We start from the raw sequence: 57671 nt of genomic DNA, 5'->3' as shown, positions 1-57671 counted from the left end.
CTAAGTCAATAAGGACTGGTATACAATAAAGGCCAATAAGTGCCCCAACGACACCAAATCCCGCAATCAATGTTTGGCTACCGAAAGTCAGGCGAATATCAGCTGAGATTTCCGCAACACCAACGGTTGATAAAATCATACCAAATGCACCTCCGACCAGTCCCTTGATAAGATTACCAGTCGATAGTGATGCAATCAGAGACAAACCAAATATGGATAACCAGAAATATTCGGTTGGCCCAAATGCCAATGCAACATCTGATAAGGGTGGTGCAATGAACAGCAATGCCAATGCGCCCACTAAACCACCACATACCGACGCAAAACAAGCGATTGCAACAGCAAGATCACCTTTGCCCTTCTTGGCCATCGGGTAACCATCAAATGTTGTGGCAATTGCCGAAGGTGTCCCCGGCGTATTAAGTAAAATTGCAGCGTATGCGCCACCATATATGGCGCCAGTATATATGGCACCCAAAAGAATGAGCGCTGTGGCAGGCTCCATAGTGAATGTAATAGGTACAAGCACCGCCACAGCCATTGTTGCTGTTAACCCGGGAATTGATCCAATAACTGTCCCTGCAACAACACCCAAAATCGCCAACATTAAGTTCATTGGTGTAAACGCAGAGATTAAGCTTCCGAAGTCCATTTATACCTCCCCAGGTTAACTTAATCTATTATTCTATGAGGCCTGCTTCGCGCGCATCCTTCAAATATTCTGCGCTACGGTCTTTCATGAAATCATCCATTTCATCAGCTGACACATCAAGCATGGCAAAACCGCCATCAAGCATTTTCTTTATGAATGCTTCATCTCTATTGATATCTGCGATGATGTCGGACCATTTCTTTTTGGTTTCGTCGCTTGCTGTATTTGGTAATGCAATACCGCGATATGCGCCGCCAATCATATCAAATCCAAGCTCCTTAAATGTCGGGACATCAGGAAATAATGGATGGCGACCTTCCATTGCAACGGCAAGCATCCGCACGGCTTCGCCTTGTTTAGCTCCAACAGTTGAATAACCCCATTCTGCTTTAACCTGACCACCAAGCAATGCAGTAACGGCGGCACCTGTACCCTTGAACGGAACATATGTTGTTTTAACATCTGCCATCTTATCGAACTTAATTTGTGCGAGATGATTTGCAGAAGCCTTCCCTGATCCAGAAAGTGTAACCTTTCCTGGGTTTTCTTTCGCATCATCAATCAAGTCTTGAAGAGTTTGATACGGGCTATCCGCTTTTACAACAATTGCATCTGGTGTAAAATGGAACATGTAAAATGTGTTCAAATCTTCGGTTTTAAACCCGACATCCTTTTGCGCTGGCTTAATGATAATATGTGGAAGATTAACTCCCATGATGGTCTGTCCGTCGCCATTCAAACCATTCAGTGAAGCCCAGCCAACAGCGCCCCCACCACCGGGTTGATAAGAAATGACCATATCTTGGCCAAACTTATCTTTGAAAAATGGTTGTTGTAAGCGGGCCGAGATATCGGACTCACCGCCAGGACCAAATGGAATAACATAATTTACCGGGCCGGCTGTTTGAGCTTGTACGGTAAAACCGGTTGCTGTTAGAACTGCAATTGTAGCTGCGGCTTTAATAAGTGTTCTTCTGAACATGAGTTCCTCCCTGAAGATCATATAAATACTCACTACGAGTATCAGCATATGAACTCAGGAAATTTGTTCTGTGCAAATTGAAAACAGCATACGACATTCCAAATTTACCGAATATTTTCATAAGATGGGTGAATTTCGTAACATCAGTTGATTATGATGGGTAGAAAACCGCACATTTTACCAACACCACATCAACGGTAATCATTTTTGTCTAAACCATGCTTTCGCATTTTTTCGTAAAGTGACTTCCTAGATAAGCCCAATGCCTCTTGTGTGGACTTCAACACACCATTGGCTGATTTCAATTCAGCAATAATTAATTGCTTTTCAACAATCATAAGCTGGCCTGCTAATGGCAGGTATGAACTTGTGTTTTCATCTATCTCACCTAATTTCGATAGGCCCAATACATATCTATCAGCTTCATGCTTTAACTCTCTGATATTCCCTGGCCAATCATGTGACAAAACCTTGGACATGAAACCTCTGGGAATGGTTGAAATTTCTCTGCCATACTTCACTGATGCTTCGTTCATCAGTTGGATAAAAAGTTCCGGAATGTCATCTGTACGTTCAGCCAACGGTAACATTTTTAATTCAATCTGATTTAGGCGGTGCCACAGGTCTGCTCTGAACTTTCCATTCTCAATAAAGGAATTTATTCCATCGCTTGCGGCGGCTATAAATCTGACATCAAGTTCAATAATCTCATTAGAGCCTAATCGTTGAGTAGTACGGTCTTCAACCACTCGCAGCAGCTTTAATTGAAGTTCGGGTGAGGAAGCATCTATACCATCGAGAAAAACGGTGCCTCCTCTCGCCGTTTCTAGCTTTCCAAACCTTGACCGAACTGCGCCGTAAAAAGCCCCTTGTTCATGGCCAAACAAAGTATCTTCCATTTGGTCATCGGAAAGTGCGCCACAGTTGATCACAGTAAATGGCTTTTCCTTTCGCCTACTCAATGAATGGATAGAACGGGCCACCACTTCTTTCCCGGTTCCGGTCGCACCGGTGATCAAAATATCTGTATCTATGGGCGAGATTACTTTTATATAATTTCTAAGTTCCGTAGCAAACGCGGACTGGCCAGTAATCTGGCTTTCCAAATTATCTTGTTTAGTAAGACTTAAACGAAGCGTGCGGTTCTCTAGTATTATTTTACGCTTTGCGATTGCCTTCTTAGCAACTTCCACAAGGTGGTCTGGGTCAAAGGGTTTTTCAATAAAGTCATATGCACCAGATCGCATGGCATCCACTGAGAGTTTAATATCTCCGTGGCCCGTAAGCATTATAACAGGTATGTCCTGATCTTTATCTAATACTGAACTTAGCAACTGGAATCCGTCCATCAACGGCATTCGAATATCCGAGATTACTATGAAGGGGCTATCTTCACCAATAATATCTAAAGCCAAATTTGCATCTTCAAATGTTCTTACATTTAAGCCAGAAAGTTGAAATTTTTGGGAAACCGCATTTCGTAAATGTTCTTCATCATCAATAAATAAAATTTCGAATTCATTATTCATTCGGCTGCTATCTCTTTTGTGTTTGCTAACTGAAGGGTCACGGAAAAAATGGCACCACCATCAACATGGTTTTCTGATTTGAGCTCACCATTAAAATCTTGTAAAACATTGTAGGAAATTGATAGACCTAAACCTAAACCTTCATTCACACCCTTTGTTGTGAAAAATGGATCAAATACCCGGTCCTTGATTTCATCGCTTAATCCTGTTCCATAATCCCTGAAGTAAACGACAACCGACTTTTGGTCTCTATATTCTATAGAGATGTCTATGGCGGGCTGATCCTTGTCCTTCATTGCATCTAGGGAATTACTCAACAAATTTACAAACACTTGCTGTAGGCGCCCTTCTCCACCTAATATGTAAATCGGTCTACGCTCGAAATTAAAGTTTATCTTTGCACGACTGTCTTTGATCCGACCACTCATAATAACTTCAACGGCCTTAAAAACTTTTTCAAGATCTACACATGAAGCTGTCTGATTTGGTTTGCGCGCAAAGTTTCTCAAATGTCTTGTTAACTCAGCCATTCGATCAGACATCATTGAAATATAATCAATATTCTCTTTTGCTTGCGTGGTATTATTTCGCTTCAAAAATTCCCCGGCATTATCAGCATAAGTGCGAATAGCAGCAAGTGGTTGATTAAGTTCATGAGATAGAGCTGCTGACATTTGTCCTAATGCTGCTAATTTGCCGGCTTGCACAAGCTCTCGTTGAGTTGCGCGTAGTTTCTCCTCAGTTTGAATGCGCTCGTTAACTTCAATCGAAAGTGTATTGTTTGCGACTTTCAGATCACGAGTGCGCTCCTCTACACGATTTTCTAACTCTCTCTTCGCTTGTTCCTGTTGGCGTACATTATTTATAAACTGCGCTCGGCGATGTATGATAAATCCAACGAAGGTGAACAAAAGTAGAAGAAGTAAAAACGTGACAAACATAACGCTGTAAGAAAGTTTAGCTACTTTGGTAATCGGACTTAAAACATAAACAGTCCAACCAGCATTTATAACATTTGCAGGGGTAGCTAAAAATGTTTCGTTATGGGACCGGTCTTCAGAATCCAAGATTGTCAAAAGTCCGACATCTTTAATACTGGCATTCACAAACTGCGTATCAAGAATACCCAATTTTGATAATGGGTATTGTCGCGATCTTTTTATATTCTCTATTACGCTGGCTGCATTGATCACACCAAGAGGTAATGAGTTCATCGACTTAAAAAGCCAGTTTTTATGGCTAGACATAAAAATGATCCCATGGCCATCGACAGCTACAATTTCATTTCCAGATTTTTGCCATCCATCTTCAATCTCATCAATTTCGATTTTAACAGCAACAACTCCAACAACTTGATCATTAATCTTTACTGGAGCAGAAAAATAATAACCACGCCTCAGAGAAGTCGTACCCAAAGCAAAATATATTGCCTTCTCACCTTTGATAGATTTTTTCACATAAGGCCTGTAACTTAAATTTCGACCTATAAATGAATGTGCTTTATCATAATTACTAGAAGCTACAGTCGTGCCCGAAAGGTCTATCAGATAGATATCCGACGCTCCGGTCTCAACTGTAACATTCTTCAAAAGTATGTTCATTTTCTCAAGCGGGCGATCATTTTTTGTCTTAACAGAAAAAAACTCTAAGACTGTACTATCACGCGCCAACAGTGCTGGTACTGAATCATAGCGTTCCAAATAGTCACTCAATCCAGACACAACCAATCTGGATGTTTCCGCATCTTCTGTCGCTTGGCTTTTCAAGAAATATTGGTGAGAATATTGATACGAAATCGTCAGACAAAAACCCATGATTGCCAAAATGGCCAAAATAGATAGAAGCCGTACAGCAATTTGTGAGTTCGAGAATTTAGTTTTTACAACTTCCATATGGAATTAAGAACAGAAAAGAAGTTGAAATTCAACAGGGAGAACAGAAACACTATATTAGATACGATTCAAGATGCTGTTGACTTGCCCCCATATGATGAGCTTGCATTTTAAGGCAACAATATCATTGGTTCGGCAAAGATGTAATTTTCTAATCAGAAGTAACCAAATTTCACTTCCATACAAATAAACTCACCCACATAAAAATCTAACACCTCGAACAAAAGAGCCCGAGGTGTTAGACAAAGCTGGCAATAAACTGATCAAGCAATCTACAAATTAAAACTCGAAAGCAACCCGTAATTCCGATATTAATAAACTATCGGATTTTTACGCTCAACCTGTCAAAACTTCTTACTTGGCAAGTTCAATCGCGTCTTTTAAATCTTCCAAGTTACCGATTTGATTTGCGAGAATTAGTACAAGTCGAGCGTTCATATCATTGGCTTCTTCATCAGACATTTCTCTCTGAGCATCCGTTAACATCTCATAGAAAAGATCCGGATTTTCGATATTCGGTTTTAAATTGAGGCTCATGAGGAAGCTCCTGCAGTAGCACGAGCAATACCAGCTCGAATTTTGTTCACATCAAATTCACGCCAACGGGCAACAACGTGTTGATCGGGACGAATGAGGTAAACACAACCCTCACCCTTATCATACCGTTCAGCAGCAAAGCCGTGATCATCATTGAAATCTTTACCTTCAACGATCAGTTTAGGCGAAAAAACACCGGCATCAACGGCTGCTGGATTTAACCCAAATACAAGGAGTGTAAAACCTTCGCCGAGTTGTTGAAGTAACCATGCATCTTTGCCTGCGACCTTTATAGGCGCATCTGCGGCGCAGGTACCGGGCAGCATCTTACCTGCCCATTTGCTGTCATCTTTTACATTCAAAGAGCTGTCGACATAAGGTGTCGGCGTGGAAAGGCGGCCCGAATTGACCAGAGGACGGGCAAATTCATGATCCTTGGACAGGGTCAGCACAGCATTCCGATAGCGACGAGATGCATTATTCTTAGGTGAAATGAAATCTGTCGAACGTGTTGAATTAAGCAGATTATCATCAGCAGCAAATGCACGTTCATCGTGATAACTGTCAATCAATGCCTCAGGTACTTCGCCCCGAACAACAGCAGCAAGCTTCCAAGATAGATTATCAATATCCTGAACCCCTGTATTTGCACCACGCGCACCAAATGGTGATACTTGGTGTGCTGCATCACCAGCAAAAAGAACACGGCCATAACGAAACTGATCAATGCGTCGGCAAGCAAACTGATAAACAGAAGCCCATTCAAGCTCAAATTCAACATCCTCGCCAAGCATAGCTTTGACACGCGGGATGATATTTTCAGGTAGCTTCTCCACCTCTGGGTCGGTGTCCCAACCCAGTTGGAAATCCAACCGCCAAACATCGTCTGATTGTTTGTGAAGTAATGCAGATTGACCTTTATGAAAATCAGGATCAAACCAGAACCAACGTTCCGTCGGAAAATCAGCCTTCATAACAATATCTGCAATCAGAAAACGATCTTCGAAGAACTGGCCAACAAATTCGGCTCCAACCATCCGGCGAACATCCGAATTGGCGCCGTCACAAGCAAGCAGCCAATCAGCTTCCATATTGAAAATTCCATCTGGCGTTTCAATTGCTACTTCCACATGATCATTGTGAGAATGCAGTGAAACAACCTTGTGTTTCCAACGTAGGTCGACGAGCGGATTTTCCATGCATGCGGCGACCAAATATTCCTCAAGATAATACTGCTGAAGATTTATAAAAGCGGGAATATTATGTCCATCTTCAGGCAAAAGATCAAAATCATAAACTTCTTGATCACGGAAAAATACACGACCCAGTTTCCACTCAATACCCTTATCAAGCATCGGCTTAGCGACACCCAGGCGATCCCATATTTCAAGCGGACGCTTAGCGTAGCAAACCGCACGAGAGCCAACCGAAACAGTATTGTTGTCGTCCAAAACAACAACTTTTAAACCGCGTGCAGCAAAATCCAGTGCTGCGGTGAGACCCATAGGGCCTGCACCAACAACAACGACTGTATGCCGCAAGACCTCACCATTTTTTTGTTCAATTGATTGAACGTAATCAAATTCAGGGAAATCATACGTATTTAACATCAGTCCTTCCCCAACTCTTTCGAATGTAGCCAATCGGCATGTTGCGGTGCCTTCTTGGTGCGAGACCACTCTTCAAGCATATCCCATTTCACAGCATCCAAACGCTTGATCATAGCCTCTTCTTCTGGATCGGGACACGCAAGTTCAACACGGTGACCGTTGGGGTCAAAAAAGTAGATTGAGTGGAAGATTGAGTGATCAGTTACACCCAGTACATCGACGCCTTCAGCTTCAAGGTGTGCTTTAAAGCCCATCAGTGTTTCGCGATCCTTCACCTTAAACGCAATATGCTGCACCCAGATCGGCGTATTAAGATCTCTGCCCATTTCCGGTTTTGTAGGCAACTCAAAAAAGGCAAGCACATTACCGTTGCCAGCATCCAGGAACAAGTGCATGTAAGGGTCAGGCTCATGAGTAGATGGTACATGATCCTCTGCAATTGCCAGCACGAAATCCATGTTGAGCATCTTTGTGTAAAACTCTACCGTTTCTTTGGCGTCCTTGCAGCGATATGCTACGTGATGGATTTGGTCCAGTTTCAGATTTTGCACATTCATGTTAATCTCCTCCAAGTTTGTTGCATTTGCAATGAATATTGTTAAATCACAGTTTTTGGATTTGGTCCAGATAAAATCGTTGCATTTGTAACAAATAATTTTTCCGAAAGGATATTTAGTGAAACTAGAGACATATTTTCCCTATAAACTAGCGGCCACGGCAGAAGCTTTCTCGCGTAAACTTGTTGAAGTATATGGGCACACATATGGATTATCGCGTGAGGAGTGGCGTTTGTTATTACTACTTGCCGAAGCTGGACAACTCAGTTCACTTGAGCTCAAACAACGGACAACACTCGATAAAGTACAGGTCAGCAGAGCGGCTCAGAAATTGGAAGATAAGGGATATATTAGCCGTTCTGTGCCAGCATTGGACAGGCGTTTACGCGTTTATACTTGTACAGAAACGGGGCAGAATCTGTTTTCTGATGTATTCCCCAAGGTTCAAACAAGAGCCGATGCAATTCTTGAAAACATGAGTACCGACGATCGAAATGCGCTAAACAAGGGCATAGAAGCCCTCGCAAAAGCGGTTCTGGCTCATGCACAAAATTCGCTAAAATCTGACAGTGTAGATAAGCCGGATGATTATTCAGATTGATCCATTAGGCGATCCAACGCCAGTTGAAGTGTTTCTTCCTGATCACCCAGAATGACATTGAGCTCTGATTGAAAGGATTGCGCAATGGGAATAAGTTCACTTAGTAACTCAACGCCCTGTTTGGTCAATGTTAACTTAAGCAACCTTCTATCACTGCTATCGATTTGCTTGATCAGATGCCCTTTCGTCTCAAGTTTGGCGACAGCACGACTGACCTTTGATTTTTCTAAACTGACGCGTTTTTCAATATCTCTGACTGATGGATCTTCTGCATAACCAACATTTAAAAGCACTCGCCATTCCGGCATCGAGATATCATATTTGCTCTTGTACTGCCGAGCCAGCTCAGAGCTTAATCGGCCAGCAAGTACCGCAAAACGGTAAGGCAAGTAGCGTTCCAAATCAAAATCCGGCAGAGATTTAGGCATATTTGTACCTTCAATTTTTACACTGATATAAACAGCAAAGTCGTTGCAAGTGCAATTATTTTATTGACATTGTTGCAAATGTAACGAATAGTCATATCAATTGCAACGATTACATTTGCACATATAAGATGGGAGGTCCTAGTGGACAAAATTGTAACATAACGAATTGACGGCTACTTAAAGTAGTCAAGGCATATCCTCAAGGATACATGTCCAACTTTCAACTTATTATCGATCTGGCTTCCGTCATGGCAGCAACATAAATAAGGAAACGTATGATGGCTAAAGCTTTTGCTTCTCAAGGTGATATGACAGAGAAGAAAATCACTTTTGATGAAATCGGTGACGGACTATACGCCTTCACCGCAGAGGGCGACCCTAATTCGGGTGTAATTATCGGTGATGACAGCGTTATGATCGTGGAAGCGCAAGCAACACCTCGACTGGCGCAGAAAGTCATCGACCGTGTGCGAAGCATCACAGACAAGCCAATTTCCCATGTGGTTCTTACCCATTATCATGCTGTGCGCGTGTTAGGTGCTAGTGCATTTGGGGCAGAAAATATTATCATGTCAGACAAGGCCCGCGCCATGGTTGTCGAGCGTGGCCAAGAAGACTGGGATAGCGAGTTCCAACGGTTCCCACGCTTGTTTGAGGGACATGAATCCATTCCGGGCCTAACATGGCCGACGACGACTTTCAGCGATTCCATGACTGTTTATCTTGGCAATCGTCGTATCGATATCAAACAAATTGGTCGCGCCCACACTGCAGGTGATACGGTTATTCACGTTCCAGATCAAAATGTTATGTTTACCGGTGACATCGTTGAAGACCATTCCGCTTGTTATTGTGGAGACGGACATTTTGCCGATTGGGGCCAAACGCTCGACAACATCAAGGCTTACGATGTAGATGCTATTGCACCAGGACGAGGTGGAGCTTTAGTTGGCAAAGATGCGGTTGAACGCGCTATTGAAAGCACACGAGATTTCGTTGATAGCACCTACAAACCAGCGGCCAAAGTCGCAGCGTGTGGTGGCAGCTTGAAAGAAGCATGGGATGCAGTTCGACAGGCTTGCGATCCAAAATTTAAAGACTATGCAATTTATGAGCATTGTTTGCCCTTTAATGTTTCGCGTGCCTATGACGAAGCTCGAGGGATCGACACTCCCCGCATATGGACCGACAAACGTGATCTTGAAATGTGGGAGCAACTTCAAGGCTAATCTTTAACGTATAAAATCACCTGCCATTTGCCACCGATAACTTCTACGCAAATATCTTGTGGTTCTTAATGACGTTCTAAGGAGTACCGCGGGGCGCCCTGCACCTCAAAACACCATTCAATCAGGAGGAAAGAATAATGAAAATCAAAAATTTGGCGATTGGGTCAGCCGTTGCTGCCGCCATATTAGGCTCCAGTATCATGACATCCACGATGGCCTTTGCAGATACAACACTTGCTTTATCCAGCTGGTTGCCACCGCGCCATCCCATCGTCATTAATGCTATAAAACCTTGGGCGAAAGAAGTATCCAAGGTCACGGAAGGTCGTGTCAAAGTACGGATTCTTGCAAAACCTCTCGGCCCGCCGCCCGCCCATTATGATATGGCAGCCGATGGCATTGCCGACATTACCTATGGCTTGCATTCTTTCACCACCGACAATCGTTTTGAACGGTCTCGTATTGGCCAATTCTCATTTCTGGGCGATGATGCTGTCTCTGGCTCAAAGGCGTTCTGGAATGTCTATTCCGGCTCTTTGGATGCCCAAGCAGAGCATGAAGGTGTAAAACTATTAGGCTTGTTTGTTCATGGACCAGGCGTACTTCATAACAAAGTCAGACAGATTGAAACCAAAGCTGATATGGATGGATTAAAAATTCGTGTCCCTGGCGGATACATTTCTGATCTGATGTCTGATCTTGGAGCAGAAACGCTGTTTATGTCATCTGGAGAGGTGTTTGAAAAACTATCTCGCGGCGTCATTGACGGTGTAACTTTTACCTATGAAGCGCTTACCGCATTTAAATTGACCGATGACCTTAAATACACCATGCGTGTACCGGGTGGTCTTTATAACACAACTTGGTTTCTTGTGATGAACAAGGGAGCTTGGGAGGGCATTTCCGAAGCAGATCATGCCGCTATTGAAGCGATCTCTGGTGCAGCCTTTGCCGAACGCGTAGGCACCGCATGGAATGGCGCAGATGAAAAAGCGCTCGAAGGCATTAAGAAGGCAGGAATTGAGATCACCGATGCACCGGCTGAACTGTTAGAATCTATCAAATCACTCGCAACCGTGCGTGAAGCTGCATGGGCAGATGCAATTGCAGAAGATGGATTTGACGGCGCTGCCGCGTTACAAGAGCTACGTACGCAAACAGGCGTGGAGTATTAATTAATGGAGCGTTTTCGACATCGTTTTAGAGGTGGAGATGGCGATATGGATATTGGCGCCGTTCTGCAAAACACGCTAGGTGTCGGAGCCGCTCTTTTACTGTTCAGCCTAATTCTAGTTACATGTGTTGACGTTGTGGGGCGGTATTTCTTTTCCGCCCCATTAAGCGGTGCATTTGAAATCACCGAAATCCTTCTGGCAGCGCTCGTCTTCACAGCCCTGCCCCTGACCACCGAACGAAAAGAACATATCGAAGTTGATCTACTTAATGTTGTTCTAAGTAACACTATAAAAAGATATTTTTCGGCTTTCGCCGGGCTCTTTTCCGCAGCACTTCTAACCACTCTTGCCTGGCGTCTCGCTTCGCACGCTTTTACAACAGCCGAACATGGCGCAACAACAAATGCACTCGGCATTCCGTTAGCCCCATTTGGCTATCTGGCGGCCTTCTCTTGCCTCGTGAGCGCATTTATTGCATTCCTGCGTGGCATATATCCTGCCAATGAAACAGATGATAAGAAGCGAGACGAGCATGGTTGAATCGCTTATCGGCTTTGCTGTTCTCCTTGGTCTAATTCTCATCCGCGTCCCAATTGCCTTTGCAATGGCAGCCGTCGGTGGTATCGGGTTTGCCCTTTTGCGCGGTTGGCAGCCAGCTTGGGCAATGACAGGACAGGTCGCTTTTGACTCTGTCCTATCCTACAGTTTGTCAGTTATCCCACTGTTCATTTTTATGGGTAATGTCTTGGCAGGTTCAGGCGTAGCCCACGGTCTTTTTGCGGCAGCAAATCGTCTATTTGGGCGCACGCGAGGCGGCCTTGCAATGGCGTCAGTATTCTCCTGTGGCGGGTTTTCTGCGGTCTGCGGTTCATCACTTGCTACAGCTGCAACCATGTCAAAAGTCGCAATGCCATCCATGCGAAAATTTGGATATGATGATCGGTTGGCAACAGGTTCCATTGCAGCAGGTGGCACGCTGGGCATTTTAATTCCACCCTCGGTCATTCTAATCATCTACGGGCTTTTAACTGAAACCAATATTGCAAAGCTTTTTATCGCGGGCGTTGTGCCTGGCATTTTAGGCGTGATCCTTTACCTGCTAGCGGTAAAAATTGCAGTCTGGCACAATCCGAATTTAGCGCCAGATATTGAAACTGAGCGCCCACCAATGGGGCGTACAGATTTTATCGGTGTGCTTTGCGTTCTTGGTCTTTTTACCTTCATCATGGTAGGTATTTATGGCGGGTTCTTCACACCTACAGAGGCAGCGGGAATGGGCGCAGGCGCATCGGTACTAATAGCCGTTGCCTTACGTACAATGTCGTGGCGAGCTTTTCTGACAGCAACGTTTGATAGTGTACGTGCAACCGCGATGATCTTCGCAGTCATCATTGGCGCTGAGTTATTTTCAAATTTTGTTAATTTCGCTGGTCTACCAGATGCTTTGGCTATGCTGGTGCTTGATTTAGAGATGCCAGTTTGGGTGGTGATAATGATGATCATCCTCATATATATGATCCTCGGGTGCGTTCTAGAAAGCCTTTCCATGGTTTTATTGACTGTACCAGTCTTCTACCCGCTTATGTATGAATTGCCCTTTACCAATGAACTTTTGCAAGACCCGGAACTTGCTCTGATCTGGTTCGCAATTGTCGTCGTCGTTGTCACAGAAATAAGTTTAATCACGCCTCCTGTCGGCATGAATGTTTTTGTCTTGAAATCCGTTCTAAGGGACGTATCTTTGGGAACTATATTTCGGGGAGTCCTCCCTTTCTGGCTTGCCGATATTGTTCGTCTTTTGATGCTCATAACAATCCCATGGCTGTCTTTATGGCTTGTAACTGCAATGTGAATAATCCAAGTCTGTATAATCAAGCTCATACATGTGAACTGTTCTTTGCTCGCAAAACACATAAATCTCGTACACGTTTTCATACAAAGGAGAGTGCGCGTAAAAAATCGAAAATCAATTATTGTCGCGCATCCGGTTGCATAGAAATGCGCTGTTCATAAATTCATATTACTAAGTAAATGTCACAAATGTTTGCTAAATACCTACTTGAAATTCCTTAGACAAACCACCAATTAAATCTGCATGTCGGGTTTTGTGTAAAAAACACTCCGTCATCAACATGGACTACCAATAATCCAGCTAAGCATGGAGTAAATTCAATTAAAAACCGCATTTCTGATTTAAGTGCCATCCGGCTGGTTTTTCTCTTGCAGCCGATCGTTTTGGGCGCTTGGTTTCCCCGCATTCCACAAATACAGGCCACACTTGATTTAAGTGCAGGACAACTGGCATTTGCTCTGATGGGATTGCCCGTCGGCCTCTTTGCTGCTCTCGCGTTTGGCGGTCGTTTAGCTGAAGCTTTGGGTACACGTCGGCTTCTGACTTATGGCTTAATTGCCTACTTAATATTGATGCCGCTGCCGGCCTTTATGGGATCAGGTGTATTATTATTCTGCGCTCTCGCACTTGCTGGCCTTGCGCTGGCGATAGCGGAACTAGGATTGAATGTGACCGCAGCGGAAGTAGAAAGTCGCGCTGACCGATTAATCATGAATGGCTGCCATGGATTTTGGAGTGTCGGCGTTTTAATAGGCAGTGCCATAGGATCAATTTTTGCCGAATTACGATTAGCACCCAATATCTCATTGAGTATTCTATCATTCATTTCATTAATACCGCTTATTTATTCCGCCAGACAAATCACCGACTTTTCGGTGCCAAAGCCCGATCCAACCGAGGGCGAACAAAAACCAATTACAAAACCGCTCGTGTTCATCTCACTATTTGGATTCGGTATCGCGATGACAGAAGGTGCCATGGCTGATTGGATTGCAATCTTCATGACAGATATCTTTGAGGCATCGCCGGGTGTTGCCGGTGCAAGTTTTACAGTTTTTTCTCTATTCGTCGCATTTGGTCGCTTTCAGGGTGATAAGCTAAAAGCGCGTTTTGGAGTCGAAAAACTTGCTGGAAGTTTTGTCATCGCAGCTTTGGCCGGACTACTCGTAGCTCTATTTAGCCCTACAATTATAGCCTCATTCATCGGAATCGCATTTTTAGGGTTGGGAGTCTCACTCGGGTTTCCACTCGCGGTTAGCGCGGCAAGCACCCTACCAGGGCGCTCAAGCGCAAGTAACGTTGCGATACTAACACAAATGACTCTTTGTGGATTTTTAGTCGGGCCTCCGGTAATTGGCCTAATTGCCGAATTTTCATCCATTCAAATAGGATTATTGGCACTTAGTCCGGCGCTCGTAATGGCATTATACTTCTCACGCTTTCTGCGGACGCATCCATAACAACCGCACACTGCGCAAACAAAACAATAGTTTCAAGCTTGTCCAACTTGGTTAGATATGGTTCCATCTGTCAACCATTTATCAACTTGAAACAATACCGTGTTTGCGAACTCATCGTCATTAATATGAGCTTGTGTTTTCACTAGCTCGACATTTTGCGGGTGTTCTTTTTCAAGAGTTGCAAGAAAAACATCCAGTCCCACAGCATCATGAAGACCTTCTCCCGGCCGATCCCATTCCCCGCAACCACCTTCTGGCAATATTAAAACCGTTGGTCCATTGGCTTGTTTTAACTGCGTGGCATGAGCTCGCGCAACCTGAGACCGCTCCGCATGATCAAGCACGATAGATGTTAGAAGCCGATTATGAGCATGCGTGGTGTGATCATGCCATTTTTTTGGTATCTCTTGCCAACCAACAATGTCGACTAGATCATAACAACCGGGCGCTACGATTTGTGGTGTACCTGTACTACCCGCATTCGTTAACCTGTCCGCACCAGCCGAAATATTCGAACCAAGAATATGGTTGCCGAGTTCTTGCGTACATAAGTCCAACACAAGTGAGAACGCACCTTGTGCAGCAAGGCTTTCAAATGCTCTACCTCCCATTCCCGTTGCATGAAATACCGCAACTTCAAATCCTCTATCTTCCAATGCAGGCTTTAAAGTGACCATATACTTTAAAGCCGTCTTGCCAAGAGATGTCATACCAACAAGTGGTTTTTTGCGATTGGGCGCTTCCACTGCTCGAGTGGCTCCCAAAACGGCACCTGCGGCCTGGCTTAGCGATGATTTGCAAATTGAGTTAAGCCCATACAGACCACCCGCCCAAAGTATCATCTGCGTATCCGGCGCCATTCGTTCAGGAGGGATCAATGGCGAAAATGATACAGTGGAAACGATATATTTGGGAACACCTATCGGCAATGCGGAACAAACATCAAGTGCGAGATCGGTTCCCATTGTACCACCTAGAACAAGAGCGCCGTCGAATTTGCCCTCATTGAAAAGTCGACATGATAGAAGAGCAGCACCTTTGCCCATAATCTGCATGGCTTGATTTTCATCACCACAATCGATTGCGCTCCGTATAGAACTACCACCTTCTTCCGCCACCTGATGTTTAGAATAGTCTGTCGGGTCTGTCGGATTACCCAAAACGCTAACATCCATTGTCACCACATTCCCGCCTTGGGAATGAATGACATCTGCAATGTAATTCAGCTCGTCATCTTTCGTGTCATAAGTTCCGATGATCAAAATTGTTTTCGTAGTCATTTAAAGCTGTATCCATGCCGTTTTGAGGTTTGTATATTTTTCGATCGCATGCAGCGATTTATCCGCCCCGTTGCCAGATTGACCGACACCACCCAAGGGCACGGTTACATCTGCTCCACCATACGTATTCACATGAACAACTCCCGCACGGATCGATTTAATCATCCGATGCGCCCTAGAAATATTTGACGTCCAAACACCGGAGGCCAAACCGTAGTCTGTGCTATTGGCGAGCATTATGGCCTCTTGCTCATCCTTAAAACTCGTCACACTTAAAACCGGACCAAATACCTCTTTTTGAAAAAGCCTATCCGAGACTTTTACGCCATCAACAATTGTTGGTTCCATGTAAAATCCACCCGTATCAGCTAAACATCGTTTGCCACCAAAAACAACATTGCCGCCGTCTTCCGTAGCAATAGCAACAGCTTGTAAATTTTGCTGCAGCTGGTTTGACGAGTTAACGGCTCCAATTTTAGTTTCAAGTTGTAGCGGATTACCAGGCGTCATCTGTGTTGTCGCCTTAACGACAGCATTTACAAAGTCTTCCTTGATGTCATCCTGCACAAGCAAGCGGGAACCTGCTACACAGACCTGACCAGAATTTCGAAAAATCCCTCCCGCTACAGCTTTTGCTATATGCGCTAAGTCGTCTGCTTCATTAAAGACGATATGGGGCGACTTCCCGCCCAACTCCAAGTAAACTCGCTTAAGATTAGAACGCGCTGAATATTCAAGCAAACGTCGCCCCGTTGCGCCCGATCCGGTAAAGGCCAGCACATCCACATCCATTGAAAGCCCAAGCGCTTCTCCAACGACGCCACCCTCACCTGTGACAACATTTAAAACACCTTGCGGTAAACCTGCTTCCAATGCCAACTCCGCGAGCCGTATTAGAGTAAGTGAAGCTGTTTCGGCAGGCTTTAAAACAACACTATTTCCCACCGCCAATGCAGGCCCAATCTTCCATGTGCCAATCATCAAAGGAAAATTCCATGGAATAATTGCGCCCACAACACCAACTGGTTCTTGGGTAACCATTCCTAAAACGTCCTTCGCGGTGGGTGCAATCTCTCCATATTTTTTATCGATTGCTTCGCCGTAATATCGGATTGTTGCAGCAGCCGACATCGGTTCAGCCTTCAGCGCCATGGCTATTTCTGTGCCGTTATCTCTCGCGCCAAGCACCGCAAGTTCCAGTGCATTTTGCTCAATAAGATCCGCCCATTTGTGCATAACCCGCTTGCGAGCGGCCGGTGGTTGATCTTTCCATCGACCATCAACAAAGGCTTCTCGAGCCGATGCAATGGCTCGATCCATATCTTCTGCAGTACCGCGTGCAATTGTCGTTAATTTGGATCCATCAATTGGAGAGATCACATCCATAGTACCGCCATCAAATGAGGCTATGGCATTACCGTCTATAAGATGCTTCTGCGAGGCAACTTTGTTGGTACTTAGGGCATCAATTGCTGATTGTTCCATTATTTTTCCTAACGCATCTGAGTGTCGTGCAAATTGTGATCTGCATCAGGCTCGCGATTTCTATGCTCAATGATGAGAGTTCTAATGTGGAGTACAATTACCAAGATTATAAAACCGAATAGAATTGCCGCGATTGGCCGATCTATAAAATCAAGAGGCTCTTTCACACGGATCATTGCGCTTCTGAGTTTAGTTTCCATAATGCCACCCAAAACCATACCAAGCACTATGGGCACAATCGGTAGATTTTGGCGTTTGAGAATTAATCCAAGAAGTCCAAACGCCGCTGCAATGGCGCAATCTGTTGTAGAATTTCTGAGAGAATAGATGCCTACAAAGCTCAATATCAAAATAACCACACCCAGAAAACGGGTTGGAATCTGAATAATTTTGGTCAAAAGATTGGTTGAGAATAGAAGAAAAATCAGCACAATTACATTCAGCAACATCATTGCAATATAAAGCGCATAGACAAAGTCTAATTCGTTTTGAAAAAGTTGAGGGCCCGGAATAACATTGTGCACATAAAATACTGACAGCATCATTGCTGTTAGTGCCTCCCCCGGTATTCCCAGAGCAAGGAGAGGTATCATCGCCGCGGCAGGTACAGCATTGTTTGCGGATTCGGCAGCTATTAATCCTTCCGGCGAGCCTTTTCCAAACAATTCCGGGTTTTTTGACGATTTTTGCGCGTAGGTGTAAGACATAAATTGTGCTGTAAATTCTCCAACACCAGGCACCATTCCCATTAAAACACCAAAGCCAGAGGCAACAGCTGCAACTCTTTTATGGCCAAACAGTTCCTTTAGTCCTGAAAAAAGAGAACCCGTAACTTTCTGTAATCTGGGGCTTTCTTCCTTCTCCGTAAGCAATAAAAATGCTTGAGAAAGAGCGAAAAGACCAAGCACCACTACAATCAAATCTACACCCGATGATAACCAGGACTGACCAAATGTGAAGCGCTGCGTATATTTTATCGGTTCAAGCCCGACAGTATTTAGGAAAATACCCAACGAAGCCAGCATGCCGGCGGCAAAAATCTGTCCGCGGTGGGCGAGAACAACCAGAATAATACCAAGAAGAGCCGCTAAGAATATCTCACGACTACCAAAATGCGGCGCAATCCATGCCAAAACAGGAGATAATAAAATGAGGCACAATATGCCAAAGATGCCACCAAAAAAAGATGCAGAATAGGCCAGTGAAATTGCGCGCTTCGCCTGCCCTGCTTTCGTCATAGGATATCCATCATATGTCGTCAGAGCGTTGACCGCCGTACCAGGTGTATTGATTAATATTGCAGGGATAGATCCTCCATACATGGACGAACCATAAATCCCTAGAAGCAATGTGAGACCAACAAGCGGATCAAGAGAAAATGTTGCTGGCAATAAAATTGCAATAGCCACCGCAGCGCCAACACCCGGTATTGCGCCAATTACAACCCCACCAACAGAGCCAACTAACAACGCAGCTAATACATCCCATCTTGCCAACAGTCCGACAGCGGAAACGAGGTCTTCCATATTAAATTCTCCTAGAAATAGGTCAGCATGAATGCGCGGGTGGCGTCGGGAAGCAGCTCATAAATCTCGCCACCTGGTAATTTAACTTGAAGAAATGTTTTGAAAACCAAGACAACAGTGAATGCCATTGCAGCTGACAGACTGAGCATTTTAGTCGTTCGATAACCTTCTCGAAACGCCAACAACACTGCAAATAGAACGGTCGACAGCAGGTATCCAAACGTTGGAACTAAATATACATAAGCCATGAACCAAACGATATATTCAAGCGCCTTCAGCCAGAATGCAACTTCTTTCCATCGTCCTTCAATTTTGGGTGACACAAATGCGCTAATCCAATTTAAAGCCGCAAAAACTGTCATACATAAAATGGATATGATTGGCCAAAAAGCCGGTTGTGATAAGAACTTCGTTCCACTTTTCCATACGGTTTGACTATCTATTTGGCTAAGCAGAAAAAGCGACAAAACAAGAAAAAGAGACGCAAAAACGAAGTTACCTGGCCGACGATATCGCTGGAATAATTGCTTAAGTGTTTTGACCTGAACAAGCATCAAATCGCTCCCCCTTCGAATGATCTGGTAAATTGGGCGGCATGATCTTAACCGCCCAATCAGAGTAAGCCCTACTTCAACAGGTCTGCAACAGCACCCTGAGCTTTAATATCAGCTTCGATTTGAACGGTTGAGGCGTCTGCATCCTGCCAATAGACCTGCGCGCCAGTTTCAGTGGCAAGTTTTTGAGCACGTTCAGAAAGAACTGTCTCTTTTGCAACAGCTATGATTTTTTCGCGCACGTCCTGAGGCGTATCCTTATGCACGAAAAGACCATTCCAAAGCGCAAGAGGAATTTCAGGAACCAACTCTGCAACCGTTGGCGTATCTGGCGTTAGCGGAATACGCTTATTACCAATTGATGCGAGAATTTTAATTTTGTCCAGACAAGGCAACACCAGTTGAAGAGTTGTGTTCATGACATCCACATCTCCCGATGCCAAAGAATTACAATCGAGCGCATCAAAAGCGGCCTCAGAAGAAAAACTGAAACCCTTGGCCTTAGCCAGTGCAAAAGTCACCTGAGTTGGCGGCATCGGCGCACCAAAATGCCCTAAAGCTACATCATTGTTTTTCGCATGAACTGCAAGTCCATCGATGTCGCTGTAAGGAGCGTTTTCACCTGCAACAATTACAAATGGATAGGTTAGAAATATACCAAGCGGCTCAAACGGATTTGGGTCTAACTCGGGAATACCTATAAGCGGACCCACTGTAGGAACATCAACAACGAACGATCCGATCGTGTAGCCATCGGCCGGTGCAGTTGCGACAGAAGCTGCGCCGGGGAATGGACCACCCCCACCGCCAGGCTTGTTTACAACGGCAGCAGGCGATCCGTATTTCGTTTGAAAATCCTCCGCAATCATCCGCGTAAGAACATCCTCCAAGTCACCTGGAGGAAATGGCACGACAAATTCAACCGGCTTTTCAGGGTATTCTGCATGAGCGGCAATTGGCATAGCAACAGCGGCCAACAACACTCCTAAAGAAAGTATTTTTTTCATTTGACTAACAAAGCTCCCTCTTGTTAAGGTTCATTATTTGAACCATTGGTATCATTATTGTTGCCATTTAAATCTATTTGTGTCAACAAGGTGAAAGCGAATGTCATGCAATTTCGCCATGACAATGAAAGAAACGATATGGGTACGATCACAAAAGCACTTGAAATGTTAGGGTATTTTTCAAGTTCACAGCCTGAAATTGGCCTCACTCAATTTGTGTCATTGAGTGGTCGCGATAAGGCAACAGTTCATCGTCATTTAGTAGAATTGACCAAAAACGGGATTTTGGAGCAAGATCAAAAAACACGTTTATACAGGTTGGGTTCCAAAATATTACGCCTCGCAGCGGTTCGAGAAATTACGCACCCACTGCGCTCCGTTGCAGAACCTGTTGTTCGCAGAATTTCCGAGCAAGTTGGAGAATTAGCACATTTTACCATTTTGCAAGATATGAGTGCCCAGTCAGTTTGTTTTTACGATCCTCAAATACATGGCACGCATGTTCACTATAACGCTTCGGAAATTTTTCCATTGCATGCGACGTCATCAGGTTTAGCAATACTTGCGTTTGGACAAAGCGATATTCGTCGGGCTGTGAGAGAGTTAAGCCTGCGCACCTATACGAACAAAACAATCACAGATCACGCACAATTGGACGCCATGATTTCTGATGTTCAGAAAACAGGCTTCAGCTTCCTCAAAAGCGCCTACGATGTGGAGGTCAGTTCACAGGCTGCTCCGATTTTCGGCTCAGATGGACAAGCAATGGGTGCACTTTCAATCGCCGTTCCAAATGTACGTATGTACGAGGGCAGAGATGGGGCGCTTAAAAAAGCATTATCGCAAGGTGTTCATGAACTGACACATGCGATCGGGGGTGTTGTTCCACCAGAACTTGCAACAAGGTGGGAGCATAATGTCTGACAAAGCTCTCATTCTAGATTTTGGTGGCGTGATTTCTCGCACATTATTTGAAACACATGACATCACCGAAAAGGCCTTAGGGTTGCCATCTGGCAGCCTAACCTGGATGGGACCATTTGATCAGGCAAATGATCCATTGTGGCTGTCCATGCAAAACGACGAGATCTCCGAACGCGATTACTGGAAAATCCGCACACAGGAAGTGGCGCACCTAACCAACCAAAACTGGTCTGAAATGTCTGACTTCGTCAAAGCAGCAAGGGGTGCAGATCCATCAGCAGTTATTCGCCCTGAATTTCTGGAAACACTTGCCAGTGTAAAAAAGGCAGGCATTAGAACCGCAATCTTATCGAATGAACTCGACCTATTTTATGGGGCGGGCTTCCGAAACAAGCTTCCGTTCTTATTTGAAATCGATGTCATTCACGACGCAACATACACAAAAAACCTGAAACCATCCCCTACTGCCTACACCAACATTCTTGACGAACTTGGGCTATCGGCAGGAGCATGTGTTTTTGTTGATGATCAAGTTCGAAATATTACCGGCGCACAAACTGTGGGCCTTCCAACAGTACAATTTGATGTAAAAAAGCCAAGACAAAGTTACCAAGAAGCCTTGTCACTACTTGGCCTGATTTGAGGATCTTATGAAAAGCGAAAACTTCCTGAAAGAAAACAATGCCCGCAGTCTTTGGCACCCGATGGCTCATCCAGCTGATAGTATTGCAAACCCTCCAGAGATCATCATGAAAGCTGAAGGGGTTAAAATTACGGATATTAATGGACATCAAACAGTTGATGCTGTTGGTGGTCTGTGGAATGTCAATTTGGGTTATTCCTGCCAACCCGTAAAGCAGGCAATTAGCGAACAGCTTAATAAGTTGCCATATTACTCGATTTTTCGTGGCACAACAAACGATGTCATAATCGAATTGAGCGAAATGCTTCGTGACTTTTTTGAACCAGATGGCCTGTCACGCGCTTTCTATACATCGGGCGGTTCAGACAGTATAGAAATTGCGCTCCGGCTTGCCCGCCAATATCATAAAATTCGTGGTGAGGCTGGCCGTGTTAAATATCTAAGTCTTAAAAAAGGTTATCACGGCACACATACCGGTGGCGCTTCTGTAAACGGCAATGCAAATTTCAGAACCCAGTATGAACCCCTAATGCCAGGATGTTATCATATCCCGGCCCCCTATACTTATCGCAACCCATTTAATGAAACAGACCCACAAAAACTGGCACAGGCATGCCTTTCTGCAATGGAAGATGAAATTAAATTCCAAGGCGCCGAGACAATTGCTGCAATGGTAATGGAGCCAATTTTGGGTGCCGGCGGCGTCATTCCACCACACGAAACATTTATGCCGGGTGTTCGCGCATTATGCGATAAATACGGTATATTGCTTATCGCAGATGAAGTCATCACAGCTTTTGGTCGCACAGGGAGTTGGTCAGGATCACGCCATTGGGGTGTAAAGCCCGACTTCATGTGTACAGCCAAAGCAATCACGAATGGATATTTTCCATTTGGTGCAGTATTAATTTCAGATCAAATCGCCGAGATATTTGAAGGTGATAAAACCGGCAAAGCAGCCATCGGATCAGGATATACCTATTCAGGCCATCCCGTTGGTGCTGCAGCTGCAATTGCCTGCTTGAAAGAAACAGTTTCATTAAAAGTGAATGACAATGCAAGTGCCAGAGGAGAACAACTTTTTGCTGGAATTAATGCGCTTAAAACGAAACACGGCATCATCGGTAATATCAGAGGCGGGCACGGTCTAATGTGCGCTTTGGAGCTGGTAAGTGACAAAACATCAAAGACACCAATTGACAAGGCCACGATTAACAATATTCAAAAAACTGCCTATGAAAGCGGAGCGATGGTACGAGTATCGGGCAACAACATTATTCTATCTCCACCATTGATTATAAATGAAGATGAAACCGATATCATTATATCAGCACTAGATACTGGTTTTGGGTCTATTTAGACCCAAAACCAGCTTCCGTAAACAGCCTTTTAATTTACACGGTACTTCCTCTAATTAGCCATCGAATGCAGCATTGCTCATTTCAACCAGCTCGTCGAAAACATCTGGTGAGCCTGTTACAACACGACCACCTTTATCCAACATAGCGTTAGCACTTTGGTTTTCATTTTTTCCACCAGCCTCGGCTATAAGTAATTGGCCGGCAAGACAGTCCCAAGCATTCATGTGAGGTTCGCTGTAACCAATTAATCGGCCAGCCGCAACGTAAGACAACATGAGTGCGCCAGACGCATTGCGGTAGAAAATACCACCGCGAGAAACAAGGGCCTCGATAAATTTTACAATGAGATCTGTTTCTGTGCGTCCATTCATTCCCACACCTGTGCTACCAACGTGTAATCCTTTTGTTTTAGCAACTGCCATTTTCGTATTATTTAAGTATGCACCTTCACCTTTGGCACTCCAAAACATCTCGTTATTGCTGGGTTCAAAAACGACACCAATTTTTGTCTGATCCTCATGAACACACGCCAAAACAACACACCATGCCGGTATCGCAGTTAGAAAATTTGCTGTTCCGTCAATTGGATCGATGACCCACGTATATCCCGACGTTCCTGCTAGATTATCATGCTCTTCTCCGACTATGCCATCATCTGGAAATTGCTCTGAAATCTTGGCACGAATAAATGTTTCTACATCTTTGTCGGCATTGGAGACCAGATCCTGAGCACTCTTTTGCTCGACAACCAAATCACCTATGGCACCGAAAAAGACTAAAGCTTTTTCCCCGGCTGCTCGCGCTGTGTCTTTCGCAAAGTTAAGTCTAGAGTTCAATTCAGCACTCATCTGAACATCCTTTTGTCAATGAAATTATTTGTTGATTTGCTCTAACTAAATCGTTTCATGAAAAGCAAGAGGATGCAAGCTGATATCGATAACATGAAACTATCTTTCTGGCACAGACCAATAGTTTCACTATGTGAACGGGCTTTTGAACACCATTGACAAGTTGCAGAACATAAGAGCTAATGATGACTGTCATAAAACTGTCACAAAGTTTGGGAGGACTTCATGAAAAAAACAACACAAATGCTATTCGCTGCTGCAGCAATCTTTTCGGTTTCGACAACAATGGCAAGTGCCGCAAAGCTGACTTTTTACTGTAGCGCACAAGAAGACTGGTGCCAGTTAATGGCAAACAAGTTTCAAGATGCGACAGGTATCAAAGTCAATATGACCCGCAAGAGTTCCGGCGAAACATTTGCTCAAGTCAAAGCTGAAAGTGCAAACCCAAAAGGTGATGTGTGGTGGGGTGGAACTGGTGATCCACATCTGCAGGCAGCAGAGGAAGACTTAACAGAGCCCTATGTTTCACCAATGCGCAGTGAATTAAACGACTGGGCGATCTCACAAGCTACTTCAGCTGGTGACAAAACAATTGGAATATATTCTGGTGCTCTTGGCTATGGATATAACGAGGATCTTCTCAAAGCCAACAACCTGCCCGCGCCATCATGCTGGAAAGACCTGACTAAGCCTGAATATAAAGGCTTTGTTCAAATGGCTAACCCAAATTCATCAGGAACAGCTTACACAACCTTAGCAACAATGGTTCAGTTATTCGGTGAAGATGAAGGCTTCCAGTTTATGAAAGACCTCCATAAAAACATCAACCAGTACACAAAGTCTGGCTCTGCTCCTATCAAGGCGGCTGGACGTGGTGAAAATACTGTCGGTATCGTTTTCATGCACGATGCGGTTAAGCAAGCCGTTTCTGGGTTCCCAATCAAGGTTGTCGCACCATGCGAAGGTACGGGCTATGAAATTGGTTCTATGTCCATCATTAAGGGTGCCCGCAATATGGACGAAGCTAAAAAGTTCTATGATTGGGCATTAAGTGCTGATGCGCAAACACTGGCATTAGACGTAAAAGCGTACCAAGTTCCCTCCAACAAAGGTGCAAAAACATCTCCTTCTGCACCTGATTTGTCATCTATCAAACTTATTGATTATGACTTTAAGAAGTATGGATCGAGTGCAGAACGCAAACGCTTATTGAAAAAATGGGATGACGAAGTCTCAACATTACCGCAATAAGTTATGACAATTACTGCTCAGGCAGCGAATAAGAAAAATCTATCCCATCCGACATTAGTCCTGTGGATTATTGTTGGGTGGGTTGGGTTTTGCATCTTACCTTGGTACGGATCGGAAGAGGGAATTTTCTCATTCGAGTGGCTTTTTTACGGCTATCCATTTGATGAAGATTATGCGCCTGCTTTATTTCTCATTCTGCAAGGCAAAAAACTCTGGCTGCTGCCACTTATAGCATTTCTCCTTCTCCCTTTATGGGCGCTCAAGGGATTAAAAAGCGATGCTTTGCATGGAAAAATTCTAATTATTGCTGGGGCGCTCGGGTTTGGCTGGCTTATCGCACAAGGGTTTTCAATCGGCATCAGGGGGTGGAATTTTTCCATTCTTGAAACCTTAATTGGGCCTTTAAACGACCGTCAATTCGGCATGGGCAGTGGTGCCATGCTAGCGGCCAGCGCGCTTTTATTCATCCTCACACAGGGTATAGCTGCACGGGGAGCTGTTAATGGCGACATCTTCGTAGTGGGTGCAATAGGGTTTGTTATCACGATCGTAACAGCCTTTGTATTCTATCCGATTTTTAACATGCTCGCCTCAGCATTTATCACAGATGATAACAGCTATTCTTTGAGTGTTTTCTTCCAAAAACTAACGGATCGCCGACTCTGGGGATTAGCCTGTTTCTCGGGAGGTCGGTGTGGGGCTGCGTGGAACTCACTTGTTTTAGCAATTCTGGTTGGATTTATTACGACGATACTTGGACTTGCATTTGCGCTTGTTGTAACGCGAACAGGGTTCAAACTTAAGCGCGGATTACGCGCGCTCACAGTCTTACCAATTATCACGCCACCATTTGTAATTGGTCTTGCAATCATTTTATTATTTGGCTTGTCGGGCAGTGTCACTCAATTCATTGCAGATCTATTTGGCATTACGCCAACGCGCTGGGTCTATGGAATGCCGGGCGTACTAATAGCACAAGTCTTGGCGTTCACTCCGATTGCATTTCTGGTGCTTATTGGTGTTGTTGAAGGTGTTAGCCCGTCAATGGAAGAAGCTGCACAGACATTACGAGCAAGCAAGTGGCACACATTCCGTACGGTATCACTTCCTTTAATGCGCCCCGGGCTAGCCAATGCTTTCCTGCTTGGCTTTATCGAAAGCATGGCCGACTTTGGCAACCCGCTCGTATTGGGAGGAAATTTCGATGTTCTCTCAACCGAAATTTTCTTTGCGATTGTTGGCGCTCAATATGACCAAGGTCGTGCAGCAATTTTGGCGCTCGTGCTTCTCATATTCACACTAGGTGCTTTTTGGGCTCAGCGTTTTTGGCTTGGTAAAAAAAGCTATACGACTATGACCGGCAAAGGCGATTCTGGCGTTCATCCCCATCTGCCTATCAGGCTTGCTTTGCCTGCTTTCTTGATCGTCGGAACATGGACATTCTTCACAATCGTCATTTATGTCATGATTGTCTATGGTTCGGTCGTTGAGCTTTGGGGTGTCAATAATGCGCTTACATTCAAGCACTATGTGACAGCATTCTCACTTCGCTTTGATGCAGAAGGCATTCGCCTGACTGGATCTGCATGGGATTCATTTTGGACCACACTCCAAATTGCGGCATTGGCCGCACCACTAACTGCAATTATTGGCCTGATAACGGCATACTTACTGACAAGGCAGAATTTTGCTGGCAAAAATGCGTTCGAATTTGGAACAATGTTGAGTTTTGCTATTCCCGGCACTGTCATCGGTGTGAGTTATATTCTTGCCTTTAACGTACCACCGATTGAAATCACGGGCACCGGTATCATACTCATCGTAAGCTTTATTTTCCGGAACATGCCAGTTGGTGTTCGCGCCGGTATTGCATCGATGTCACAACTCGATAAAAGTCTGGATGAATCATCTCTGACACTAGGAGCTAATTCCTGGCAGACATTTTTGCATGTAATTTTGCCACTTCTGAAACCCGCTATTCTGGCTGCATTAGTGTATTCGTTTGTTCGCGCTATGACAGCCATATCAGCGGTCATTTTTCTCGTCAGCGCTGAGTATAATATGGCAACAAGTTATATTATTGGGCGTGTAGAAAACAACGACTATGGTCTGGCAATTGCCTATTCCACCACCTTGATATTTGTCATGCTTGCGGTTGTTGGCTTGCTGCAAATATTAGTCGGGAAAACTAAAGTCGGGCGACGATTAGATCAATCGCGCACAAATGTGACATAAAACTAAGGTAGCCCCATGCTCAAATCAAATAGTAAAGCCGCTTCAGTCTCCTTTAAAGGTGTCACTAAGATCTATGGCACCGACGTACGCGCCGTGGACAATGTTTCTCTCGATATTGCGACTGGAACACTTGTTACTCTTCTTGGGCCTTCGGGGTGCGGTAAAACTACCACTTTGCGAATGATTGCCGGACTAGAGATGACGAGCGCAGGAACCGTTCATATCGGCGACACAGATGTTACTATGCTTCCGGCAACGGATCGTGATGTGTCGATGGTTTTTCAGTCCTATGCGCTCTTCCCACACATGAGTGTTTTGGAAAATGTTTCCTATGGATTAAAATTCTCTGGGTTTGGAAAAACCGAAACTAAAGAGCGCGCACTAGCGGGACTGGAATTGGTGGGATTAACTGGATACGGTAACAGACTTCCAAGTGAACTATCAGGTGGTCAGCAACAGCGTGTCGCAGTGGCAAGAGCACTCGTGTTGGAACCGCAAGTTCTATTGTTTGACGAACCACTTTCAAATCTTGATGCAAAACTGCGTCGCAAGGTCCGCGAAGAAATACGTGAAATTCAGCAAAAACTTGGCCTCACGGTTGTCTATGTTACGCACGATCAGGAAGAAGCACTTGCGGTGTCAGACCGCATAATCGTCATGAATAATGCCGTAATTGCACAAGATGGTACACCGCGCGAGCTTTATGAAGAGCCCGCCAGCCGCTTCGTTGCAGATTTTATCGGTGAAGCAAATATCTTAGAATGCCAGATAAAGACAGTCAAAGACGATGTAGCCAAGGTTGTGCTGGGCGATTACAAAATTAAACTCCCATCAAGAGGACTAAAACCAGGTCATACATATTTAGCTGTACGCCCAAACCGAGTTCATATTAGTGCTGACGTTAATACAGTCGGTATTTCAGGTGAGATTATTCGCCAAACTTATGTTGGCAACCATCTTGAATTGACGATCAAGACAGCATTCGGCGAAATTTTTGCCACCTCGTCAAACGTGGATAGCAAATATGAAATTGGAGCTGAAGTCCGTGTTTCATTCAGTGATAAAGGCCCAGTTTTACTGCATGAGTAAAAATTGCTCAAACGATAAACCAAGCACATCAAGATAATACCCAGTATTCATACAAATTTTAGGCAAATGAGGAAACACCTTATGGAGCTGGGAGCATGATGCCAACTAATAGCCTTGCAGTCTTTTACGAAATTCAGAAGGTGTTGTATCAGCAAAGCTCAAAAAGGCTCGATTGAACGCACTTAAAGAGGCAAAACCGCAATATCCTGCAACTTGAATTATTGAAAGCGATGTATCCGACAGGAGTTCAATTGCTTTAATCATTCGCAACCGCGAAAGTGCCTGCGACCAGGTCATCCCTAGACTATCTGAAAATCTTCTTTGCATGGTTCGTTCTGATAAGTTTGCAGCTTTCGCTACATCCGCCGCCTTTAACGCTTCCTCTAGCCTGTCCTCGGAAATCTGCAAAGCTTTTTGTATCGAAGGCTCGTGCGAATACGGTCGTCTGACATCGACAGATATGTCGACGAGGTCCGCACATAGGTTAAGTAAAGCAAGGAAAAAAACTTCCGCTTCTGGCGGGTGTACATCTTCAGCACCCCACCGCTTACAATGTTGGATCATGCCGCACGCAAGTTCAGACATTTGAAAAACAGAGGGTTGTTCAGGGAAGTTGGTGCAAAATTGCGGGCGAATAAGAACTGAACAACTGGTAACAGGCTTTGCAATATCGACAATAAAAGCCGTGTTTGCCGGAATCCAGGCCGCAAAAGATGGGGGCAAAAGCCAACTCTGCTTATCAATAGTAATATTCAGCGCACCTTTAACAGCATAAAGCAGGTAGTCACGCTCGAAAACCGCGCTCAAGGGTGAGCGCGGTTCGATATCCTGGAAAAAACAATATGCAGCATGGGGTGAATCGACCATACTTTAGATGTTATCAACTCTTGCTACATGAGTCACAGGAATTGCGGACATCAGAGGGCGCAGGCTTTGACCAAGTTTTGCAAATATGTCACTTGCCTTATAGGTATCAAACGCCTCAATAGTCTCCCAGTGCTGAAGAATAGCAATGCCATCACCAGCAACGTTACGAAACAGCGCATAATGTTTGCACCCATCCATCATGCGGACTTCATTTGCCTGTTCATCAAATAAGGCAATTGCGTTACCCAGATCATTTGGCGCAAATGTTGCCTCGACGGTAATTAAAATCATTTCAACTTTCCTCTCTAAAGCTTTTCGGGGTTTCCAGTTTGGATGCGTTTTACAATGCCACGCGGTTTGGCCAAGGCTGTATCAATTACAGTGAAACCATCAACGCCACGTACAAGTTTAGTGCAGCTATTTTTTGGCCCATTATCCCAATTAATACAGTATTGATCACCGCTGATTGACCATGTCCCCACGAGCAATGAACCTGCGGGCAATTGAGCTTTCGCTATACCATCTGCGGCATAGTAAATTGGTGCCGTTCCACCGTCTGGCGCTCCGGGGGCACCTTTGGGAATATCAACATAAAGTGTGTTACCAGTAATCAGTGCATCGAGCTGAATATCATTCATGGTGTCGTCAGCCATGGCAATATTAACTGAGCAAAATATCGCGGATGCAGCGATCAAAATTGAAATGGTTTTATGCGTCATGGAGAGTTCCTTTCATTCAAAGACACTCTCCTTGTTTATTCACTTCTCAATTGGCGGTCTTACATATACTCGCCAATCACAGGCCCTAAGCCGCCATTATTGAAATATTGCTCTTGCCTGAAAAACATTGAGACCCACATGCTTCAGTGAACTTCTCTATATCAGAATGCTCTCACAACATTCGTTGAGTAAAAAATACAATGCTGATCGTGGTCATTGTTTGCATAACAGAACCAACTCATCGCACCTTAGACGCTCTAATTCTGTCAACATGTAACCTTGATCATCAATATGTTCTGCTTCATCAAAATATTTGACGAACTCACAGTGGCTCAAACCTTCGTCACAAAAATCTTCGGCCATCAATTTGCACCAGGTGGATAATATGTTGCCAGCAGCTTTGATTTTATTTTGTAGTCAAAACTTGACAACTTGTCTTAACGAAACAAACTAATGCGGTTACCAGGCATGAAGACGACCAGTTCTCAATAGATTTATATGACTTCATCACCCCAGAAAGCAATTGTCAAAAACCACTGACATCGGTCAGAAGTTATTGTCCAATCCATGGCGCACAATCAACTATGGACTCTCAATTAGACCAACCTAAATCTGAGGCATCTGCGCTAACGTCATACAGATAGATGACCATGATCTAATCATTTTCTTGAACTCTGTTTTAACTTTTCATTGTTGAGATTTACTAGAATTTTCATGCACATTTAAGCCGGAGCTGCTGAGATACAACGTTCAAATTCAAATATTTCGCGGCACATGGCGGCGTTCATATCATCAACCGGTAACCGTACAAGTGCTCTTGAAGCCATAAGCGCATTGAGTGGCTTTCTGATGATTTTGGTTTTCACATTATTGATTTCAGTGATCGCATCATCATAGCTATCAACAACTTCATCAATCAATCCATATTCTAGCGCTTTTGTGGCACGCCATTTGTCACCAAGGACAAGAAGTTTAAAAGCATTACGATAACCCAGTTGTCGTGGGCCCAACACTGAAGACGCAGCTTCCGGTGTGACATTTAGATCAACGAATGGCGTATGAAAAAATGCGCGTTTAGTAGCTATTACAACATCGCAATGGAATAAAAGCGTCGCACCAATACCAATAGCTGCGCCGTCAACAAGTGCTAACAAAGGTTTCTTATTCTCAACTAAGGATCGTAAAAAGCGTCTGGTGCACTGACCAAGTCGATTTTTCTCCTGCGTTTCGGTTAACCCATCCAGTGAGTTCCCGATGGAAAAGATACCATCGTCACCCTGAATAAAAATGCATTTCACATCCGGAGACGTGTTTGCGACTTCGATCATTTCAGCAAGTGCATTGTATAAATCTTCGTCCAGTGCATTCTTTTTTGTTTTATTAGAAAGACTTATGTTCATCGAAAAATTTTCTACGTTCATCAAAACCCTTGATTTCGCATTAGTAAAATTTAATAATTCCATAATTAACTACTCCTGTGGGCGGGCAAATGATATTTGATGAAGGGTTTCTTGATAAAAGAGTTTTCGTTGACTCGATTATCGACGCTGTCGCTAAGATAAAATCTTGCGAGAATGAAGCGGCAGTTTACGATGTATTGGTTCAAACCGCGCAAATATTTGGCATGACCTCTTTTGGCATCTCTGGTATACCCTTGCCCGGTGAGGATATGCGTCCATATTTTATGTTGAATGGCTGGGATGTTGAGTGGCAAGCGCGCTACATAAACCAAGGTTATGTGCATACCGATCCGGTAATTCATCGTTGCACTCATTCGATTGAGCCATTTTGTTGGGCCGATGCAACAAACGGTCGGAAGCTTTCTCCCAATGCTCAAAAAATCATGAATGAAGCCCGTGCATTTGATATGCTTTATGGGTTTGCGATACCAATTCATTCGATCAAGGGCCAGCAAGCTATTGTTACGTTTGGAACTGATCATTACGACCTCTCGGAGGAAGATGAAGCCGCATTACACATGATTGCAATATATGCCCATGCACAGCTAAGAAAATTTAAAAGAACAGCTACTCCCGAGGCGCTGCCACGAGATGTTAGCAGGATAACACCGCGCGAAAAAGAATGTTTATTATGGGCTTCAGAAGGAAAAACCAACGACGATGTCGCTGAGATACTATCGATTTCTCGGAGTATGGTTGAGACGCATTTGGCGCGAGCTGGGAGTAAATTGAACACTTGTGGCAAGACCCATCTGATAGCTGAAGCAATCCGTTCAGGTATTATCCGATGATTTTTATCCGTTACTAGGTGTGGATTTCCGCACCTAGTAATTTATTGCTTTCACATCGTAACCTCTATGGGAAATTCTCATGGAGTTTAAAATGCTAGAAGTTATCGATAGATACAATTTTGATTTATATCAAAGCGAACTTGAATCCATTTATCGCTACAGACATTGGTATTTTGTTGACCGATTGGATTGGAAAGCAATCTACCGTGAAGATGGGCGCGAAATAGATGACTATGATAACGACGACGCAATCCACCTAGCGAAATTAAAAGCTGGACGTGTCGTGTCCTACACGCGCCTTATTCCAACAAATAGACCTCACCTCCTCTCCCATGTTTATCCTGAAATTATGGATGGGCAAGATTACGAAACAGGAAAGGATATATATGAGTGGACCCGATTTTCAGTGGACCCTGAATTCGGAAATTTGGCGCGACTAAATGATGAAACCATGTTTATTTTCCATGGGATAGCCGAATATTGCGTACAAAAAGGCATTAGACACCTGATAGTGGAGACGCACCCTATCTATATCACGTGGTTATCGGAAATGGGTTGGGACACCACTCCAATTTCTAAAATCAAACGTATTGATGGAAAGAAAGTGGTTGCTTTTACTGCGGCGCCAACCGTCGAAACTGTACGCATTGGACAAGAACTGCTTTCACTAGATCATAGTGTTTTGTCTTCAAGAACTGAGGATCAAGATATGATGCTCAATTTATCAAAAGCAAGTTAACAAACAACACATAATAAAAATCGGGATTAATCATGAGTGATAACGTGAAGAAAATTAGCACTGACACTTTAGAAATCATAGAAATTCATCTGCAAAAAGCTTTAGTTCTGGCAACCGAAATTGATGAACCTATGATCAGGTATGTTATTTCGATGGGTATTCATGAAGTTGAATCAAAACTCAAAACGAAAAAAAGAGCCTAATTAGGCAGCAATTGCTTTAACTATAAACGTCTGAACTCAATTTGTTCAGGCGTTTTTGTATTTTACCCAAAATAAACTAATAGCTTTAGGAAGTTGCAAATAGATTCCATATAGATTTATGATTGAGTACACTTTGGAAACCTTGAGGAGTTCCCTTGACAAATAACAATCATAATTCAATTGAGGTGCGCCTTGGTAAACGTATCAAGTGCCGCCGCGAGGAACTCGATATTGATATATCAGACCTATCCAAAAGATCCGAAATACCAATTAGTCAGATTGCAAGTTTTGAAAGAGGAGTTGGAACACTTGAGGTCGCCGAAATACAGCGACTTTCTTCTGCTCTGAGTATGCCAATAGCTCTACTTTTTGAAGATGAAACTAGACAACAAAAAACTTACAACTTTATTTCACCAAAGGACGGCTTGGCTCTCAATTATGCCTTCTTAAGAATAGAGAATGAACTTGTTAGGAATGAGGTAATCGCATTGATACAAGCTCTCTCAAGTGGAGATAAACGTTTACCTCATCAAGAACAAAATGATATATGCTCTAAACTAAAGTCTTTTAGAAAAAGTCTCTCAGATTAGATTGACTCATAAAGGCAGAGTATCTAACCCGTCGACGCCTTATGGAGAGGTGGTCCTAGTTTTGGACCAGTTCACAGCCAATTCAAGATGGATCTTGGTTTCATTTTAGGCTGCTAATCTCGCTGGTTCTGTTTTCTTCTCCTATGCTTCATTTGCAGGCATTCTAGCTGCCACCATCATATAATTATGGTCAATCGGCATCCAACACTTTTCTGCATTTATTGAAATGGTAAGTCTTACCTTATTGCTTCAAAAACACATTAGCCTCTTCACTAATTTGCTGAATACCCGATTTGATTTTGTCAGTAGAGATGGCGGCAAAACCCATCCGAAATGAGTTCCTGGGTGATCCTTTATGATAAAAAATATCGCCTGGTTCTATTAAGACACCGCGGTGTTGAAGGCGTTTTGCAAAAACGCCGGCATCAAAATCTTTAGGTCCGGTTAACCAGAAAGAAGTTCCCCCTGTGGCAACGCCCGGTGAAAACATGGGTAGTTGGTTCTCTATGGCCTCCCGCATGACATGCCAACGTTGTGAATATATTTCTCTCAGTTTATTTAGATGAAAATCATGATAGCCATGAGCTAAAAATAGTGCGGTGGTTTCTTGGACAATACTTGGCGGATGCCGCACAGTCAGAGAACGAACAATTTTGGCAGATTTTATGATATCTTGGTGAGCTACAATGAAGCCCATGCGAATACTAGGTGATAGTGTCTTGGAAAGGCTTCCCACATAAATAACATCTCCATTTTTATCCAACGATTTAAGAGCAGGTTTTGGCTTCAAATGTCCCAACAAACCTACTTCATAATCATCTTCGATAATAAATGCATTCGCAGCTTGTGCTTTGTATAGTATTGCTTTTCGACGACTATCGCACATGGTTACCATTGAAGGAAACTGGCATCCCGGCGTAAGATAGGCGAGTTTAAACTCGTCTGGCAGTTGATCGGGGTTTAGTCCCCGCTCATCAACAGGAACTGGAGCAATTTTGTTTCTGTACATATGAAAAAGATGCCGAGCTTCTTGGTAGCCCGGATTTTCAAAAGCGATTGGTCGATTGTCATCTGCAAATAGTGTGCTAATTATACACAAAGCATGTTGGGCTCCGACTGTAATCAGAATTTCATTCTCCGCAACATTAATACCTCTATAATGTAGCAGGCGTTGGCGCAATTGTTGGATAAGGTCCGGGCAATCAATATCAACGGCTTCACTTGTCCAAATTGGCAGTGCATTTCTCCCAAGAGCCAGGCGAGAGCATTCTCGCCATGCTTCAATTGGGAAAAATTCAGTATCTATTTGGTTGTAAACAAAAGGAAATTCAAATTCTGTCCAGTTTTTTGGTTGGTTTGCACGTGCATTTACATCTGGCAAGTTATTATTGATAATTCGTTTTCGATTTACTGTTGAGGGTGGTGTATCACCAATATGCTCATCTAATTGAAGTATCGGAATATTCATTCCAACCTTGAAACCAGAGCGATCTTGAGATTGTAAGATACCCATTCCAACAAGGCCAGAATACGCCTCATATGCACTGTTTTTGGAAACCTGAAGCTGCTTGGCAATCTCGCGACAAGACGGGACCTTTTCCCCACTGCGATATATCCCTTCGATAATCCGTGAGCAAACTGTCCTTCGAACAAGATCCTTCTTGCCTATTTGCTGCGCGATCGTGTTTTTAGTTTGTGATTGGTCCACGGAATTATCATCTTTTGGTTCATACACTTACATGAAGCACTTTACCTTCAGGCAACAGATTCATCAAATTGGCTGTGTTGCAATCCAAATCGTCTTAGTTTGAAGATACTGATCCAACGCTTCAGTACCATTTTCGCGCGCAAGAGAGCCAGATTGTTTATACCCACCAAAAGGTGTTTTAATATCACCTTCAGTAAATCCATTAATGGCGACTGTACCGCAAGGTAGACGTCGCGCCATTGATATAGCCCTATCAATATCACGGGTGAAAACAGTTGCATGCAACCCATAAACAGTATCGTTGGCAACGGTCAACGCTTCTTCCACTGATTTGACCGGCATCACACCCAAAACTGGACCGAATATCTCCTCACGTGCGATGGTCATATCATTCTTCACCCCATCAAAAATAGCAGGTTCGATGAAACTACCTGTCCTGTCAGAGTCACCACCGGTAATTAATCTAGCCCCTTCGCTGCTACCCTTGTTGATGTAGTCTAACACCATGTTTTTGTGGTCACTGGATATCATAGACCCTATTGTGGTTTCTGGATCTAACGGATCACCCAGTTTAAACTGAGCGACACGTTTGGTCATTTTATCCAGAAATTCATCGACAAGTGGCGCAGCAATTATCTGGCGCATATTGGCAGAGCAGTTTTGTCCACCATTCCAGAACGCTGCCATTGCAGCATCTTCAATCAAGTTATCTGTTATGTCGGCATCATCAAGTACAATGAAGGGGCTTTTACCTCCAAGCTCCAATCCCACACCTTTTAAATTACTATCGCCTGAATAACGCATAAACATACGCCCAACTTCCGTTGAACCAGTGAAGGTAACAACATCAATATCATTGTGAAGACCGATCGCTTGACCGGCAGTTTCCCCAAGTCCAGGGAGAATATTAACAACACCTTCTGGAATGCCTGCTTCACTAATTAGCTCGCCAAGCTTTATTGCACTCAGTGGCGTTTGTTCAGCTGGTTTGATAACGATTGAACAACCTGCTGCAAGAGCTGAGGCTATTTTCCAGACTGTCATCAAAAATGGGAAATTCCATGGTACAACCGCCCCAACCACTCCTACGGGTTCCTTGACAATCAACGCCAAAGCATCCTCGCCGGTATTGGCAACCTTACCAAAAGTTTTATCAGCTAATTCAGCATACCAGCGGAAGTAATTTACTGCTTCGGAGCCCGTTTCCTGTAGACAATCGGAGATTGTTTTGCCTGCATCAATGCTTTCCAAAACCGCCAATTCATGATTGTTTTGTTCAACTAGCTCAGCCAACTTAAACAGGATTTCTTTTCGATATTCTGGACTAGCACGTGACCAAGTCCCATCATTAAATACGCGTCTTGCAGCTTTAACTGCTCGATCAACATCGGCAGGCCCACAATGAGTAAATGATGTGATCAACTCACCTGTGGCAGGGTTTATCGTCTCAAGTTTGGCACCATCTTCGGCTTCACAGAACTTGCCATCTATAAATGCCTGCGTGTTAATTTTTATGTTATCCCGAATTTTGTGAAAGTCGGCTTTTGTCATTTCCATAAATTTATCCTTCGAGCTTTATATCAGTATTCAACTAAGGCTTCGTGCAAATTTTCGAATGTCTTCAATTAGCAAGTCTGGTTGTTCCATAGCGGCAAAATGACCACCTTTAGGCATCTCACTCCATTGGGTTACGTTGTAGATGCGCTCTGCGTAGCTGCGCGGTGGCCAGTTCAGCATTTCTTTAGGAAACACCGCACATCCTGTTGGCACCTCTACTCGCCTGCCTTCTGGCGACAAAATTCTGCCACCTTCCTCCCGACGTCCGTAATAGATCCATGATGCTGTGTTGAAGGTTCTGGTTGTGATATAAACCATGATGTTTGTGAGAAGTTGGTCTTTAGTGTAGACGCTTTCGATGTCATCACCTTCGGTATCTGACCAACTATTCATTTTTTCCAGTATCCATGCTGCAACTCCCACAGGGCTATCCATCATTGCGTAGCTCAATGTTTGGGGTTTGGTCGCTTGCTGGGTTCGGTAACCATTTTGCATGATCTGATCAGCTTCAAATTGAGCTGCCCAAGCTTCTTCTTGCGGCCCCTGCGGTCCGTCCTTATGGCGCATTGTCAGAACATTGATGTGGATTGCTTCACAGACTGGTCCATGGTCATAGCCAAGCCAACTAGATATCGCACCACCCCAATCTCCACCTTGGGCCATATACGATTTATATCCTAATGTATCGGTCATCAGTGTGTTAAATACATTTGCCATTTCCCTCGGTCCATAGGGGCGAGAAGGACGTCCTGAAAACCCAAATCCCGGTAACGATGGTGCAACGACATCAAACGCATCTTCTATATTCCCACCGTGTTTTTCAGGGTGAGCAAGAAGATCAATAAAGTCCAGAAACTCTACGATCGTGCCTGGCCAGCCGTGGCTAATGATCAATGGTCTAGGATTTTTCCCACTACCCTTTTCATGAATGAAGTGTAGGTCAATTCCATTGACTGGCGCTTTGAAATGAGAGAAACGATTGATCTCAGTTTCGTGTTTTTTCCAGTCGTATTCGCGAACCCAATAATCGCAAAACTCCTTCATGTAATCAAGATTTGTACCGTAGTCCCACCCCCCATCATCCGGCATTTCGTGCCATGGAAACGCTGCAACACGTGCGCGAATACCTTTAATAACCTCGTCTGAAATATCTACACTGAATGGTCTAATTGACTTCATGTCAGCCTCTCCAAAATACGGTTTTGGCGACGTATATTGCGCTTAATCACCAAATTACTAAATATTGATTTTCAATAACCAATGGTCCTCGTTACATCTGTCTTAGCTAAGTTTTGGGATCACATGTAAGGAGCAGATTAAAGCTTTGATAAGGACAGTTATTACTTCTTTATCTCAATTGTATGTGCTTTTGGCAGTTTGTGGTGATGGCAATTTATATGATAAGTATCTGAAAAAAATCAGATAAATTGAATTATCACTGTGGTTTTGTCTGTCGTTGAATGTAAACAAATATTCTATCTGTCCCTGTTTATCAGGTTATTTGTACCTTTTTTCCGCTTTCCCATGTGTGAATGATGGGTCGAAGAACTTACTGGGAAGAGTACAGGCGTTTGGCCTGATAAATGGGAGATTACAAATGAAGAAGAATTCAGTTTTGACGGTAGCCGTTACAGCGGCGACCTTAATGCTAGGGGCGCATGCTGCGAATGCAGAAAAGGTTCTCAAATTAGGTACTGTTGGCTTTTTAGGAATGCCTATTGGTGACGCAATTGATCAAGCATTGATCCCAACACTGAATGAAGTGTCCGGAGGAGAATTGACCATTGAGCCTCACTACCGGAAATCTTTGTGTAGCGAGCAATCTTGCGGGGAGCAGGCAAATCAGGGTCTATTACAACTCTGGACAAGCTCTACAGCCAATTTTGGCAATTTCGGCACAGCTTTGTCGATTTTTGATCTACCATATATCTTTAAAAGCATTGAAGATGCAGACCGTATTTCAACAGAATGGCTTGCGAAAAAACAATGTGATATTGCTGCTGAAGAAGCCGGACATATTTGTTTAACTGTATATTCCAGTGGTGGATTCAGACAACTTGCTAATTCTAGTGGTCCTGTGCATGTTCCTGCCGATATGGAAGGCTTGAAATGGCGTGTTACAAAAAGTCCGATTGAATATACACTTGTAAAGAATTGGGGCGCAGTCCCTGTGCCTTATGACTGGGCGCAACTCTATCAAGGTCTGCAAACTGGTGTTGTTTCTGGGCAGTATGTTGCCACGCCATGGCAACATGTTGCAAAACTGCACGAAGTCGCGAAATACTTCACCGAAATTGGTGGATCCTGGTCAGGCAATCAGCTTTCCATGGATAAGGGGCAATACGATAAACTATCCGATCAGGAAAGAGAATGGTTGCACACAGCAGCAACAGCCTTTGGTAAACGTGTGCAGGAACTTGATCGCAATTGGGTTGAAGCAGGCGAAAAAGAAATCAAAGCCTCAATCAACGAATGGTATGTTCCCTCTGAGGACGAGTTGAAGCTTTGGCGTGCAGGTGCAATTGATGCATGGCTCAACGCTAAAGGCAGCTTTGATCCAGTCACCGCTGAACGTGTTCTTCAAGAGCAAGGCATGACCGATTTTATTGCTCAGCTTAAAGACGCAGGCGCTCTATAAGGTCGCCTTTCGAGCGTAAGCATAAAAAGTGAGTGGCGCGGATTAATTTTCGCGTCACAATTTGTATCCAATCATTTTAAAAGAGCCACTTGGGATGACCTCCTGAAATTGGTGATAATAGGAAGTGCCCCATGGAAAGCGTAATACTTCTAGTCATACTTGTATTGCTTATTATGCTGGGTGCACCAGTAGGCTTTACGCTTATTCTTATTCCGGTGGTTTATATTCTTATCACCGATGCAGCTCCGATGATTCTCATTCCCAGCCAAATGTTTAGCGCAATTGACGCTGTTCCACTGACAGCAATTCCTTTTTTCATGCTAACAGGCGAGCTCATGACCAGTGCTACCATAACAGACAGGCTCGTGGCTTTAAGTCAACGCCTTATCGGTCGTATGCGCGGGAGCATGGCGCAGGCAAATGTTCTGGTCAGCATGTTCTTTGCAGGTATGAATGGATCTGTTGTTGCAGACACAGCAACCGTAGGGTCCTTAATGATCCCAGCAATGAAAAAGGCTGGGTATCCTCCTGCTTTTGCTGCAGCGATCACCGCGGTTAGCTCAACAATTGGCGGCATCATTCCTCCTTCCATTATGATGATTGTACTAGCGAACGCTGGGGGGATTTCGGTCGGTGCATTATTTGCCGGGGGCATTGTGCCTGGTGTTATGATTGGCATCTTGCTTATGGTGATCAATTATATCATAGCTCGAAGAAATAATTTTGAACGCAATGATGAGGCATTTAGTTTCAGAGCACTTGCAATTGTTGGTTATAAATCTTCTTTTGCATTGCTTATTCCAATTGTATTAGTGGGGTCAGTCGTATTTGGTATTGCTGGCGTGGTTGAAGCGGGCGCATTGACAGCGACAATAGCCTTGTTTGTTGGACTGTTTATTTATCGCACTATCACGTGGTCGAATTGTAAGGGGTCCTTTGTCCGCGCATTTCGCAACTCGGCAATGGTGTTTATTATAATTGCCGCTTCCGGACCCTTTAGTTGGCTTTTAACATCATTGGGAGCGATCAACGATTTAGAACAGTGGCTTCTAAGTTACACGCATAATCAGTTTCTGTTCGCCATTGTTCTGGTCGCGTTTATCTGTTTGCTGGGGATGGTCATGGATTCTGCAGCTAACATAATTATTGCTGGTCCCGTTCTGGTAGATGTGATGGTCAAAGCAGGTTATCCAGATGTTCAAGCTGCATTGATCGTGGTTGTAGGCTTCCTAATTGGCTCTGTTACACCGCCGGTCGGAGTGGCATTTTTCACTGCTGGTGCAATTGCCAAGGTTAGGCTTGAAAAGGTGGCTGTTGCAATGCTGCCATATCTAATCGCGTTGTTCGCACTATTGTTTGTACTAATTGTTGTGCCGGAATTTACAATGTTACTTCCAACATTATTTGGGTTTGTAAAATGATGGGCGCGCTATACCAGTATAAACTCACTAGTGGGCAAGTAGATGCAATCCCAAAAACTAGAGGAGGTTTTCGTAATGTTTACGACAATCAAATTCATTGATGGTGCAGTTAAGAAAACTCTAACCGCATTCTGCGCTATTCTTCTTCTGTTAATGGTGGTCTTTGCTGTCTACAATGTTGTCATGCGATATGTGTTTGAGGCCCCCCCAGTTTGGGGTGATCTTCTCACAGTCCTTAGTAATATTTGGTTAGTTTTTTTTGCGCTTGCACTGACTGTTCGCGATAAAGATCATATTGCCTTGGATTTAATATACTCTCGCTTATCCCTACGGGGAGCATTTCTTGTTCAACAATGTTGGTCATTGGTCATTTTCTGTCTCGGTCTTGTGATGATTATTTATGGTTTGGAAGCCGTGGATACAATGGGCGGTAAGTATTGGGAGATGTGGTATTTCGCATGGGAAGATGAAGGTTTTGTTTTTAAGCCAAACTATATGCCAAAAAAATATGCCATCTCAATAGTGCCCATCTCTGGATTTTTAGTCAGTATCGCGGCACTCGCATCAGTGTGCGAAGATGCCTTTCGCTTTAATGCGGGTACTTTTAAACAGGTAAAAGATATAGATTTAGAAAGCTGAGGCCAATATCTAACGTATTTAGATGAAATTTGGTTTGTTGGTAGAATTGTCTCCTTCGTGCAAAAGGACTAAACCGCTCCGCGATATAGTTGCGGCGTGTAGACTTTACTTCCAGGTACTTAGACAGTGCGCAATAACCATGTTTTCTGATTTTGGTCATATGGCGTGAGATTTTCCTGATGATTGAGGTGTTTAACCTCATATCAGACAGGAGTATTGTCATGCATACCAAGATCACAAAACACACTATTGCCGTTAATCCAGCGGGTGACCTCAAGGACAGCCCACTTCGCCAGCGAATGGTAGAAGGCATGCAATTGCGCTCGTTTGTTAAGAAGACGCAAACAGATTATCTGCGTTGTGTGGAACGACTGGTTACATTTTTAGGGCGTTCACCGGATAAGGCCAGCAATGAAGATCTGCGTAGTTACCATCTTCACATGACCAAGAATGATTCATCCCCCACAAAGATCAATGCAACAATGTCAGCCTTGCGGTTTTTGTTTGTCACTGTGCTTGACCGGGGTGACGCCATTAAAGTTTTGCCATTTGTACGCCAACCAAGAAAGCTACCTTTAGTACTTAGTCCCGATGAAGTGGTACGGTTTCTGGATGCTACACCTAATCTAAAATACAAAGCGGCTTTATCAATTACCTATGGAGCAGATCTTCGCGCATCTGAGGTTCTTTCATTAAAACCATCCGATATTGATAGCACCCGCATGCTCATCCGTGTTGAACAAGGCAAAGGACGTAAAGATCGATACGTGATGTTATCTCCACAGTTGTTGATATTACTGCGTGATTACTGGAAGGCATACAAACCAAACAATGGGCTAAGTGGGGGATGGTTATTTCCAGGTCGTGTTCTAGGTTCACCCTTAACAACAAGACAACTGAACCGAGCATGCCATACTGTGGCTCATATGGCTGAGATCAACAAACGTGTTTCATTACATACTAAATAAACCGATTGAGAAGACACTTCCGATATCATCCTAACCCATTATATAATATAGGAATTTTGGTAACGGGAGAGAGACTTAAACCCCCGACACGCGGATTATGATGCAGGCTAGTTCTCTAACCACCCTGCCCTAAACCTAACCAACTTAACGCATCAACTGATTGGTAAGACTAGAGTTTTTGTCCTCAATCTCAACTAATCTCTATCAACCCAATTCATTCAAGCCCAGAGATTTTGAATCCCAAAATGAAACCCAGCATATCTGCTTTAAGTTCTAAAACAGACATAATTCACCATCTTTTAAAAGACAGTGCCGTGTCAATTCCGGAGCTTCTAGGCGATCTCAGCCTTCTCGACGGGAATCATGAATCTCGCGGTTTCCGGATCAGCGGTATATCTCATTTCTAATTCCTCCAAACGGTCCGTTAGGTCATTTACGCTATCTATAACGTATTGAACTTTTTCGTTGCTCATGAGGTAACTGAAATTCAAACGCACCCAACCCGGTTTTGACAATTCTTTTCCTTGGTTGAGTTTGTTGAATAATTCTGCGGATTCCACTTTATCTATGTTCAGAAGGCGATGTGCATAAGCTCCTGCACACGCACATCCCCCTCGCGCTTGAATACCATATACATCGCTCAACATCCGCGTGAACAGTTGATGGTGGAAATGTGATCCGTCTGACCGAGATACCAAAAATGAGAAAATGGGCAAGCGGTGTGGGTGATTAATTCCAAGTAAAGTTAAGTGAGGGTTTTGTGACCAAGACTCTATGGCCATATTGTTCATCTCCGTTTCCCTGCTAGAAATCAATGATTGCCCAATTTCATCTTTTATAATGAATGCAAGCGCGGCACGAATATCGCCAACGACATTTGGTGTACCGGATTCTTCACGACCGGCGATGCTGGGTGAATAACTATGATCCCATGGGGAAACAAAAGTAACGGTCCCTCCGCCTGGCCAAGATGGCGTTTGGCGCAATACAGAATTATCTCGAACAATTAGAATGCCACTGCCGCCCGGACCACCGGGAAACTTGTGGGGAGACAAAACAACCGCATCTTTTTGACAATCGGCGGCAGGGTTCATATCAATAGGTAGATAGGGGCCGCCTCCTGCATAATCCCAAACCGATAGTGCGCCGTTCTTTTTAAGCAATCGAGTTACATCATCAGGTTGTGTGATAATGCCTGTGACATTAGATGCCGCAGAAAAGCTACCGACTTTCACATCGGCCTCACGATGTTCTTGAAGTGCTTTTTCCAAGGCTTCCAGATCAGGGCCGCCTTGATCCGCCTCTGGAATTTCAACAACCTGAGCATTAGATTCACGCCATGGCAGCAAATTGGAGTGATGCTCGTAGGGACCAATGAATACGACAGCATTGCGAGCTTCATTGATGCCAAATAGAGAAATTAGTTTGTTTAGTCCTGCTGTAGCGCCAGAGCCTGCAAAAACCACACTGCACGATTCTGCATTGGTTAACTTCGAGATTTCACTACGTGCCTCTGCGCGTAGTCGCGTCATAAACGAACCGCAATAAGATGCCTCAGTATGACTATTTGCATAGTACGGCAGGACGGATTTAAGGATATAATCCTCGACTTGTCTGAGCGCACGCCCAGAAGCAACATAATCTGCATATACCAAAGGCACATCATCAAAGAGTCCTGGTATCAGAGTACCATCTCCAATTACACCTTCGCGGATCATTTGAACAATGTTTTTGGCTTTTAGAGATTTTCGAAACGCAGATAGTGTCATGAGTATCCTCCTGCGAATAATTTACTTCATTCACGCGCAGAAAATGACCCAAACATTCTAGAACTTAAGATATTAATGGTGGAGACAATCGAAAATACACGAAGTTTCATATCATTTGATTGAACCAATATATGTATGCATGTTTCTTTGGTGTCCACGATATATAGCAATATTTGTTTTGCGAATTATCTATGCCAATTGAACTGGTAAAGAAGCGAGGCCTCTAAACGCAAAACCACGAAATTCAACCTTGTAATCAATGGCAGGACGAAGTTTGGGAAACTGACAAAAGAGCTTAGGAAGGATAGTGCTGCAAATCAGTCTGCGGTACATGCCGCTTCCAAGACATCTATGTGGACCAGCACCAAAAGTATGATTCTCAATTGACGGTCGGTGAATATCAAACGTTTGCGGATCCAGCCAGTAGTCCTCATCATGATTAGCTGAGCCTTGTATAACCATAATAGCTTCTCCAGCAGGCAAAGTAATTCCACGCAATTCAATGCATTTCTTGACAATCCGAGGGCTTACCTGAATAGGAGCGACCCATCGCAATGCTTCCTCACATGCTAAACTCCAGTTCCCGGTTTTAAGACAATAATTAAGTTGAGCAGGATTTTGTAATAAGCCATGTAATGTTGTTAGTAATGCATCTCGCATTTCAATTGCGGCGCCTCCAATACAAATTTTCATGTTCGTACGGATTTGACTGAGGGGAATTGGGTTGGGTTGATTGACCATTGATGATAATATAGATGCATTTGGATTGGCTCGATGAGCCACAATCATTTGATCAAAACATTGGTTCATTTCTTCGTTAGCTTGATCGCTTGATCTGAACACCGCGACATTAGAACAGGAGTTCATTGCACCGTTGATGAGCGCTGTTGCCCATTCAAACAACTTGTCATCAAGTGCAACGTTTATACCTAGAATGTTTTTCAGACACTTTGCCGAAATCGGAGCCGCCAAGGATGCTAGAAGATCTACAATTCCAGTTTCAGGAAGTTGATTGATTACCTGGTCAACCACGCTCTCGAATATCTTCGACCAGGTACTACACAAATGATGCTCATGGAACGTTGTAGCCATGGCTTCCCGTTCTCGCAAATGTGCTGGCCCGTCTTTTCGCATCAATGTATGCCCACCAAATGCACGGTGCATAGGTGAATGTGTATCGAAAGATCCGAAATGTTCAGTATCTGTTTTCGCCAGATAAACATCATCTGCTTTAGTCAGAACAATACGATCAATAGCCTGAATTCGTACAATTGGTGCATCTTTACGCAAGCGCCGGTATACACTAACCGGATCATGATCCAGCATTTGCAAGGTCGTCAAAGTGTCTAGTGGTATATCGTGGTTTGAATAGGAGAAGCTGGTCAATATATATTTCCTTGATCAGGCATCGACCACTTACAAATGGTCAATTAATTTTCAACAGCTGAGAGATTAACCTCGCTTTTAAGAGAATTACTAACTGTGCAAATTGCTTTCGCTTGTTTCAGGAGACGAGGTATCATTGTTTTGTCATTTACAACATCGCCAATAATCATGATTTCAGCACTTTCAATCCACCCTGGAAGTTCCGCAGATTTTGTCGCTGTAACTTTCACGCGGAATGGATTGAGACTTACTTTTTGGCTGTTGGCAGCCCATTGCAATGATTTTACGATGCATGAACCCAGTGATGCGATCAGTGTATCAACCGGAGAGTCGTCTGGCGGATAGGATGTGATTTTCCCCGTCTCCCCAAACGAATACAAAAGCTGATCATCTCCATTAAATGTCACAAACACTGGACCAAACGGCTTTTGTTTTACTTTCAATATCATACTTTATTCCTTTTAAAAGAGAAGGTTTGGTAGAAACAACGCCAATACTGGGAACACCGTAAGCATTAAAATCATAATCAGATGGATAATCCAGTAGGGGGTAGTGGCAATGGCCACTCGACCAAGACTGACTTCATTATTTGTAAGGGCAGTGAGCACCGACAGGTTTAATCCCACTGGCGGTGTCACCTGACCGATTTCAATCACAATAGTAATCAGAACACCAACCCAGATAGGATCAAAACCAAGACCGGTCAGAAGAGGAAATACGACTGGAAGTGTCATAATCATCAGGGACAATCCATCGAAGAAACACCCCAAAATAAGGTAGATCAAAACAACTATCAGCAACACGCTATATGTCCCGAGCCCGCTGTCAGCCACGGTTGCCAGGATCTGCTGGGGTATTCCCAATATACTTACCGATTGCGCTAGAATTGTCGCGCCAAGTACCAAAAATCCGACAGAGGAGAAAAGCAGGACCGAATGGTAGACAGCTTCAATCAGTTTGTTCCAGGTCAACTCCCCCCAGATTGATGAAATGATAACAGCAAGAACAACACCCACACCTGCCGCTTCCGTTGGTGTAGCTAATCCACCAACAATACTGCCGATGACAGCAATAATTAATGCCAGAAGAGGCCAGATTTGTCTGAATCCCAGAATTGCTTCCCAAAAAGATACAGTTGTTTGATCTCGCGGTGCGATCTCTGGATTTCGTATGCTCTTTATCAGAAGATACAGCATAAACATTCCGCCAACCAAAAAGCCAGGAATGATGCCAGCTGCAAATAGACGTCCGATAGATGTCTCGGTCAGCGCTCCAAAAATCAAAAAAGATAAGCTGGGTGGTATCAGCAATCCAAGTGTACCGCCGCCGGCAAGACTACCGACAACGGTATCTTTATCATAACCGCGTTTTGACATTTCCGGGTATGCGACAGAACCAACTGCGGCAGCTGTTGAAAGGCTGGACCCGCTAACCGCACCAAATAATGTGCATACCGCGATATTGGTATGTAATAAACCGCCGGGTATTTTTCGAAACAAAGGAGAAAACGCAGAATAAGCCTTCTCACTAATTCCGCTGCGCAAAAGTACCTCACCCAAAAGTATAAACATAGGAACAGCACTTAATGTGAAAGAATTGAATACTCCCCAGATCGCATCCACAGCAAGAGATGTCGCTCCGTTTGAGAAGAAGTAGAGGATAATCAGCCCTGTTAGGCCGAGCGCTGCTCCAAGTGCAACACCAGTTCCTGCAGTGGCAACTAATCCGCCGATAAGCGTAAGCCAAAATGACATTATGAAGTCTCACTGATCAGGGAGGGTTGTTCATCTATTTCGTGATCGTTAGCCACGCTGATTATTCCCAGCAGATGCGCCAAGAAGATTAATCCCGTAAGAGTAAGTGAAAAGGGCATCAATGCCATCCATGGATAGAGTAAAATCCGCGAGGTTTCAGTTTTAAGGTTTCGCTTGAATGCGAATTCGAACCATGGGATGGATTCGATAATAAGCCACCCAAAGAAGATTAACCCTACAAGTAAAGCAGCGATTTGTACGATCTGACGCAGTTTCCCACTGAACAAATCAACCAGTAATCCCACTCGAACATGATTTGCTTTCATTGTGACCATGGGAAGACCGAGAAACAGTGAGACGCTGAGAAGCAGACCGACTACTTCTTCGGTTATATGAATTGGCGTATTTGCAAATTTCCGCATCATCACGCTCGTAACAATAATAACGACGATCGCAACCATTCCTAAAGCGGACGCGACGGCGCAAGAGAGGGCCATATAATTTAGCCCTCTCGCAGTGATCTTTCTTATAGTCTCAAACATAAAGGCAGACTCACCGTCCCAGCGCTGTCAGAACTCGCTCACGGTATGCTGGAGCATTCCCACCAGCTTCGTCGGCAAGCTCTTTCCATATCTCGGTCACGGAAGCTACAAATAAATCACGGTCTTCCTGTGGGAAATCTTCACCCCATGTCACACCCTGAGTTCCTAATTTTTCACGCGCAGCAAGCTCGCGCTCAAAGTCATCTTCATATTGGTTCGTGCGGTCCCACAGATCGTTTGCGGCCGATGCAATAGCAGCTTTGGTCGCTTCATCTGTATCGGCCCAGCGATCAGATGCGACACCAATCACATAAGGTCCAGAAGCCATCGGATAAAGGAATGAAGCATGTTTGGCAACTTCCTGAAGTGATACCGTATGAGCATAGAGCGCCGGATATAGCGCGCAATCAACGACCCCAGTTTTCAAAGCAACATACATCTCTTCTTGTGGGATGATCTGAGCTGCAACGCCTAGGCGTTTGAAAGTCTCGACCTGATCCCGCGCCCAAACGCGCAGTTTCTTTGATTTTAGTGCATTGATCGTTCGGACTGGTTCGTCTCGACAAAATACCGACACAGACAACATTGGGATCGCAACATAGCCAACTGAAGATACTCCCCAATCATTGAATTCTTCTTCATAAATTTCTCTAACCGCAGGGATGGCTTTTTCGAACTCCTCAATAGAGCCGATAGTTCCCTGAACAACCACCGAACTCAGCGCGGGAGCGTCCCGACCAAGATAGTTGGCCCATAACAAGCTCATCTCGACGGCACCTTTTGGAAGAAAGCGCAGCGCATCGGTATTGGGCAAACCAAGCGATCCACCGCTATAAATTTTCAATTCGCTCTTTTCGCCAAGAGCATTATTAACGTCTTGTACGAACTTCTCCAATTCTGCTGTCTCCGGACGGGTTTCCGGCAGAAAGTTATTAAAACGCCATTCTTCAGCCACAACGGAAGACATCGTTGCAGCGACAATGGCGGTATTTACGATAATTATTTTGATTAGTTTTTTCATGATAGTTCCTCCTTCTATTACGGTACAGTGGTGTGACTAAGTATTCCAACTAATATTGTCACCATTTCCAGAATATTGATCGGTGATTTATCCATTTTTGACGAATATGACCACATGTTAACAACTTTGCGTAGGCAATTACACAGCAGTGAAATCCCGTCAAGCAAGCAACCTTGTAATTAGATCAAACATATGTTTATTCACTAATTATTGGGTCATATGAGCGAGACTGCGATTAATCATGGATAAAATAGATCGAAATATAGTCGAAACATTGCAGAAAGATAGTTCGTTATCCCAAAGACAATTGGCGGATAAGGTCAATCTATCTCAAAATGCCTGCTGGAGACGATTGCAAAAATTAAATGAGACTGGTGTCATTGTTGGATCGACTGTTTTGTTAGACCGTGAAAAACTTGGTCTGGGTCTCGTTGTTTTCATGATGGTCAAGACACGGCACCACTCTGCTGAGTGGCTGGCTACGTTTCGACGATCCGTTTTACTAATACCTGATGTGGTGGATTTTTTTCGAATTGGCGGAGAATATGACTACATGATCAAAGTTATCACCGAAGACATGAGCTCCTACGATGTAGTTTACCAACGCCTTATTACAGCTGTTGAGCTCGATTCCGTAACATCATATTTTTCAATGGAAGCAATTGTTGAACAGAGGCCATTAAAGATAGTATAAACTTGATGGACTACACTTTGCATCCCATTCCGACGTCCATGTGCCCCAAGAAAAAGTTAGACATAACTCCCATGTCCTCATAACTTTACCAACTTGTATATGAGTAGTCTTCTGATTTATCGCAACTTCACGATGTCTGCTGTTGATATGTCAGCCGAAGTAAAATCGTCAATTCTGGTAGGAAACTGAGTGCCAGGTGCAGACATATCACTGATTATAATAGTGCACTAATTTTTGCTCTTTGTATTTTACCTGATGGTCCTTTGGGAAGGTCTTGCATGATATGTACCTTATCAGGGCGTTTAAAGTTGCCGAGTTTCTGCTGACAGATATCTTGCAACATATCCGCATCAATTTTTGAACCTTCTGAGAGCTTGACTGCTGCTTCTACGGTCTCACCATAACGCTCGCATTTAACCGAAAAAGCAGCGGCTTCTACTACATCAGGATGGCTATATAACGCCTCATCAATTTCACGCGGTGCGATGTTTTCACCACCTTTGATGATCAGTTCTTTAAGGCGGCCAGTCACGAAAACATAACCATCTTCATCCATGCGACCAAGATCGCCTGTGCGCAACCATTCTCGTACGAAGCTGTTTCGCGTAGCATCAGGATTTTTCAAATATTCACGCATAATATTGGGGCCTTTAACGACAATTTCGCCCTCGATATTCGGCTCACATGGTTCAAAATTTGTATTGAAGATGTTGATCTCATTCCCAAACGCGATACCTGGGGAACCGATTTTGCGCGTCGCTGGCGGCAACGGGTTTGATAAGATTTGTGCTGCGGTTTCAGTTAATCCCATTGTCTCAATAATGGGGATACCAAATCTGTGTTCAAATGCTGATTGCACATCTGGTGCGAGTGCAGATGAGGCTGAACGACCAAACCGAATGCGGGCTTTAGTCTCATCAGTTGGTTCATTTTTGCCATGTAATAAATGGCTGACAATGGTTGGTACAACTGAAAACCATGTTACTTTTGTTTGTTCAGAATTTTGCCAAAACCGACTTGCGGAAAACTTCGAGCACATTGAGATCGAGCCGCCTGACACAAGTGCACCCATCATGGAAACGCATAGCCCATTGATGTGGTATATCGGCAGTACACAAAAGCCGCGATCCTGTGCGTTAAGCTCGTGTGCCACGGCGGTAGTCCAACCACCAGCAAGTAGGCTTGATTGGCTATGCACCACGCCTTTTGGGCGGCCTGTTGTACCTGATGTGTACATCAACAAAGCATCGTCTTCAGTCGTTAAGTCATATAAATCGATCTGGTTCGCATTTGGGTTGAGATCAAGGTATGTCAAATTATCTGTTTTTGTCGCTTCAAACAGCCCTAACGCGTTATCATGGACGAAAGCAATGCGCGCTTCTGAATGTTCAAGTGCATAGGAAATTGCGTCATTTCCCGCAACGAGATTGATCATCGTGGCGCGAAACCCGCCATAGAATGTGCCGTATATGGCCAAAACTGCATCACGGCAATTTGGGTAGATGATTGCAACGCTTTCACCTTTTTGCACGCCGTTTGTAGTTAAATCTGAGGCGATGCTAATAGCGGCTGATTGCAGCTCTGACCAAGTTAGATCATCCTCACCATCAGGGAAGGTAAATGCAACCCCATCAGAATTTGCGCGATGATTAAGCCAGGTCCTTATTGTGCCTTGAGGCGGCGTATTTGTTGCAAACATCACTTGCCGACCTTTGCCCAATAATTCTCAAAAACAGTGTCGACTTTTGGCTCGTTGCTTGGGATTTCGCGCACGATTTTTGTCGTTTGCATGAAGTGCTTCCAATGCAAATTATCATCGATTGAATTACCACCCCATGAGCCGCACCCCATTGAGAGCGAGAACGGCATTCCATTATTAAATGCACCGCCCGTTGCAAAGCAATGCGCTTGATTGACGATGATACGGCAAGACGGGATTTTTATCGCTAAGGCGTGGGCGCGTTCGTCGAGTTTGCTGTGAAGACCAACGGAATGCCCCGCACCTTGGTGAGACTGAATTTTGGCTGTAATCTCAATCGCTTCAGAAAAATCAGACGCGCGATAGAGAGACAATACACGGCTTAGTTTTTCACCTGAAAGCGGATGAGATGGGCCAATGCCATTGGTTTCCACAACGACAAATTCTGCTCCATCTGTGTCGATGTTATCAAGATCAAGCGCCGCCAACATCTTGTCTGCATCTTGCGCGATCACATCTTTATTGAGATGCCCATCTGGCCAAAGTTTTGCGACAACAGATTGATCATCTTGGGTGTAGCGTCCACCTGCAGCATCAAGCTCCTTCATGAAGTCATCAAAGATAGCATCTACAACAACTATGGCATTTTCGGACGAACAAGAGGTGGCATTGTCAAAGGTTTTTGATGCGGCAATTTTGGCCGCTGCGGACTTCAAATCTGCAGTCTCATCTATGATCACTGTCACATTGCCCGCGCCAACGGCCACGGCTGGTGTGCCGCATGTATAAGCACGTTTGACGTTATTTTGTGACCCAGTGACAACAACCAAGTCAGAAATTTCCAGAAGACGTTGCGTCTTTTCTTTTGAGCCAGGAGCAGAAACCATCTGCACAAGGTTTTTGTCTTCTCCGATTTTGTCAAATTCTGCATGGATATATCCAAGCAAACGTTCACAGCAAATCACGCCTTTTGGTGATGGTGAAATCACGATTGCATTGCCGCATTTAAGTGCGTTGATAATGTTGTTCGCAGGTGTTGCAGCTGGATTGGTTGAGGGTACGACAGCACCAATTACGCCGATTGGTCGTGCGATTTCTGTTATGCCAGACGCTGCGTCATCTGAGATAATGCCAAATGTTTTAACTGGCATAATGTCCCGCATGAGTCCTAAGGTCTTACGGTGGTTTTTTGTGATTTTATCAGCCACATTGCCTAACCCCGTCGTTTGGACAGCAAGTTCTGCAAGTTCTTTGTTGCGAGTAGGTTCCATAATTGCCCAAGCGGCGGCACTCGCTGCCATATCATAGCGGGATTGAGAGCCATTTTTCTCGAAGTCCAACTGTGCTTTGCGTGCGCTTGCGACAATTGCTTCAACGCTTGCAAGCTCATCTATGGCATTCATGCTATCTTCCTTTATCAATTTGAGATCAAAGGCACAAACATCGCGCCTTTGATCATCTTTAAGTCTGCTTATAGGCCAGCTAGAAGCTCTTTAAGCGTCTCTTCGCGCTTAGCCCACATGGCTTTCACTTCATCGCGTGTCATGATGTGCATTGGCGAACCGCCAGCTTTCATGCGAGATGCAACACGAGAATGCTTGAACATCTCAGGCACTTTTGCCGCAAGTGCTTCAATCACTTCCGGTGGTGTACCTTTTTTCGCCATCAAACCACGGAAGTTCACGGATGAATTATCAACATCTAGACCAGCTTCTTTTAATGTCGGCACATCCGGCAAAAACTCATTCCGCTCAAGATCAGCAACGCCAAGAATTTTTACATTGCCTGCTTGTTGTGCGCGGAAAGCATCAGACAAATTGTTCACGCCGGCCATAACCTCGCCAGCAATCACAGCCTTCATAGCCGCTGCACCTCCACCCTTTGTAGGTATGTAAGCGATTTTGCATTCGCAAGCTTTTTCAATCTGTAGCGCCGCAATGTGATGACCCACAAAAAGGCCCGCGCCTGATGTTGTTGTTTTCCCCGGATTTTCTTTCGCAAATGCGATTAGCTCTTCCATCGTGTTGAACTTGCTATCTTTACCCACAACTACAACGGCAGGATCAGCACCCCAGTTAGCGATAGGTTCAAATGAATCCGCTGAGTATTTCACACCACCCTTAATAGATTGAGCGATGAAGTGAGGAATGTTGTAAGCGGAAAGTGTGTAACCATCGGCATCAGCGTCTGTTGCAAACCAGTTCCAACCTTTTCGGCCACCTGCACCCGGTTTATTGAGGATATACATTGGCTGGCCAAATAGATCTTCGTTTCCGGCAACCATGGTGACGATACGCGCTTGGAAATCAGTCGCACCACCAGCACCGTAGGATACGGCGACACCAATTGGACGATCTGGAAAATCTTCTGCAATAGCTATGGATGAAAGCGTCGTTGCCGCCGCTGCAATCATTATTGTCTTTAGTAAAGTCTTCATGTGTTTTCCTCCCAATTGAAAACGTTAGAAATTAATACCGCGAGGTGTTTGCACCTGTAGCAGTATGGAAAATAGCCCATACATGACCAGCATGAATGCGACTGTTACAATTGCTCTTTTGATCCAATCTTTAACGCTTCCCAATGGCGCTGGATCATATAATGAATAAAGAACAAAGAATGCGAGTGTGGAGGCGGTGTAAAAACCAAGCCCTTTGGCGGCCCAAAACGCATAAATGAAAATAAGCACAACGCCGGGTGTAATGTTTTTTGCTACTTCCAGCGAAATGCCACGACCAACTTTAGCAAGGCCAAGAACAGCGCGCAAAAAGTTCCATATGGCAAGCCCAACAAAAGCGCTTGAAATGAGGCGCGGGAACAGAAAGCTTTCTGCCGGTTCTTGCGTGAAACTAAGCCAAGCGACGGTCAGAGCAAGCGCTAAAATTAGCCCGCCGGGAATGATATGCTGAAGTCGGTTTTGTGTCATTATTCTCCAGCCTTCCGCGAAGTTTCGGCCTTGTTGAACGAAGCTTTCAGCATGTTGTTCCAGAATGAGTAAGCGATGGATGCGATCACCAGCGCGACTAGCACTAGATTGAGCGGACCTTTGAAAAAATAAACCCAAGGGCCATCTTGTGCTGCTGCAATCATCGAGCCGTTGACAAAGTAATCAGCAGCAATTGGTCCTAAGATAAGGCCAAGTACTAAGGGTGCTGCGGAGAAGCCGAACTTCTCTAACACCCACATTCCAAGACCTAGCACCAACATGATGTGCACATCACCCATGCTTTGCTGCACTGAATATGAACCAAAGAGAGCAAGCACGGTAACGGCTGCAGCCATGATTGGCATAGGAACTTTAGCAATTTTGGCTGCCCATGCCGCAGTGTAGATACCAAAGATCACCATGAGGATTTGGCCAAGCAACATCGAGTTGATAAAGGTCCATATTACTTCTGGATGATTATCAAAAATATCAGATCCGGGGAAAATACCATGAATCAAAAGCCCGCCGAGCAACACCGCAGCCGTTGGGCTGCCGGGGATTGAAAGGGTAAGCAGTGGTACAAGAGAAGGGCCAACCATCGCGTTATTGGCGCTTTCAGCAGCGATCACGCCTTCACTATGACCTGTACCAAACTTCTTTTTGTGTGGTGAGAAATTGCGAGTTTGATCATAAGCGACCAAACCCGCAATCTGCCCCCCCACACCCGGTATTAACCCGATAATTGAGCCTACCACCGTGCCAATCGTCAAAGCACGTTTTGAGCTGACTACTTCTTTAAATGACGCTGAGATCGGATGTTTAGGCACTTCCAATGCATCAATCGTCAGTTTTTTACGGCCCTTGGCCAGCATTTCCATGATTTGTGGGATCGCGAAAAGGCCAATGAGGGCTGGGATGATATGGATGCCGCCTGTCAGTGCGTCAGTGAAGATGAAGCGTTCATTACCCAAAATCTCATCGTAGCCGATTTGTGAAAGCCAAAGACCAATACAACCTGATAACAGCCCTTTCACAAAACTCTTGGAATCCAGCGAACCGATCACAGTGACACCCAGTATCGCAATCCAAAACAGATGCGAAGGACCAAAACTGAGTGCCCATTGAGCAAGAACGGGTGTGAGGAAGATGAGCAGTAACACCCCAATAATGCCACCGATACCGGAGGAGATAAAAGATAAATGAAGCGCGCGTGCACCTTCTCCGCGTTTTGCCATTTCATTACCGTCGAGCGCTGTTGCTATATTAGCTGGAGCGCCGGGAATTTTGAGTAAGATCGCGCTAACCGCACCGCCAGCAACTGTCGATGTGTAGGCAGCGCCAAGTAGGATGAGGCCTTGGGTAGGGCTAAGCTGAAATGTGAAGGGGATTAAAAGTGCTACTGCCATAGTGGGAGATAGACCCGGCGTTGCGCCAAGTATCAACCCACCGATTGTGCCGACCAGCAAAAGTAAAAATGACAAAGGCTCAAATACGCCCCCGAAATATCCCAAAAACTCCATATCTCTAATATCCTCCCCAGAATATAAAAATAGATATATCCAATTTACTGCAAATTCTTTGTGATTTGCTTCATACGTCAGGTTAGTTTATGAAATTAAAAATGCAAATGTTTTCATTTACTTAAAATAACGCAATAAAATCAGGGAAAATGATATGCGCGCGCGGTCGAGGAAAGGTGCCCCAGGCATTATTGAAGTTGCGAAAAGGTCGGGTGTATCACCAGCCACGGTGTCGCGTTTTTTCAATGAACCAGAGATCGTAAAGGGTAAAACCCGCAAGCTGATTGAGCAAGCGGCAAAAGACCTTGGCTATTATAAAACCCGCATGGAAGGCGGCGTACACCATGGTTTCTCAGGTACAATTGGCTTAATCGTCCCGACAATCGACAATGCAATTTTTGCCGAGTTGATCCAAGCCTTTTCATCGCGGCTGTTAACCCACGACAGAACTATGTTGATTGCAGCTCATGGCTATAACCCATCGCTGGAGGTGGGGATTGTTAAATCGCTCTTAGATCGACGCATTGATGGTGTGGCGCTCATTGGTGTTGAACATGAAAAAGCGCCTCTAGAAATGTTGGCTGCGCGTGGAGTTCCAGTACTGGCTGCATGGAACTATCGTAAAAACTCATCCATCCCTTGTGTGGGTGCAGATAATTTCGAAGTTGGATATAGGGCGGCAAAACATCTGACCAAGATGGGTCATCATGATATCGCCTTAGTATTTCCGCCGACGAAGGCAAATGATCGCGCAGAGGACCGTCTTAATGGTGTCATGTCTGCATTAGGAATTTCGCCTGATGAACTTGCCCATCATCGTTTCATTCAAACACGTTATGATATCGGTGAAGCCAAGCGGGCGATTATGGAAATTCTTATGAAAGAGCGACCATCCGCTATTATTTGTGGCAATGATGTGATTGCGCAAGGTGCTGTTTATGCCTGCCAATCTATCAATATTGCTATTCCAGATGATATTTCGATAATTGGTATCGGCGACTTTAGGGGCTCATCACACATGGAACCGAGTCTAACAACAGTCCGAATGCCAGCGCAACGCATAGCTGAGACCGCTGCGGATTTACTATGTGGCGGTTTATCAGTCACTTCAAAGAGCGGTATCACACGAATTAAAATTGAGTCTGAATTGATGGTAAGAGAATCAGTTCGTGATATTTCAATGAATTATTGATTGCTATGTGTATAAAATCGAAAAATGACTGCTTCTGGCCGATATTGTTGATAAAGTGTTTGAGTTGATTTGGATTGTCTAGCGCGGTTTTGGATCGCGAGTAGTATTGTCAGGGTATTAGCCCGTTTTGATCTTGGTTTATGTCTTTTTCATTGTATCAAGCT

The 57671-nt window shown here is 44.3% G+C and carries 55 protein-coding genes (1 of these 55 running past the window's edge); 22 read left to right on the top strand and 33 right to left on the bottom strand.

The window, feature by feature from the left end:
• The 7 genes from AB2J24_RS00275 to AB2J24_RS00245 all read right to left on the bottom strand — a co-directional run.
• Nucleotides 1–652: the 5' end (the start) of a tripartite tricarboxylate transporter permease gene (locus AB2J24_RS00275; protein WP_367384017.1), read on the bottom strand. The gene continues 863 nt to the left of window position 1, outside the view; 652 of the gene's 1515 nt are visible here — the first part of the coding sequence; its start codon is at nt 650–652; its stop codon lies off the left edge, out of view.
• Nucleotides 653–680: 28 nt separating this feature from the next.
• Nucleotides 681–1634, bottom strand: coding sequence for a tripartite tricarboxylate transporter substrate binding protein (locus tag AB2J24_RS00270; RefSeq protein ID WP_162652862.1), 954 nt, complete (start codon nt 1632–1634; stop codon nt 681–683).
• Between the two features lie 191 nt (nt 1635–1825).
• Complete coding sequence (locus AB2J24_RS00265; protein ID WP_367384016.1) at nt 1826–3163, bottom strand: sigma-54-dependent transcriptional regulator; 1338 nt, start codon at nt 3161–3163, stop codon at nt 1826–1828.
• Complete coding sequence (locus AB2J24_RS00260; protein ID WP_367384015.1) at nt 3160–5055, bottom strand: sensor histidine kinase; 1896 nt, start codon at nt 5053–5055, stop codon at nt 3160–3162. The genes AB2J24_RS00265 and AB2J24_RS00260 overlap by 4 nt, the downstream gene beginning before the upstream one ends.
• Before the next feature lie 354 nt (nt 5056–5409).
• Nucleotides 5410–5592 carry a DUF2783 domain-containing protein gene (locus AB2J24_RS00255; RefSeq protein WP_367384014.1) on the bottom strand — a complete coding sequence of 61 codons (183 nt, stop codon included), beginning with the start codon at nt 5590–5592 and terminating at the stop codon, nt 5410–5412.
• Nucleotides 5589–7202 (bottom strand): FAD-dependent oxidoreductase, encoded by a 1614-nt coding sequence (locus AB2J24_RS00250; protein ID WP_367384013.1) that lies wholly within the window; start codon nt 7200–7202, stop codon nt 5589–5591. Before AB2J24_RS00250 ends, AB2J24_RS00255 begins: the two co-directional genes overlap by 4 nt.
• Nucleotides 7202–7744, bottom strand: coding sequence for a VOC family protein (locus AB2J24_RS00245; protein WP_162653644.1), 543 nt, complete (start codon nt 7742–7744; stop codon nt 7202–7204). Before AB2J24_RS00245 ends, AB2J24_RS00250 begins: the two co-directional genes overlap by 1 nt.
• 133 nt (nt 7745–7877) lie before the next feature.
• On the opposite strand from AB2J24_RS00245, the gene AB2J24_RS00240 reads away from it, so the two are divergent.
• Nucleotides 7878–8360 (top strand): MarR family winged helix-turn-helix transcriptional regulator, encoded by a 483-nt coding sequence (locus AB2J24_RS00240; protein ID WP_367384012.1) that lies wholly within the window; start codon nt 7878–7880, stop codon nt 8358–8360.
• Here AB2J24_RS00240 and AB2J24_RS00235 read toward each other — a convergent pair.
• Nucleotides 8348–8788, bottom strand: a complete 441-nt coding sequence (locus AB2J24_RS00235; protein ID WP_162652868.1) for a MarR family winged helix-turn-helix transcriptional regulator — start codon at nt 8786–8788, stop codon at nt 8348–8350. The two genes, AB2J24_RS00240 and AB2J24_RS00235, sit on opposite strands and share 13 nt — an antisense overlap.
• A gap of 278 nt (nt 8789–9066) precedes the next feature.
• On the opposite strand from AB2J24_RS00235, the gene AB2J24_RS00230 reads away from it, so the two are divergent.
• The 5 genes from AB2J24_RS00230 to AB2J24_RS00210 all read left to right on the top strand — a co-directional run bounded on the left by AB2J24_RS00230 (nt 9067) and on the right by AB2J24_RS00210 (nt 14504).
• Nucleotides 9067–10017 carry an MBL fold metallo-hydrolase gene (locus AB2J24_RS00230; protein ID WP_162652869.1) on the top strand — a complete coding sequence of 317 codons (951 nt, stop codon included), beginning with the start codon at nt 9067–9069 and terminating at the stop codon, nt 10015–10017.
• 137 nt (nt 10018–10154) lie between these two features.
• On the top strand, nt 10155–11192 hold the full coding sequence (locus tag AB2J24_RS00225; RefSeq protein ID WP_367384011.1) for a TRAP transporter substrate-binding protein: 1038 nt from the start codon (nt 10155–10157) through the stop codon (nt 11190–11192).
• 3 nt (nt 11193–11195) lie between these two features.
• Entirely contained in the window at nt 11196–11732 is a 537-nt protein-coding gene (locus tag AB2J24_RS00220) for a TRAP transporter small permease (protein WP_367384010.1), read from the top strand.
• Nucleotides 11725–13044 (top strand): TRAP transporter large permease, encoded by a 1320-nt coding sequence (locus AB2J24_RS00215; protein WP_367384009.1) that lies wholly within the window; start codon nt 11725–11727, stop codon nt 13042–13044. Before AB2J24_RS00220 ends, AB2J24_RS00215 begins: the two co-directional genes overlap by 8 nt.
• A 368-nt stretch (nt 13045–13412) precedes the next feature.
• Nucleotides 13413–14504, top strand: a complete 1092-nt coding sequence (locus tag AB2J24_RS00210; protein WP_367384008.1) for an MFS transporter — start codon at nt 13413–13415, stop codon at nt 14502–14504.
• Nucleotides 14505–14536: 32 nt separating this feature from the next.
• On the opposite strand, the gene AB2J24_RS00205 is transcribed toward AB2J24_RS00210, so the two are convergent.
• From AB2J24_RS00205 to AB2J24_RS00185, 5 genes are all read right to left on the bottom strand, one after another.
• On the bottom strand, nt 14537–15784 hold the full coding sequence (locus tag AB2J24_RS00205; RefSeq protein ID WP_367384007.1) for a Tm-1-like ATP-binding domain-containing protein: 1248 nt from the start codon (nt 15782–15784) through the stop codon (nt 14537–14539).
• Entirely contained in the window at nt 15785–17269 is a 1485-nt protein-coding gene (locus AB2J24_RS00200; RefSeq protein WP_367384006.1) for an aldehyde dehydrogenase, read from the bottom strand.
• Between the two features lie 8 nt (nt 17270–17277).
• The gene (locus AB2J24_RS00195) at nt 17278–18795 is read right to left on the bottom strand and encodes a tripartite tricarboxylate transporter permease (protein WP_367384005.1); all 1518 of its coding nucleotides are present in this window, start codon (nt 18793–18795) and stop codon (nt 17278–17280) included.
• 11 nt (nt 18796–18806) lie between these two features.
• On the bottom strand, nt 18807–19349 hold the full coding sequence (locus tag AB2J24_RS00190; RefSeq protein WP_367384004.1) for a tripartite tricarboxylate transporter TctB family protein: 543 nt from the start codon (nt 19347–19349) through the stop codon (nt 18807–18809).
• A 71-nt stretch (nt 19350–19420) separates the two neighbouring features.
• Nucleotides 19421–20356: a tripartite tricarboxylate transporter substrate-binding protein gene (locus AB2J24_RS00185; RefSeq protein WP_367384003.1), complete on the bottom strand. Its 936-nt coding sequence runs from the start codon at nt 20354–20356 to the stop codon at nt 19421–19423.
• A 105-nt stretch (nt 20357–20461) separates the two neighbouring features.
• Here AB2J24_RS00185 and AB2J24_RS00180 point away from each other — a divergent pair, with 105 nt between their 5' ends.
• From AB2J24_RS00180 to AB2J24_RS00170, 3 genes are read left to right on the top strand one after another with little or no spacing between them, the layout of a single operon-like run.
• Nucleotides 20462–21280: an IclR family transcriptional regulator gene (locus AB2J24_RS00180; protein ID WP_367384002.1), complete on the top strand. Its 819-nt coding sequence runs from the start codon at nt 20462–20464 to the stop codon at nt 21278–21280.
• Complete coding sequence (locus AB2J24_RS00175; protein ID WP_162652878.1) at nt 21273–21923, top strand: HAD-IA family hydrolase; 651 nt, start codon at nt 21273–21275, stop codon at nt 21921–21923. Before AB2J24_RS00180 ends, AB2J24_RS00175 begins: the two co-directional genes overlap by 8 nt.
• 7 nt (nt 21924–21930) lie before the next feature.
• Nucleotides 21931–23283, top strand: coding sequence for an aminotransferase class III-fold pyridoxal phosphate-dependent enzyme (locus tag AB2J24_RS00170; RefSeq protein WP_367384001.1), 1353 nt, complete (start codon nt 21931–21933; stop codon nt 23281–23283).
• Between the two features lie 54 nt (nt 23284–23337).
• Here AB2J24_RS00170 and AB2J24_RS00165 read toward each other — a convergent pair whose 3' ends face one another.
• Nucleotides 23338–24132 (bottom strand): inositol monophosphatase family protein, encoded by a 795-nt coding sequence (locus tag AB2J24_RS00165; protein ID WP_367384000.1) that lies wholly within the window; start codon nt 24130–24132, stop codon nt 23338–23340.
• Between the two features lie 225 nt (nt 24133–24357).
• Between AB2J24_RS00165 and AB2J24_RS00160 the strand changes: the two genes are divergently transcribed.
• Genes AB2J24_RS00160 through AB2J24_RS00150 form a run of 3 tightly spaced genes read left to right on the top strand, consistent with a single transcriptional unit; the run spans nt 24358 to nt 28707 of the window.
• Nucleotides 24358–25383: an ABC transporter substrate-binding protein gene (locus AB2J24_RS00160; RefSeq protein ID WP_420883600.1), complete on the top strand. Its 1026-nt coding sequence runs from the start codon at nt 24358–24360 to the stop codon at nt 25381–25383.
• 3 nt (nt 25384–25386) lie between these two features.
• Nucleotides 25387–27618, top strand: a complete 2232-nt coding sequence (locus AB2J24_RS00155) for an ABC transporter permease (RefSeq protein WP_367383999.1) — start codon at nt 25387–25389, stop codon at nt 27616–27618.
• 15 nt (nt 27619–27633) lie between these two features.
• Nucleotides 27634–28707 (top strand): ABC transporter ATP-binding protein, encoded by a 1074-nt coding sequence (locus tag AB2J24_RS00150; protein ID WP_367383998.1) that lies wholly within the window; start codon nt 27634–27636, stop codon nt 28705–28707.
• 105 nt (nt 28708–28812) lie between these two features.
• On the opposite strand, the gene AB2J24_RS00145 is transcribed toward AB2J24_RS00150, so the two are convergent.
• The 5 genes from AB2J24_RS00145 to AB2J24_RS00125 all read right to left on the bottom strand — a co-directional run bounded on the left by AB2J24_RS00145 (nt 28813) and on the right by AB2J24_RS00125 (nt 31756).
• Complete coding sequence (locus tag AB2J24_RS00145; RefSeq protein WP_367383997.1) at nt 28813–29574, bottom strand: helix-turn-helix domain-containing protein; 762 nt, start codon at nt 29572–29574, stop codon at nt 28813–28815.
• A 3-nt stretch (nt 29575–29577) separates the two neighbouring features.
• Complete coding sequence (locus AB2J24_RS00140) at nt 29578–29865, bottom strand: putative quinol monooxygenase (RefSeq protein ID WP_162652885.1); 288 nt, start codon at nt 29863–29865, stop codon at nt 29578–29580.
• Nucleotides 29866–29879: 14 nt separating this feature from the next.
• The gene (locus AB2J24_RS00135) at nt 29880–30293 is read right to left on the bottom strand and encodes a hypothetical protein (protein WP_367383996.1); all 414 of its coding nucleotides are present in this window, start codon (nt 30291–30293) and stop codon (nt 29880–29882) included.
• 213 nt (nt 30294–30506) lie between these two features.
• Complete coding sequence (locus AB2J24_RS00130; protein ID WP_367383995.1) at nt 30507–30656, bottom strand: hypothetical protein; 150 nt, start codon at nt 30654–30656, stop codon at nt 30507–30509.
• 359 nt (nt 30657–31015) lie between these two features.
• On the bottom strand, nt 31016–31756 hold the full coding sequence (locus AB2J24_RS00125) for an enoyl-CoA hydratase-related protein (RefSeq protein WP_162652887.1): 741 nt from the start codon (nt 31754–31756) through the stop codon (nt 31016–31018).
• A 26-nt stretch (nt 31757–31782) separates the two neighbouring features.
• Here AB2J24_RS00125 and AB2J24_RS00120 point away from each other — a divergent pair, with 26 nt between their 5' ends.
• From AB2J24_RS00120 to AB2J24_RS00105, 4 genes are all read left to right on the top strand, one after another.
• The gene (locus AB2J24_RS00120) at nt 31783–32544 is read left to right on the top strand and encodes a helix-turn-helix transcriptional regulator (protein ID WP_162652888.1); all 762 of its coding nucleotides are present in this window, start codon (nt 31783–31785) and stop codon (nt 32542–32544) included.
• A 79-nt stretch (nt 32545–32623) separates the two neighbouring features.
• Nucleotides 32624–33283: an acyl-homoserine-lactone synthase gene (locus AB2J24_RS00115; protein ID WP_367383994.1), complete on the top strand. Its 660-nt coding sequence runs from the start codon at nt 32624–32626 to the stop codon at nt 33281–33283.
• A gap of 32 nt (nt 33284–33315) precedes the next feature.
• On the top strand, nt 33316–33486 hold the full coding sequence (locus AB2J24_RS00110) for a hypothetical protein (protein WP_367383993.1): 171 nt from the start codon (nt 33316–33318) through the stop codon (nt 33484–33486).
• 155 nt (nt 33487–33641) lie between these two features.
• Nucleotides 33642–34076, top strand: a complete 435-nt coding sequence (locus AB2J24_RS00105) for a helix-turn-helix domain-containing protein (RefSeq protein ID WP_367383992.1) — start codon at nt 33642–33644, stop codon at nt 34074–34076.
• 241 nt (nt 34077–34317) lie between these two features.
• Here the strand turns inward: AB2J24_RS00105 and AB2J24_RS00100 are convergent, their stop codons facing one another.
• The 3 genes from AB2J24_RS00100 to AB2J24_RS00090 form a co-directional block, all read right to left on the bottom strand.
• Entirely contained in the window at nt 34318–35784 is a 1467-nt protein-coding gene (locus AB2J24_RS00100) for a PLP-dependent aminotransferase family protein (RefSeq protein WP_367383991.1), read from the bottom strand.
• Nucleotides 35785–35847: 63 nt separating this feature from the next.
• Nucleotides 35848–37341 carry an aldehyde dehydrogenase gene (locus tag AB2J24_RS00095; protein WP_367383990.1) on the bottom strand — a complete coding sequence of 498 codons (1494 nt, stop codon included), beginning with the start codon at nt 37339–37341 and terminating at the stop codon, nt 35848–35850.
• 30 nt (nt 37342–37371) lie between these two features.
• Nucleotides 37372–38520: an epoxide hydrolase family protein gene (locus AB2J24_RS00090; RefSeq protein ID WP_162652894.1), complete on the bottom strand. Its 1149-nt coding sequence runs from the start codon at nt 38518–38520 to the stop codon at nt 37372–37374.
• Nucleotides 38521–38938: 418 nt separating this feature from the next.
• Between AB2J24_RS00090 and AB2J24_RS00085 the strand changes: the two genes are divergently transcribed.
• The 4 genes from AB2J24_RS00085 to AB2J24_RS00070 all read left to right on the top strand — a co-directional run bounded on the left by AB2J24_RS00085 (nt 38939) and on the right by AB2J24_RS00070 (nt 43007).
• Nucleotides 38939–39979, top strand: coding sequence for a TRAP transporter substrate-binding protein (locus AB2J24_RS00085; RefSeq protein WP_162652895.1), 1041 nt, complete (start codon nt 38939–38941; stop codon nt 39977–39979).
• Between the two features lie 131 nt (nt 39980–40110).
• Nucleotides 40111–41400: a TRAP transporter large permease gene (locus tag AB2J24_RS00080; RefSeq protein ID WP_367383989.1), complete on the top strand. Its 1290-nt coding sequence runs from the start codon at nt 40111–40113 to the stop codon at nt 41398–41400.
• 75 nt (nt 41401–41475) lie between these two features.
• Nucleotides 41476–42039 (top strand): TRAP transporter small permease, encoded by a 564-nt coding sequence (locus AB2J24_RS00075; protein ID WP_367383988.1) that lies wholly within the window; start codon nt 41476–41478, stop codon nt 42037–42039.
• A 221-nt stretch (nt 42040–42260) separates the two neighbouring features.
• Nucleotides 42261–43007: a tyrosine-type recombinase/integrase gene (locus tag AB2J24_RS00070; protein WP_367383987.1), complete on the top strand. Its 747-nt coding sequence runs from the start codon at nt 42261–42263 to the stop codon at nt 43005–43007.
• Nucleotides 43008–43339: 332 nt separating this feature from the next.
• Here the strand turns inward: AB2J24_RS00070 and AB2J24_RS00065 are convergent, their stop codons facing one another.
• The 6 genes from AB2J24_RS00065 to dctP all read right to left on the bottom strand — a co-directional run bounded on the left by AB2J24_RS00065 (nt 43340) and on the right by dctP (nt 49479).
• A complete protein-coding gene (locus AB2J24_RS00065) occupies nt 43340–44776 on the bottom strand; it encodes an aminotransferase class V-fold PLP-dependent enzyme (RefSeq protein WP_367383986.1) in 1437 nt (478 codons plus the stop codon).
• A 189-nt stretch (nt 44777–44965) separates the two neighbouring features.
• The gene (locus tag AB2J24_RS00060; protein ID WP_367383985.1) at nt 44966–46162 is read right to left on the bottom strand and encodes a cytochrome P450; all 1197 of its coding nucleotides are present in this window, start codon (nt 46160–46162) and stop codon (nt 44966–44968) included.
• Between the two features lie 44 nt (nt 46163–46206).
• A complete protein-coding gene (locus AB2J24_RS00055) occupies nt 46207–46611 on the bottom strand; it encodes an OsmC family protein (protein ID WP_162652988.1) in 405 nt (134 codons plus the stop codon).
• Between the two features lie 12 nt (nt 46612–46623).
• On the bottom strand, nt 46624–47916 hold the full coding sequence (locus tag AB2J24_RS00050) for a TRAP transporter large permease (RefSeq protein ID WP_367383984.1): 1293 nt from the start codon (nt 47914–47916) through the stop codon (nt 46624–46626).
• Nucleotides 47916–48413, bottom strand: coding sequence for a TRAP transporter small permease (locus AB2J24_RS00045; RefSeq protein ID WP_367383983.1), 498 nt, complete (start codon nt 48411–48413; stop codon nt 47916–47918). Before AB2J24_RS00045 ends, AB2J24_RS00050 begins: the two co-directional genes overlap by 1 nt.
• Nucleotides 48414–48468: 55 nt before the next feature.
• Nucleotides 48469–49479, bottom strand: coding sequence for a TRAP transporter substrate-binding protein DctP (gene dctP, locus AB2J24_RS00040; protein WP_367383982.1), 1011 nt, complete (start codon nt 49477–49479; stop codon nt 48469–48471).
• 241 nt (nt 49480–49720) lie between these two features.
• Here dctP and AB2J24_RS00035 point away from each other — a divergent pair, with 241 nt between their 5' ends.
• Nucleotides 49721–50173: an Lrp/AsnC family transcriptional regulator gene (locus AB2J24_RS00035; protein WP_174244223.1), complete on the top strand. Its 453-nt coding sequence runs from the start codon at nt 49721–49723 to the stop codon at nt 50171–50173.
• A 214-nt stretch (nt 50174–50387) separates the two neighbouring features.
• On the opposite strand, the gene AB2J24_RS00030 is transcribed toward AB2J24_RS00035, so the two are convergent.
• The 5 genes from AB2J24_RS00030 to AB2J24_RS00010 all read right to left on the bottom strand — a co-directional run bounded on the left by AB2J24_RS00030 (nt 50388) and on the right by AB2J24_RS00010 (nt 56315).
• Complete coding sequence (locus AB2J24_RS00030) at nt 50388–51872, bottom strand: AMP-binding protein (RefSeq protein ID WP_367383981.1); 1485 nt, start codon at nt 51870–51872, stop codon at nt 50388–50390.
• Nucleotides 51872–53275, bottom strand: coding sequence for an acylating sulfoacetaldehyde dehydrogenase (sauS, locus tag AB2J24_RS00025; protein ID WP_367383980.1), 1404 nt, complete (start codon nt 53273–53275; stop codon nt 51872–51874). Before sauS ends, AB2J24_RS00030 begins: the two co-directional genes overlap by 1 nt.
• Nucleotides 53276–53343: 68 nt before the next feature.
• Complete coding sequence (locus AB2J24_RS00020; protein ID WP_367383979.1) at nt 53344–54309, bottom strand: Bug family tripartite tricarboxylate transporter substrate binding protein; 966 nt, start codon at nt 54307–54309, stop codon at nt 53344–53346.
• A gap of 24 nt (nt 54310–54333) precedes the next feature.
• On the bottom strand, nt 54334–54795 hold the full coding sequence (locus tag AB2J24_RS00015; RefSeq protein WP_367383978.1) for a tripartite tricarboxylate transporter TctB family protein: 462 nt from the start codon (nt 54793–54795) through the stop codon (nt 54334–54336).
• A complete protein-coding gene (locus tag AB2J24_RS00010; RefSeq protein ID WP_367383977.1) occupies nt 54795–56315 on the bottom strand; it encodes a tripartite tricarboxylate transporter permease in 1521 nt (506 codons plus the stop codon). The genes AB2J24_RS00015 and AB2J24_RS00010 overlap by 1 nt, the downstream gene beginning before the upstream one ends.
• 154 nt (nt 56316–56469) lie before the next feature.
• Between AB2J24_RS00010 and AB2J24_RS00005 the strand changes: the two genes are divergently transcribed.
• On the top strand, nt 56470–57507 hold the full coding sequence (locus AB2J24_RS00005; RefSeq protein ID WP_367383976.1) for a substrate-binding domain-containing protein: 1038 nt from the start codon (nt 56470–56472) through the stop codon (nt 57505–57507).
• Nucleotides 57508–57671: the final 164 nt, after the last annotated feature.

Source organism: Lentilitoribacter sp. EG35 (genome assembly GCF_040784015.1).
GTDB lineage: Bacteria > Pseudomonadota > Alphaproteobacteria > Rhizobiales > Rhizobiaceae > Lentilitoribacter.
Note: the sequence above shows the minus strand (reverse complement) of the source record. Positions and strands in the feature narration are given on the sequence as shown.

Excerpts from the sequence above, each read along its gene's own strand:
- AB2J24_RS00030 (WP_367383981.1), bottom strand. The coding sequence starts at position 51,872 with ATGTTTGCAACAAATACGCCGCCTCAAGGCACAATAAGGACCTGGCTT.
- AB2J24_RS00065 (WP_367383986.1), bottom strand. The coding sequence starts at position 44,776 with ATGACACTATCTGCGTTTCGAAAATCTCTAAAAGCCAAAAACATTGTT.
- AB2J24_RS00085 (WP_162652895.1), top strand. The coding sequence starts at position 38,939 with ATGAAGAAGAATTCAGTTTTGACGGTAGCCGTTACAGCGGCGACCTTA.
- AB2J24_RS00180 (WP_367384002.1), top strand. The coding sequence starts at position 20,462 with ATGCAATTTCGCCATGACAATGAAAGAAACGATATGGGTACGATCACA.
- AB2J24_RS00150 (WP_367383998.1), top strand. The coding sequence starts at position 27,634 with ATGCTCAAATCAAATAGTAAAGCCGCTTCAGTCTCCTTTAAAGGTGTC.
- AB2J24_RS00075 (WP_367383988.1), top strand. The coding sequence starts at position 41,476 with ATGTTTACGACAATCAAATTCATTGATGGTGCAGTTAAGAAAACTCTA.
- sauS (WP_367383980.1), bottom strand. The coding sequence starts at position 53,275 with ATGAATGCCATAGATGAGCTTGCAAGCGTTGAAGCAATTGTCGCAAGC.
- AB2J24_RS00205 (WP_367384007.1), bottom strand. The coding sequence starts at position 15,784 with ATGACTACGAAAACAATTTTGATCATCGGAACTTATGACACGAAAGAT.
- AB2J24_RS00070 (WP_367383987.1), top strand. The coding sequence starts at position 42,261 with ATGCATACCAAGATCACAAAACACACTATTGCCGTTAATCCAGCGGGT.
- dctP (WP_367383982.1), bottom strand. The coding sequence starts at position 49,479 with ATGAAAAAACTAATCAAAATAATTATCGTAAATACCGCCATTGTCGCT.
- AB2J24_RS00010 (WP_367383977.1), bottom strand. The coding sequence starts at position 56,315 with ATGGAGTTTTTGGGATATTTCGGGGGCGTATTTGAGCCTTTGTCATTT.
- AB2J24_RS00170 (WP_367384001.1), top strand. The coding sequence starts at position 21,931 with ATGAAAAGCGAAAACTTCCTGAAAGAAAACAATGCCCGCAGTCTTTGG.
- AB2J24_RS00145 (WP_367383997.1), bottom strand. The coding sequence starts at position 29,574 with ATGGTCGATTCACCCCATGCTGCATATTGTTTTTTCCAGGATATCGAA.
- AB2J24_RS00055 (WP_162652988.1), bottom strand. The coding sequence starts at position 46,611 with ATGATATTGAAAGTAAAACAAAAGCCGTTTGGTCCAGTGTTTGTGACA.
- AB2J24_RS00080 (WP_367383989.1), top strand. The coding sequence starts at position 40,111 with ATGGAAAGCGTAATACTTCTAGTCATACTTGTATTGCTTATTATGCTG.
- AB2J24_RS00130 (WP_367383995.1), bottom strand. The coding sequence starts at position 30,656 with ATGGCCGAAGATTTTTGTGACGAAGGTTTGAGCCACTGTGAGTTCGTC.
- AB2J24_RS00125 (WP_162652887.1), bottom strand. The coding sequence starts at position 31,756 with ATGGAATTATTAAATTTTACTAATGCGAAATCAAGGGTTTTGATGAAC.
- AB2J24_RS00005 (WP_367383976.1), top strand. The coding sequence starts at position 56,470 with ATGCGCGCGCGGTCGAGGAAAGGTGCCCCAGGCATTATTGAAGTTGCG.
- AB2J24_RS00050 (WP_367383984.1), bottom strand. The coding sequence starts at position 47,916 with ATGTCATTTTGGCTTACGCTTATCGGCGGATTAGTTGCCACTGCAGGA.
- AB2J24_RS00255 (WP_367384014.1), bottom strand. The coding sequence starts at position 5,592 with ATGAGCCTCAATTTAAAACCGAATATCGAAAATCCGGATCTTTTCTAT.
- AB2J24_RS00020 (WP_367383979.1), bottom strand. The coding sequence starts at position 54,309 with ATGAAGACTTTACTAAAGACAATAATGATTGCAGCGGCGGCAACGACG.
- AB2J24_RS00250 (WP_367384013.1), bottom strand. The coding sequence starts at position 7,202 with ATGTTAAATACGTATGATTTCCCTGAATTTGATTACGTTCAATCAATT.
- AB2J24_RS00115 (WP_367383994.1), top strand. The coding sequence starts at position 32,624 with ATGGAGTTTAAAATGCTAGAAGTTATCGATAGATACAATTTTGATTTA.
- AB2J24_RS00195 (WP_367384005.1), bottom strand. The coding sequence starts at position 18,795 with ATGGAAGACCTCGTTTCCGCTGTCGGACTGTTGGCAAGATGGGATGTA.
- AB2J24_RS00160 (WP_420883600.1), top strand. The coding sequence starts at position 24,358 with ATGAAAAAAACAACACAAATGCTATTCGCTGCTGCAGCAATCTTTTCG.
- AB2J24_RS00155 (WP_367383999.1), top strand. The coding sequence starts at position 25,387 with ATGACAATTACTGCTCAGGCAGCGAATAAGAAAAATCTATCCCATCCG.
- AB2J24_RS00165 (WP_367384000.1), bottom strand. The coding sequence starts at position 24,132 with ATGAGTGCTGAATTGAACTCTAGACTTAACTTTGCGAAAGACACAGCG.
- AB2J24_RS00190 (WP_367384004.1), bottom strand. The coding sequence starts at position 19,349 with ATGCTTGTTCAGGTCAAAACACTTAAGCAATTATTCCAGCGATATCGT.
- AB2J24_RS00265 (WP_367384016.1), bottom strand. The coding sequence starts at position 3,163 with ATGAATAATGAATTCGAAATTTTATTTATTGATGATGAAGAACATTTA.
- AB2J24_RS00200 (WP_367384006.1), bottom strand. The coding sequence starts at position 17,269 with ATGGAACAATCAGCAATTGATGCCCTAAGTACCAACAAAGTTGCCTCG.
- AB2J24_RS00235 (WP_162652868.1), bottom strand. The coding sequence starts at position 8,788 with ATGCCTAAATCTCTGCCGGATTTTGATTTGGAACGCTACTTGCCTTAC.
- AB2J24_RS00090 (WP_162652894.1), bottom strand. The coding sequence starts at position 38,520 with ATGAAGTCAATTAGACCATTCAGTGTAGATATTTCAGACGAGGTTATT.
- AB2J24_RS00220 (WP_367384010.1), top strand. The coding sequence starts at position 11,196 with ATGGAGCGTTTTCGACATCGTTTTAGAGGTGGAGATGGCGATATGGAT.
- AB2J24_RS00095 (WP_367383990.1), bottom strand. The coding sequence starts at position 37,341 with ATGGAAATGACAAAAGCCGACTTTCACAAAATTCGGGATAACATAAAA.
- AB2J24_RS00140 (WP_162652885.1), bottom strand. The coding sequence starts at position 29,865 with ATGATTTTAATTACCGTCGAGGCAACATTTGCGCCAAATGATCTGGGT.
- AB2J24_RS00225 (WP_367384011.1), top strand. The coding sequence starts at position 10,155 with ATGAAAATCAAAAATTTGGCGATTGGGTCAGCCGTTGCTGCCGCCATA.
- AB2J24_RS00270 (WP_162652862.1), bottom strand. The coding sequence starts at position 1,634 with ATGTTCAGAAGAACACTTATTAAAGCCGCAGCTACAATTGCAGTTCTA.
- AB2J24_RS00230 (WP_162652869.1), top strand. The coding sequence starts at position 9,067 with ATGGCTAAAGCTTTTGCTTCTCAAGGTGATATGACAGAGAAGAAAATC.
- AB2J24_RS00045 (WP_367383983.1), bottom strand. The coding sequence starts at position 48,413 with ATGGCCCTCTCTTGCGCCGTCGCGTCCGCTTTAGGAATGGTTGCGATC.
- AB2J24_RS00215 (WP_367384009.1), top strand. The coding sequence starts at position 11,725 with ATGGTTGAATCGCTTATCGGCTTTGCTGTTCTCCTTGGTCTAATTCTC.
- AB2J24_RS00260 (WP_367384015.1), bottom strand. The coding sequence starts at position 5,055 with ATGGAAGTTGTAAAAACTAAATTCTCGAACTCACAAATTGCTGTACGG.
- AB2J24_RS00035 (WP_174244223.1), top strand. The coding sequence starts at position 49,721 with ATGGATAAAATAGATCGAAATATAGTCGAAACATTGCAGAAAGATAGT.
- AB2J24_RS00015 (WP_367383978.1), bottom strand. The coding sequence starts at position 54,795 with ATGACACAAAACCGACTTCAGCATATCATTCCCGGCGGGCTAATTTTA.
- AB2J24_RS00135 (WP_367383996.1), bottom strand. The coding sequence starts at position 30,293 with ATGACGCATAAAACCATTTCAATTTTGATCGCTGCATCCGCGATATTT.
- AB2J24_RS00120 (WP_162652888.1), top strand. The coding sequence starts at position 31,783 with ATGATATTTGATGAAGGGTTTCTTGATAAAAGAGTTTTCGTTGACTCG.
- AB2J24_RS00110 (WP_367383993.1), top strand. The coding sequence starts at position 33,316 with ATGAGTGATAACGTGAAGAAAATTAGCACTGACACTTTAGAAATCATA.
- AB2J24_RS00175 (WP_162652878.1), top strand. The coding sequence starts at position 21,273 with ATGTCTGACAAAGCTCTCATTCTAGATTTTGGTGGCGTGATTTCTCGC.
- AB2J24_RS00185 (WP_367384003.1), bottom strand. The coding sequence starts at position 20,356 with ATGAAAAAAATACTTTCTTTAGGAGTGTTGTTGGCCGCTGTTGCTATG.